This window comes from Chitinophaga terrae (ex Kim and Jung 2007) (assembly GCF_900107795.1).
Classification (GTDB): Bacteria; Bacteroidota; Bacteroidia; order Chitinophagales; family Chitinophagaceae; genus Chitinophaga; species Chitinophaga terrae.
This window is the reverse complement of record NZ_FNRL01000009.1, coordinates 173,014-226,302: the sequence shown is the minus strand read 5'-3', so window position 1 is coordinate 226,302 and position 53,289 is coordinate 173,014. Positions and strand designations below refer to the sequence as shown.

Genomic DNA, 53,289 nt, shown 5'->3' with positions numbered 1-53,289 from the left:
TTATCCACCAGGGGTTAAAAGCCCAGGAACTGGCTTTATTGGCCGTTACAGCCATACACCTGGATAAGGGTCAGGTAGCGGTTAGGGGAACAGCTACCACTAACAGCAGGGAGTTGCCGTTGCAAGGCAGCCAGGTACAGGTGTTGCAGCGCTACCTGGAACAAGACAGGCCGCAGCTACTAGGTGAAAGTGGCAGCGATCAGCTACTGGTAGGGATGAGAGGTAAACCGATGCAAACGGAAGATATCGTCAAACATGTACTGCGTACCTACAAAGGCAGGTATGGCGACAGGCAGATCAGCACGGGAACGATCCGCCAGAGCGTGATCGCCAACCTGTTAAAGGCAGGTCATGATATTAGCGTGGTACAATACTATGCAGGGCATAAATACCCGTCCAGTACGGAGCGTTACAAGCAGGCCGATTTTAGTGTACTCAGGCAGATGGTAGGCAAATATCATCCGCTGCGGTGAGGTAGTGTGAAAGCCACTACGTCTTGAGTAGCTGGGTGTCCGTTAAAAGCGGGTTCCAAGGTCTCACAAAAGCGGCAGGTTGCAAAAAGACGCGCCAGGCCATCCAAGGCCCTTCGCTTCGCTGCGGGCCTTTGTCTGTCCTGTCACGCTTTTTGCGAACCTACCGCTTTTGCTCGCGCAGCTCCCGGTCTGGCAGGGGAGTTCTTAGAAAGCCAGGCATCTATTATTGCCCCTGCCATCCCTTCGCTGCTTATCTTACGTCCGCCCCCCGCCTGGCAGCCCTGGCCTTCATTTTTGATTTTGCCGTCCGCTGTCGCTCCCGGCGAGATAAAGGACGAAGGCGCGGCCTGCTGTGGCTCGCGCTCGGGAGTTCTGTCAGTGGAAGGCGTCTTCAGTCGCCCCTCGCACTTGCGCCCCAGCGGCCAGGGCTGCAATGGCGGTGGGGGCGGTGTGGCCCTGATTAAGCGACTGGTTATAGCTGCCAGACATTATGCCTTGATTAAGCAGCGCGAGAAGAAACGTGGGAGATAGTAGCGGAAGGCTTTAGATCTGGCGCGCGAACATGAGCTGTAGTACCCTGATTAAGCTTTAGAACAGTCTTGCTTCCGCCTCCAGGATAAAAGGATGGGATTAAGCAGTAGCATATAGGCTTAGACGTTATCCATCGATTAAGCGACAGAATAATGATTAAGCGATAGTAACCCATCCTTTTATCCTGTAGTCGGTTGTTTTGTTTTACCCCGCGTGTTATTATTTTTTTTCTTTCAAATGAAAAAAAACAACTGAACAGCAGGTATGATTAATTATATTTTTTTCAAGTGAAAAATCAGATGAAAGAAAAAATAATATATTTATGAAAGTTCTTTGAGTGGTGCGAATGTTCTGGCAGGGGAAGGCGCGAGGGTATAGCTGTATGGGTTTAATGGGAAGGAGAATGATAATGAGGTGAAGGGGGAAGGGAACCAGCAGGATTATGGGATGAGGGTGTATGATCCGAGGGTGGGGAAGTTCTTAAGTGTAGATCCGTTGGTAAGAAATTTTGCATGGAATAGTTCTTATGCTTATGCAGAAAACTCGCCAATAAAATACATTGATCTTGATGGGGCCGAAAAATTCGATCCTTCATCTAAACCTAAGGGTATTACCTATATACAATTAGCTACTGTCCCAATAAGTACAACTGATGCTAATACCGATTTTAGTATAAAAGCTGGTAAATATCAATTACATCCAGTCTCGGACCCTTCTGGTCGGAGTAATGGTTATTGGCTTGCTCGTTATACTTACACAGAAGGCCCATATGCGGGAATGTATAAGAATGATTGGGTGATAGGAACTGATGGAGTAGGTGACTTTGTTAAAAATACAAATAGTTATTATAACAAAGCAGGATGGATAGAAAATCTAGGAGGAGGAAATCAATCATTTAATGCGAACTCAATATTTAGTGGTTGGGAAAAGATAAATTCCAATCCTATAAATTGGTTAGTAGGAGCTTCTATATATGTAGGGGTTATAAGTTCGCCGACTTATGCTGCTACAGTTGGGAATTCAACGACTAATACTTATAGGAGTACTTTTTTTGCAGTTCATCCCGAAACGGAAGGTCAGGTTGTTGTTCATCATGCAATAGAGCAACAAGTATTAAAGAGGTATCCAGGGTTATTTACTGAATCTGAAATTAATTCATTAGAGAACTTGAGGGGTATTCCGAAAAGTATGAATTCTGATTTACATTTGAGTAAAATCAGAAAAGCGTGGAATGAGTTTTATAAGAATAATCCAACTACTACGCGAGCGGATCTATTAAAGAAGGCAACCGAAATAGACAAGATATATGGTAGGTTGTTTTTACCTGAATTAAATACAGCTGATGGAACAAACGTAGTAATGCCTATAGTTCCATCTGCTCAAAATGATAAATAAAGATAATAAATCAATGAGTTGTAAATATTACAAATTAATACCTGAAGTGCCAGGGGAATTGGGTGAAAAAACTCAAATGGATAGTTCTGTCCATCCCCCTAAGATAGAGTATCTTCAGTTTATTTTTGATGGCTGGCTAGGAGATGATCTCATAGAATGTTTTCCATGTTTTTTAATATCAGAAACATTGCAACTAAGTTTAGGTAAAACAGATCTAGGAGGTTTTACTATTAAGGAAGTGGAAATAGCTTATTCGTCTTTATTTGAAGAGCTTTATCCTGATAGGAAGATGCCAGCATTTAAATGGTTGGTAATTATTGGTAAAGATGGTGATGATTTTTTCCTTGATACTAAGAATAATTTAATTGTATCCGAGAGGTGTCTAGGATTTTTAAAGGAATATGGAAATCTTAATAATTGTGAAGTTGAATATTTTATCCTTAAATAAGAATGTTTTTTATGTTAAAAACCGGGACTATTTCACTAAGTGTGTAAACTTAAAAATCGGGGAATTAGAATAATAATTAGATTCTTACCCTTTTATCAAAAATAGTTAAAAATTGATTTAGGACCATGCCCCAGTTTCTAATGGGCATGGTCCATTTTTTTGATACCTCCCAGAAGGCCAGGTATACAGATTTGAGCACAGCTTCATCTGTGGGGAAGGATAGCTTGTTTTTGGTATACTTTCTAATTTTACCGTTCAGGTTTTCGATGAGATTGGTCGTGTAGATTATCTGTCTGATCTCCATGGGGAAGTCAAAAAAGGCAGTGAAGTCTTCCCGGTTTTCGCGCCAGCTTTTGATGTCGTATGCATACTTTGCGCCCCATTTGGCATCCAGTGCGTCAAGAGCCTCCATGGCTGCCTGTCTGGTTGGAGCGGCATAAACATCTTTCATGTCGGTGGTAAACTCCTTTTTATCTTTCCAAACTACGTAGCGGTAGCTGTTACGTATCTGGCGTACGACGCAGACCTGAGTGGCAGACTGTGGTAATACCGATTTGATGGTCTGGGTAAAGCCATTAAGATTGTCGGTGGCCGTTATTAGAATATCTTCCAGGCCACGGGCCTTCAGATCAGTAAATACATGCCTTGATTAAGCAGCGCGAGTAGAAGCGTAGGAGATAGTAGCGGAAGGCTTTAGATCTGGCGCGCGAACATGAGCTGCAGTACCCTGATTAAGCTTTTGAATAGTCTTGCTTCCGCCTCCAGGATAAAAGGATGGGATTAAGCGGTAGAATATAGGCTTAGACGTTACCCATTGATTAAGCGACAGAATAATGATTAAGCGATAGTAACCCATCCTTTTATCCTGTAGTCGGTTGTTTTGTTTTACCCCGCGTGTTATTATTTTTTTTCTTTCAAATGAAAAAAAACAACTGAATACCAGGTATGATTAATTATTTTTTTCAACTGAAAAATCAGATGAAGAAAAAATAATATATTTATGAAAGTTCTTTGATGGTGCTGTAAGTCGGGCAGGGGAAGGTTCGAGGGTATAGCTATATGGGTTTAATGGGAAGGAGAATGATAATGAGGTGAAGGGAGAGGGGAATCAGCAGGACTTTGGAGCAAGAATCTATGATCCACGAATTGGTCGGTTTTTATCTACAGATCCTCTGATGCAGAAATATGCTGCCCTCTCTCCATACATTTATGCCTTAGATAATCCAATTAGTCATTTGGATATAGAAGGGGCTGAGGGTGCAAATTTTAATAGTAATAATCCTAAACCTAATACAATAATAATCATTGATACATATATGAATGTTAATGGCCCTCTTTCTCCAACTAATACAGCTAATGCAAAAGCACATCATGGCCAATGGAATGTTATACTTGCAACTTCAATGATCGATGCAGAAAGCCAGATGAAAAAGTATTATGGTGATAGTAAGGCGAAGAACGTAGTGATTCATTCACATGGAACTACAGATGATAAAGCTAGGTTCGTATTTGGAACGGGTGAACAATCTGGGCGTTTTTCTCCGGAAGTGCTTCAAGCATATATAGATAATCCTAAAAATGAAGATGGGAAAGGTTTAAAGCGATTGCCAGAAGTACATTATAATAATGCAGTTGCGTTTAATGGTATTACAAATATGATAGAAGATAAAGGGAATTTAGTGATAGCAGCTTGTCATGCAGGAAAAGGAGATGAAGGTAATGAAATGGGTAAGGTGCTTCATGAGATTGCCCCTAATATAAATATTTACCCTTAATTCTGATTATTCAACTTATCATATTTATGCTGGATTTGGGTATGGTGTTGGGCAAACTGCTGGTAATCCAACTGGACAACTTACTGATAAATCAGATTTGAGTAGAGGATGGCGGAAAGTGGATCAGAATGGAAAAGTCACCAATTTGAAAGCAGGTTCATATGATGGAAATTTAATAATAAATACAAAAGAACAACCAGCGGTAACACCATCAAAAAAGGAATCCAGTCAACAAACTAAGCCTAAATTATGAGAGTAGCTTTTGTTTTATTTTTTGTGTTAATGTCTAATTTGTCCTTATTCGGTCAGGACTCGCTGAAAAAGGGTTATATAATTTATGAATGTGAAGATAGCGTAGGCGATGCAGTTATAATAAATCCAGATACTCGTTCAATGTTTAAAGGAGGTGGTACAGCTCTCTGGATGTATGTAAAAAAAAATGTGGTAGTTCCTAGTGATGTTATGTTTTCTTCACGTACAATCATTTTGAATGCTGGCGTTAGTATCGACTCAATGGGTCGAGTAGCTAAAGTTGAAGCAACAGATTGGGAAACTGATGAGTGGAGACAATTAGGAGAAAATGTTGTTAAGGCTTTAAAGCGAATGCCCGTTTGGGTTCCCAGGACATCGTTTGATAAATCAAAGCATTATAAAGATTATCGCGTTATTGTTATAATTGTGCATAATGGAAAATTGTCAATGAAATTTGATTCTAAAATATATCATTGATGGTTTTTTTAGATTTGGCAAGCATTAGGATACAGTGCTTGCCAAATTTATTTATCAATGTGTGTAAGTCTGTTTAGTTTTAGCATCCCTGATAAAAGCAGCTATAACCCTTAATAATGCATCTTTATCAGCATGTGGTAACGCTTCAATCTCTTTAAAATATCTGATTACTTCTACATCGTGCAACGCTTCACTAGCTTTATCTGCAGTACTTCCATAAATCAGATAATCCACAGAAGTATCCAGAGCTTCAGCAATTTTTTTAATTACTTCAGCAGGAGGTTGAGCGCCTTTAGTCTCATAACGTCCAATCTGGGCGTATGAAATCCCTACTTTATCGGCGAGGTCGGATTGCGACCAGCTTTTAGACTTGCGTAGTTCCAGGATACGATTGCCGAGATTATTTTTTTGCGACATAATTGTCAGTTTAGGTTAACAAAAATAGCCTATCTGTAGCAATTATGGAAATGCTTACTGTATTGGAGATGACAGAAAGCGATTTTTTTTAATGTGTATAGTTGGAGGAATGGTGTATCGGTGGAGAACCTGGATTATTCGGTAGATTCAACAATTTTACCGTGGGGTAACTTATTAAGTTTGGAAGATGCTTTGGATATAGATGCTGATAATAAGAAGAATGGTGACTGGAGGCCTACTCTTAAACCTTTCTTTGCCAATTTTGAAGGCGAACATTATTTAGTGGAAACAGACAAGTTGTCGGGGAGGTATGGCATGATATTCTTCTACTCACCTAATATGACTTTTGCTACAGATCCAGTGCCTTATTTTGATAATTTGGAAGCAATGCTGATTACCATAATGAAGTCTTTTGAAGCGAAAGCACAATGGTATGATTATGAGAAAAGTTTTAATGCGGGGATCGATTATAATTTAGCTGAAAAAATTACACAGGAATAGATAGTTAATCCAACAATAAAGATAAATTTCTTCGTGGCGAAGCAAAAAGGAATAACATATTGTATAATAACTATTTTTTATATATTTTTCGGAAGTAATTTCGGCGCCTAATATGACTCATATAAACAGTACTAACCCAAATTGTTATAGAAGAGCAAGTATTAGCCATTTTAAAGTATAATAATCTCAAACAGTGTTCTTGTTCAGATAAAGATATTTCTCTATAGAAGATACTTTTTGGCGTGCTATTGCCTGAAACATAGCCGGAAATTTATCAAGCTTCCAGATGATTCGTTTGTTTTTTGGATGCATCAGGGTTATCAGTTTACCTTCTTTATTTGTGGCCAGAGTGATTATCTACGGTAGAATAAGTTATTCACATATCAGCGGAGTATTTGAATTCTCTATCGGCACTCACATAACGAAGGTTGCATCCGAGCAATTTATTGAACACTCTGAGACAGTTGGTAAAATAGAAACGGGGTACAATAACAAAGCAAAAGTTATTACAGGAATATTTGTAGACATATGATTGCAGAATAAGAAGCCAATGACACTGTCTGGTGCCAGTAAATATAAAAACAAAATAATTCTATGAACCAATATGGATTTTTATTCTTTTACGTTGTTATTTTGGCATGTAATGAAATACCCGACAAGCATAAAGCTGATCTGGTGAGTGATAGCGTACCTGTCGTACCTGTACAGTCTGCCGAAAGTCTTGATGTTACAGAAAGGCAATCGGAAGCATCGAGTGTCGTCGATTGCGATGAGGCGCTAAACCAAATGTTCCAGACAAGCAATTATCATCCGGATAGTACTTTGCAGTTATCGGATTATAGAATACACGTTAGCGAACCAGGAGATTCTGCATTAGGCATTCGGATTTATCATACGCATGACCATGATAGCGCATTAATGGGAATATTAAACCTTGATCTGCGAACAGGAAGATTAGTGGATTTATCCCCATACTTGGATAGTGCGATGGAGCTTAAATATGATTCGGTTTGGCTTGGAATAATACGGAAGCAATGTGGTAATTTGCCACAGGCGTTTTACTGACAATGGGTATGTTTGTTATATGGATTCCCGATAAGTAATTTTATCATTAGTAGATATTGGCGTTGCCAATCCGAGTTATGAATTTGACAATACTTTTGCCAAACGAACTACGAAAATACAGGGAATGTGGAGGCCAATTGAAATTACAATGTATGGCCAGTTGGCGCCCCGGGAGTCTGAGAAAGATGTAGATATTGAACCATTGCAGGCTTATTTTCTTAAGAAATGTTCGTTTTTACTAAGTATACAGGATAAGACCTGCAGGTGATAAGATGAGATAGATTTTTTGATCGTTTATAATGATTTAAATATGAATCGGGAGAAAGCAATAAAAGTTTCCAAGAAAGATGTAGCTGCTAAGATTCAGAGCGAATTTATTCATGATCCTGAGCTGTCAGATGCTTTTAATCTTAGTATGTATAAAGATAAACTAGGAAGAATACTTGTGATTAATGATAAAGGATCGGGGTATATATGGGCCTCACTGGCAGCGATAGAAAAGATTGTCTGTGAAAGTGAAAATGCAGTGTCAATGTATAATATTAATAACTGGGTTAAGAATAAATACTTGGTAACTGGTATATCGGCGGAAACATTAATTACATTGTCTGCCTTATTGAAGAAGGAAGTTAAATATGATGGAAATAGTCTCGCCGAAATAGACAAGTATTTAGGCACTAAGCCATTTATTGATAGGAGAACATTTCTGGCATTGGTATATTTCTCTTGCGAAATATTTGCTGCGCAATTTCAAGGGTGGGTAGATTGGGATTTGGGATCTGATAATAGATCTTATATTCCTGTTGTTAAGGATGATCGCGACCGTGTATACGTTCCATATAGTGACTTATTAGAATGTTTAACTGAACAGGAAAGATGCAGTTTGAGTCAAAGTATTGATATAGAGCGTTATCGACATAACTTGTCGTAGGGAATTGACCTTAACTAGTCGCCGAGGTGTTGCGTCTTGTAATATGACTGCATGCGGAGCCCGCAATTGCAACTTTCGGGGAGAAAGACGGAGTATATAAAAGTGAAACACAAGAGTTGACTGATTTTTTTGCTGAAGTAATTTCGGAGGGAACAAAACCTGTATCTTATAGGAGAATAGGTTGTTAAATGACAAGATATTTATAATTATGAATAAAGCCTTATGGAATTATCAGACTTCATAAACCATATCAATAAATATATCCCTACGGAAGAACAGATTAGAAGAAAGAAATTGGATCATAACCAACTGATTAGTGACAATGATTTGCCACGAATTCAAGATGCTTTCCGTCTTCGGATTAATCAAACCGCTAATAACAACAAGGAAAAGTTAGATGCCTTGATTTCAGATACAAATATTCGGGAAGTTGGGATTGGGATGGTACAGTTCTATGATGAAATGGAGACGAAAGGCGCACTGTATAGATGTTTTGCTGATTACGATTATGGATACGAGTTCGCCGAACGATTGTCGGATTCAAAAATTGTAATTGTTGAAAGAGATGCTTATGATATGGGTGATATATTTGTTATTGCCAATTCGGTAGACGAGTTTATGCAATTATTGATATTGATTACCAACATAGACAGGCACCAGGTATATGGAACGCCGATTGAAGGAGATATTAGACATAGGCTGGAGGAAATGGTTAAAAATGGCGTCTCGAAAAAATGGTTAAATTACCTTTTGCCAACCTTATTATAGGTTCTAACAAGCCTTATAAAACATATGATATACATACACCAACTCTCACCTTAAACAATTCAAGCAAATTACCCGCCCCCATGAAGACGGTATCAGCCTCGAAGGCGGTCAATCCGCTGCCTATTACTCCAAAGATACTCTCAAACTTATTGTGGATAAAACGTACGGCGAAACCAGCCAGATAGTGGCACACTATTACTTCAACAACAAACAACTAATTTTTGCCTATATAGTGAAGTATGATTACAACGTTCCGATAAACCTGGAACAATTCGACTTGAAAAAGAGCAGGAAAACCGAGCAACGATACTATCCACCAATCAATAAAGAAATACAAAACAAAGCCTACTCGCTCGCTAAACAATTCTCCGTTGGCAAGACTACCAACGGCGTTGAAATGTGACCTAAATTGTTAATGAAATCTACACCTGAATATTTTTATAATGCCGGTCCTCAACAAGACCGGCTTTTTTTATGCACGCGATTCAAAATAAGTATTCTATCATGGCCTGTCCCACCATAAACGGGTACCGCCCAGGTCTTTCTTGTTTTCCAGCAACTGGATGGCTTTCTCTACTTCCGCTTTGTTGGAAGTATACTCCGTGGATGGGAACGGAATCCTCCTGATCTGTATCTTCGTATCTATGGTTCCATTACTGTAATTGTTCACCACAGGGAACAGTTTTGGATAACCTGTTCTCCGGAACTCCGACCATGCTTCCTGCCCTTCAGGGAATCCGGAAATCCATTTCTGGGTGATGATACGCTCCAGTTTTCTCTCGAAAGCATCGCCTTCATTCCATTTAATGGTAATATCTGTAGTGGCCTCTGCATTGTTAGCTGCATTCTGCGGATCTACATAATCAATAGGTTTGCTCTTATCGTCGTTGAGGTAGTCGGCAACGGCTGAGGTAGTGGCATCCCATTGACTTAAGGAGGTAGATACGCCTTTTTCATAGAGTTCCTGCGGCGTACCGCCTGCATAGCTATAACCTCTTAATGCAGCTTCCGCACGGAGGAAATAGATCTCTGCTGAGGCCATCAACTGGATAGGGGTGTTGTTGCGGAAAGTTTTGTTTTCTGCAACAGCGGGGATGGAATACCCCGTGTACCCGGGTTTCGAACTAACCAGGCTGCCTATACGAATCCCTTTGTAAGTGCCGGGATATTTTGTAGAATGATCAAAGTACTTAGGCAAACGGGGATCTTTAAATCCTACCAGGAACGATTCCATAGCAGCGTTCATGGCAATGTCTGTCCAGGCGGTGATGATGGTATATAACGGGTGTTTCAGCCCGAAGCCCGACACGTTTACATTATCCCTGTTGGTTTCCAGCAAGCCGCCATTAGCAGGGTTCATTGCCGCTTCCGCCTCGGCCTTCGACTTTGCCATATCTGCTTTTACGATACGCATCGCTAAACGCAAACGCAATGAGTTGGCAAACTTGATCCATTGCCTGTAATCGCCGCCATAGATCATATCAAATTTGCTGAACAGCGAAACGCCTGGATGTGCTGCCACATAATCGGTCAGGATCTTCCTGGCCTGCTCCAGCTCTTTGAAAAACTGGGTATATACCGCTTCCTGCGAATCGTAAGCCGAAGAAGTACCACCAGAACCATAGGAGCTGTAGGGGATAGGCCCGTAAATATCCGTTACCCTGTGCATCGCTTCCACTTTCAGGATCAATGCAATAGCCCAGAACTCTGGCGCCAGTTGCTCTGCTCCCCTGCGTTTAATTTCGAAAATAGGCGCCATCACGTTGTTATAGGCCAGGTTAAAGGCAGATGCATTCCAGCCATCTACCAGGCTATAGGTCATGTTGTTGATGTTGCCGCGGAAGTTATTGGGCGGACAAAGATAACCGGAATACACATCGCCCATCAGGTTTTGCTGTAACTGGAAATCGCCCGTGGTGTTGTTGAAGTTAAAATAGATAGATGATTGAATTTGTGGAAAGAATCCACCAATGAAGTTGAAGTCGGGCTTCAGTGCATCGTCGCTCAACCCGGTATTATCTGAGTTGTACTTTTCGAAGTTCTTCGTACATGACTGCATGCCCAGCATACCCAATAAAGCTAAACCTGCAAGTGGTTTATATATTTTAGTTCTGATCTTTTTCATCTGCGTTGATTTTAAGGTAAAAACATCATTAGAAACCGACGTTCAGGCTTACACCAAAGCTGCGGGTAGCCGGCAGGCCAAATACATCCACGCCTGATAAACCGTTGCCGGTCGACATAGCCACTTCCGGATCAAATGGCGCTTTCCTGGAGATATACCAGAGATTCCTGCCGATCAGGGAAAGGCGCAGGCTTCTTACCAGCCCATTGCCCAAAGCGCGGGAAGGTATAGCATAGCCTAACGATAGTTCACGTAATCTTACAGTGGTTGCATCGTAGAGGTATTCGCCACTTACGCCGTCACGGCCTCCCAGCACTCCATACCAGGTAGCGGCATCTACTTTGGTTACAGGCTTGTTATCTTCCGTAATACCATTGATCGCCACTCCACCGTTTTTACGGGCGTCGCCTGTTCTGGCGGATACCCCGTATTTATCCATCACCGCTTCGGTCATTGATAAAACTTTACCGCCAAATTTTCCGTCGACCAGGAAACTTAAAGTGAAGTCTTTATAATTGAATGTGTTGCTCCATCCTCCCTGCCATTTTGGATTCGGGTTGCCGGCAAATACAACGTCTGAAGTTACCAGCGGTTTGCCATCGGCGCCGATCTTAACACGGCCTGCCTCATCGCGTACTAATGATTTTGCATAGATATCGCCATACGAACCTCCTTTTGCAATAATGGAAGAGAAGGTGTTGGAGTTGGTTGGAGTTAAGATGAACTGATCGATATTGTCTGCCAGTTCCAGCACGGTATTCTTGTTCATGGAATAATTCAAGGAAGTATTCCACTTGAAGTTGCCTGTGCGGATCACGTTATACCCTAACATGATTTCCACGCCGCTGTTCTGGATATTACCAGCGTTGATGTAACGGAAGCTGTAACCGGTTCCCGGAGGTACTGCTATCTGGAAGTATTGGTTGATGGTATTTGTTTTATAATAAGTGAAGTCGAACGTCAGTCGATCCTGGAGGAAACGCCACTCTGTACCAATTTCCAGCGATCTTGTTTTTTCCGGTTTCAGCTTGTCGAATGGGGCAATGTTGTTGAAGGCAAATGTTCCTCCAACGGTACCCAACCTGCTTCTGGGGTTGGTAACATAAGGAGGTACCGAGTTACCCACTGAGGCATATGAACCACGGATCTTCGCGTAGTTAATAGCGGCTGGCATGGTGAACATCTGGTGCAGCAACAGCGAAAGGCCAACAGACGGGTAGAAGTAAGAACCATTAGGAGTGAATGAGAGGTTGGATGACCAGTCGTTGCGCCCTGAAAGGTCTAAGAATACCATGTCTTTGAAGGAAATATTTGCATTGGCAAATACCGCCTGCAACTGCGTGTGGTTGTTAGGTACTGTGGCAATCGCACTTCCGGCGGTCATGTTCTGCAGCGTGAAGAAGTTGGCCACATACAGATCGCCATTGTACGAATCTGCTGTCATACCATCTGTACGGGTATCATTAATACTGCTACCTACCAGTGCGTTGATCTTAAAGTTATTGAACTCTTTGTTGAAATTCAGGATAACGTCGCCATAGAACTGGGTAGTGGTGAGGTCGCTCCTGATATAGCGGCCATTAGGGCCTGCCAGTACGCCGTTGGTACCTGCATAGATCTGCGCATCATATTTATCGTTCGTTCTGTCCATATTGCCGCGGGCCTGCAGGTATAGCCAGTCATTGAAATCGTATTTCGCGGTGAGGCTACCCAGCGTCCTGTTGCGTTTGGCAATACTGGTGTTCCTGTTTACGATCCACCAGGGGTTTTGCTGTACGTCTTCGTTGAATGGCCAGTTCTGTAATTCTATCTGTCTTGTTTTATCGAATACGCCGTACTGGTTTTTATACTGCAATAAGTCGCCGCCTCTTGGGAACAGGTAAAGACCGGTGAGCGGGTTGAAGTACAAACCGCTTACAGGGCCGTTGTCTACATCCTGCACAATCACGCTGATGTTTCCGTCCATGGTGAGCTTGTCTTTAAAGAACTTGGCTGTTTCGCGGAAGGTGACGTTGTGCCGGTTTAGCTTGTTGCCCGTCATTACGCTGTTGGCGTGAGTATTGGCATACGAGAGGAACGTTTGTGCTTTGTCGTTACCCCCGGAAAAGTTAATGGAGTTGATCCAGGTATTGCCTGTTTTGAAGAAGTCTTTCGTAAAGTCTTTAGCGCCACTGATCTCCGGCCCCCAACTGGTTGTTTCGCCCGGTTTTGCAGGGCCGTACGAATTCTGGAACTTAGGCGTATAAGCTACTTTATCCATGGTGTAACCACTGGAAAATTCAACTTTCGATATGCCTGATTTACCTTTCTTGGTAGTGATGAGGATTACGCCATTCGCCGCCTGGCTGCCGTATAAAGCCGATGCAGAGGCGCCGCGCAATACCGATACGCTTTCGATATCATCCGGATTCAGGTTGGAGATACCGTCGCCGCCATCGCGGCCCGGCGCAAAGTTGCTGGTTCCATCGCCGCCCCAGGTACTGTTTGGCTGCTGGGTGGAGTAGTTGGTCATCGGGATACCATCTATTACATATAAAGGTTGGTTGGAACCCTGCGCCGATTTATTACCGCGCAACGTTACTTTAACGGAGCCGCCTACACCGGAAGTACTCCTGTTAATGGTGATCCCCGCGGTTTTACCGTTGAGGGAGTTCATAACGTTAGGGTCTTTAACGGTGGTAAGTTCTTCGCTGCCCAGGCGCTGGGTAGAGTAGGTGAGCGACTTTGCCGCTTTCTTCACACCGAGCGCTGTTACTACCAGTTCATTTAATCCCCTTACGCTTTCAGCTAACGAAATATTTAATGTCGAACTGTTTCCTACTGCTATTTCTTTTGAGTCGAACCCTACTGAACTGAATATTAACACATCGCCCGGCTTGGCGCTTAATTGGTATTGACCATTCGCATCTGTTTTTGCGCCCCTGTTAGTTCCTTTTATCTGGACAGAAACGCCTGGCAATCCAGCGCCTTTGCTGTCTTTTACTGTTCCGCTTATTTCCTTCTCCTGTAGAATACTACGGAATGAAGTTGCGGGCACATAGCTATAGCCGGCAGCCTTCACATACGCACTGTCTGCTAATATGGAAGTGAGCGCAAGACCCGTCATGGCACACACTTTCATAAGGCGTAGGTTTTTTTTCATACTTGCCTGTTTTTGGTTAATAAATGGGATTGATATAATTGTATGTTGATGATCATATTGTTTGATAGATGGCAAAACCTTTCCCTTGGCATAGTTGACACTATACCCGGGTGGTTTTGTGATGATGTGATCAGGAAATTCTATGGCAAAGCATCTCCCTGTAACATAATTTTCATTATGCTGTAATTCTTTATTGCAAAGCTTTTAAGGCAATACCATGCCGCATCGCGACAGGCAATGTGTTTAGCTGGGCTTCATTAAATATTTTGGCTATTGTTTAGTTCTTCTACATGAAATATTGTTAACGTAACTGTTGATTACAGGCCGTGCATAACCGACTTCCTTAATCGCGCTTCTGGTAAGGAGTCGTATGATTAATGAAGAAGTACTATCGTGGAATAAAAAATTATTAAATTTTTTTTGAGCGATTATCGGATGTCCCACCATAAAGGTGTCCCGCCGGTGTCGGGGCCTTTCAGCATTGCTTTTGCGCGTTCCAGCGCCTTAGGATTGGTTACTTCCTCTATCTGCGGCATGGGTAAACGGCGAATAAATTTTTCTGAAGAAATAGTACCATTGCTGTTGTTAATTACCACAGGGAATAATTTAGGATAGCCAGTTCTCCTGAATTCACTCCAGGCTTCCTGTCCTTCCGGGAACATCGCTATCCATTTCTGCGTGATAATTCTTTCCTGCTTTTCAGCGAAGGATGCTGCTTCATTCCATCGGATGGTAATGGTGCTTAAATGAGGATCGCCGGCCGGTACATTATTATCTGGGTTCTGGGGATCTTTATAGGGTTTGGGTTTGCTGGTATTATCTGCCAGGTAGGCGGTTATGTTAGGCAAGTTATATTGTTTGAAAGAAGTACTGATGCCCCTGTTGTAATTCTCGCCCGCCTCGCCGGCATTCTTCCATTTCAGCAACGCTGCTTCTGCTTTCAGGAACCAGGCTTCTGCCGCTGTCATGAACAATATGTTGCTTGTCAATTTGGCCAGAGGTGAGAAACCGCTGTATTCTTCCTTTGCAGATATTTTAATACCATTGCGGATACCATGAAACACATTGGCGCCGGCTTCCGAAGGAGTGAAGTAGGCATATAAACGCAGATCGTTGTACCCCGTCAGGAACGATTCCATGGGTGCGCTCATTCTCAGGTCTGCCCAGGTATAACACATGATGTTCAGGGGATGGGTAACGGGAGAAATATTTACCGCGAAATTATCGCCGGGTTCCGTCAATAGCCCTACGGGGTGTTGCAGCGCTGCCTCTCCCTCTAACTTCGCTTTTGCTTGGTCAACTCCCGAGATGCGGATAGCCAGCCGCAGTCGTAACGTATTGGCAAACTTTACCCACTGCCTGTAACTGCCATGATATACCAGGTCGAAGTTGGTGAAGCGGCTGGCGGCGTTGTTATTCACATATTGCGTCAATGTATCAATCGCTTCCCTGAGATCCTGGAAAAAGGCGTAATAGGCGGTTTGCTGGCTGTCATAGTCAATTCCCATCTCGCTGTTCAGTTGCCCGTACTTCGTGTAAATAATAGGTCCGTAAATATCGCTTACCCGGTGCATGGCTTCTACCTTAATGATCTGCGCAAGCGCGTAGAAGTCGGAAAATGTATCTTTCGACTTCATCTGGGTAAAATCACAATTCTTCATCACGTTGCTATAGGCCACTTGCCAGGGCTTGTTATTCCAGTAATAAAGCAACCCGTAGTTGGTATTGTTGATATTCCCTTCAAAAGGAGTTGGGCTCATCATATAGCCCGAGAAAATATCGGCATTGAGGTTCTGCTGCAATTGCGCCGTTGGCGGATCATTATAGATCAGCAGGTTTAACAGCGCCTGCGACAATGGTTCGCCCATTAGCCTGTAATCGGCTTTCAGCTCGTCTTCATCAAAATCGTAAGGGTTCTTGTTGATGTCTGCAAATCTTTTCGTGCATGCACTGGTTAGCACAACAGCCATTACGGCAAGTAATGCGGTAACATTCCATCTCTTCATGTCGCGTGTTTTTAGATACCTAATCGTAAATTGATACCGAAGCTTCTTACAGGGGGCAACCCAAATACATCTACTCCCTGCAACCCGTTGCCGGTGCCCATAGAAACTTCCGGATCAAACGGCGCATGTATCTCAAAGAAGAAAAGATTTCTTCCTATTATACCTGCCCGCAGGTTCCTGATCCATTTCCATTTCAATGGTATTCTATAGCTAAAACTCAATTCTCTTAACCTGATATTCGTTGCATCGTACATATACATTTCACCGATCCCTGCCCGGCCCCCGATGGTTGTATAGTAAGTTTGCGCATTCACTTTCCCGTTGTACGGGGTGCCATTAGCGGCGGCAGTGGGAATAGCAACTCCGCCATTATCGCGGGCTTTGGCGCTTGCTTCGCTTACTCCGTACCAATCCAGTACCGCCTGGGTAACGCTCATCACTTTACCGCCAAACCGCCCATCCACCAGGAAACTAAGGGTGAAGTTCTTATAATCAATGGTATTGTTCCATCCTATACTGTAATCAGGATTCGGATTTCCTACCTTCTTGAATGCGTTTCGCGTTTGCAACCTGCCGGCTCCATCTACCAGGTACTGGCCTTTTTCATTCTGCACCAGTTCCTTGTTGGAATAAATATCGCCCCATGATCCACCTTCCATGATAAACGATCCAAACATATTAACCCCGAAATCCGTCAGTACAAACATGTTGCTGGTATCGGCCGCTACGATGCTGGAGTTGGAAAGCGACACCACTTTATTGCGATTGGCGGCAAAATTGATCGTACTGTTCCAGCTCAGGGCCTTTGTACGTATAGGTGTTAGCGTTAGTGTGGCCTCTACTCCTTCATTCTGGATATTGCCCATGTTCAGGTAGTAAGTTGTATTCTTATTACCCAAAGGAGCAGGTACTTCCATATATTGTTTATAGTTGTTGTTCTTATAGTAGGTGAAGTCCAGCGCTACACGGTTTTTAAAAAGATGCGCTTCCAGGCCACCCTCGAACGACCTGTTATCTTCAGGTTCCAGCTGCATGCCGGGGTACAGTATTTTCTGGTTCAGCACAACTCTTGTAACTCCTGCAATTGTTTGCAAGGTAAAGGGAGATGGATGGGAAGAATAGCTCGCAATATCGTTGCCTACCTTTGCATAGGAAATACGGGTGCGCAGCAGATCCACTCCGGGTATTTTCCATACCTCGTTCCACACGGCAGATAGGCCCGCTGAATAATAGAAGTATCCTTTTTTCAGGGTTGGCGTAAAAGCAAAGGTGCTCGACCAGTCATTGCGTCCTGTGAGGTCCAGGAACAAGAAGTTGTTTACCCCTACCTGTGCGTTGGCAAAGAGGGCTTGCAGCTGTTTCTGATCCACGCTGTGCTGGGCGTCCATGGCTGTACTCAGGATATTGGAAACTGAAAATTTATTGGGATACAGAAGTCCCGGATCGGCGTTGGGGTTAGAGCCGTTGAAAGTTCTTTCATGCGCTTTGGTATCGGTAATGCTGGCGCCTATATTGCCTGCCAGGTGCAGCCATTTGTTCATCTGGTGGCTGGCGTTGAACATCAGGTCGGCGTATAGTTGGGTGTTAAATTCTTTCTCCAGGGTATAACGGCCATTGCTGCCGGCTAACACGATCTGCGTGCCGGCATAGGCTTCCAGTTCATACTGGTCCAGCGATTTGTCGAAGTTGGCCCGTCCTTTTACCGCCAGCCAGTCTTTTATCTGGTAGGTAAGAGAAAGCGTGGCAAGGCCGCGGTACCGCGAGTCGATACGCGAATTCCTTTTCAGCGCCCACATGGGATTCTGCTGGTCGTCCTGGCCTATCCACTTCTTATCGTTGCGGATGTTCCACCAGTTCTGCATATAGAGGTTCCTTTCCGTATCGTAATATTCGAAGTTGGTTTTGTAGTAGTCAAAGTCCTGCCCCCGGGGGAAGGTGTATAAACCGGAAATAGGGCTGTAGTAAAGGCCGGAGGATAAGCGGTTATTGGTATTCTGCGCGGTAAAAGTGGCATTGGCGTCCATAACCAGTTTATCGTTCAGCAATTTCAGCGTTTCCCGTACGTTAACGGTATGCCGGTTGAATTTACTGGTAGGCAGGATACTGGTTCCGGTAGTATTGGCATAGGAGAAGTAGCTTTGGGCCACTTCAGTCCCCCCGCTGAAAGCCACGCTGTTCATAAATGTAGAACCGTTCTTATAGAAGTCTTTTACATGATCAGGTACATTTACAGGTTTGCCCCAACTGCCCAGCGAGCCGGGTTGCGGGATGCCTACTTTATCTAATCCCGGCGCTTCCGTTTGCCCGTAACGGTATTGCAGTTTTGGCAACAGGCTGGGGTGCTCTGTGGTATAATCAGATGAAACATCGATCTTGCTTTTACCCGGCCTTCCTTTTTTGGTGGTGATCAGTATTACGCCGTTGGCTGCCTGGCTGCCATATAAAGCGGCTGCAGATGCGCCTTTCATGATGCTGATGCTTTCAATATCGTCGGGGTTGATGTTGGAGATCCCGTCGCCTCCATCCCGGCCGCCGGCGCCTATGATGTTGTGCGATTGCCCCCAGACGTCGGAAGGCTGTGAGGGAGTGTTGTTCACATACGGAACGCCATCTACAATGTAGAGAGGCTGGTTTTCGCGGGTCGACTTATTCCCTCTCAGGATCACTCTTACCGATCCGCCCAGGCCGGAGGCGCTGCGTGTAATGGTAGCGCCGGCGGTTTTGCCGCTGAGCGAGTTCATAAAGTTTGCGTCTTTCACGAGCTGGGCATCGTCGCCATCCAGTTGCTGGGTGGCGTAAGGCAGCTCCCTGGCCTTCTTCTGTATGCCAAGGGCGGTTACTACCAATTCGCTCAGCGCTTTGATGTTTTCCTGCAGGCGTATATTCAGTTCATTGTCGATGCCTACCTGCACTTCACGGGTCACAAAACCGATAGCACTGAAAACGAGTACGTCTCCGGTGCTGGCTTTGATGCTGAAGGCGGCATCAGCATTCGAATGGGTTCCTTTGTTAGTATGTTTGATTAAAATGGTAACTCCTGGAATCGGCGTGCCTTTGTTGTCGCGTACAAATCCTTTTATTTCTCTTTCCAGTGATACATGGTTTAACAGGTCTACAGTTTGTGAGGTGCCAGTAACACTTGCTGTTCCTATTATGATCTTGTTGTCGTGGCGGGTGAACTGTAATCCGGTTTGTGCTGATATCAATACTAAAACTTCTTCTATGGGTACGTCTTTGCAGTTAAGGGTAATCTTCTTTTTAAGATTGATATCAGATTTGTCGTAATGAAAGCTCAACCCTGTTTTAGCGGAAATTTCCGACATAACATCTTCCAGGAATTTATTCTTTACCTGGATGGTGACCACTACCACTGGCGAATCAGGTGTTTGTGTGATAGCACTAGTCGTCGTATTCCAGCTCCCCGCCAACAGTAGTGTCAGCATCAGCCCCATGGATACAAACCACTTCACGGGGCAAGGCTTTAACGGCATATAGACTAGTTTTTATTTTGCAAATAAACAGTATCGTTTTTAATGGTGTACGAAAGAGATTTGGTCAGGCAAATGACATCCATGACGTCTTTGATTGTTTCATTCTTTTTGAAGGAGCCATTGTAGTTCCATTCATTTTTATCGCTCTGGTTAACTACTGTTACGTTAAAGCGATTTTCAATGCCTGTCACTACTTCAGTATAAGGGGCATCTTTAAAAAGCAGGTAGCCCTGTTTCCAGGCGCCTATATCGTTAAGGTTATCTACTCCCAGTTTTACGAAATGGAGCGACAAGCGGTCGTAACTCACCTGTTCGCTCGGTTTTAAAATAAATGAAGCCTGGTTATCCAGCTGGTCAACTTTTACTTTGCCGCTGACGAGAGAAACAACCACTTTATTTTCACGGGTATAAGCCCTCACATTAAAAGAGGTTCCCAGTGCCGTGGTAGCAATACCGGCTGCCTGCACTATAAAACGGCGGCTTTGGTCGGGGGCCACTTCGAAAAAGGCTTCTCCTTCTTCCAGCACTATCTTCCGTTCTCCCGCTCCGAAATGTTCAGGGTAGGTAAGTTTGCTGCCGGCGTTCAATGTTACTACGCTGCCGTCTTCCAGCGCCAGTTGTTCAGAATATCCTTTGGGCATGGTGAGGGTTACAAAGCCGTTCTTTGTTTCAGAGTGGGGCTTGGCTTTTTCTGGCGCACAGGAGGCCTGCAGGCTCGCTGCCTGGCTTGCGGGGCCCGGCGACTGGTTTATCCAGGTAATGCTTATTGCTGTGATCAGCACAGCAGCAGCGGCAGCATACCACCAGTAAGCTTTTTTAAGTGTTCTGACCTTCGGCTGCACGGGAGGCAGCTGCTGGTTAATCGCCAGTTTAATGCCGGCCAGTTCACTGTCGACCTGTTTTTCCGGCAGCTGTGCAGCCTGGCGCCTGTCGATATTCTCGAACCACTGATCTACAATAGCTGCTTCCTCCGGCGAACAGTTTCCCTGGTTATAGCGCTCCAGCAATATTTTGATCTGTTCTAAATCCACCTTTCTGGCGTTTAATTAATGTGAAGTCGTTTAAAAGCGTAAATGGTACTATTGACGACGCGGAATTTTTTTATCACCTGTTCCTGAACCGGTCCTAATGTTGGGCATAGTTGGATCGGAGGATCTTTAATGCTTTGGTTATCTGGTTCTTAACAGTTTGCTGAGACAAGCCAAGATGATTGGAGATCTGTTCTACCGTTAAATGTTCGAACCTGCTGAGCATGAATATTTCTTTCATCTTTTCAGGCAGGTGGTTAATGGCTTCGAACAGTTCCTGGGTTTTGGCTTTGTTATCAACCGTTTCGGCAATAGAGTGCGGCTGCTCGTCGAAATGCTCGATAAGTTGCAGCAGGTATTTGCGGTACGTAGTGTTTTTCCTGTAAATGTCTATGATCTTATGACGGGCGGCCTGGTAGAGGTACGACTTCAGGGATTCTTTCAGCACCAGCGTTTGGCGCTTTTCCCAAAGGGAAATAAAGATCTCCTGCAGCACATCTTTGCTCATCTCCGTAGTGTCCAGCTTGCTGCAGATAAATAAGAACAGCATCTTGCTGTACCGGTCATAGATGGCATTAAAGGCAGCAATATCATCGCGTTGGAGCAGCGATATTAATTGGTTATCTGGATAACTGCTGTACATCGAATTACAGTAGTAATTAAGGCTTTTGGTTGATAATTACTGAAATGAATGTAAGAATAAAATTTTGATATTTTGATATTCTGCGGCTACTTTTTAAAATAAATGAATAAGCGGTTGAACCTGAAATGGTCAGGCTTCCTTCAATCGTAATTCATTCTTATATTCTTTTGGTGTTTTGCCTACGATTTCCTTAAAGAAACGATTGAAATTTGAGAGATTTTTAAATCCGCAGGAATAGGCGATTTCCGCTATTGACCAGTCTTCTTCTGTGAGTCGTTTGCAGGCGTGTCCGATCCTTACTTCGTTCAGGAACTGGACAAATGATTTCTTGGTCCGGTTTTTAAAGAAGCGGCAGAACGATTGCGGCGATAAATTGGTGATGCTGGCAACATCCTGCAATGAGATCTCCTTGGAAAAATTATTCATCACATATTTAAACACTTCATCGATCTTATGATTGTCTTTTACGTTGAAAGCATGCGAATAACCTGTGCTGGCAAGGTAATAACAGTCGCGGGTCTCTGACAATGTTTTCAGGATAGACAACAGGGAAATGATCCGCTCGAGCCCCTCTTTTTTAGGCAGGGATAAGATCTCATCTTTCAGGTAATGATGCGTAGCGCCAATAATTTTCATTCCCCTTTGGGCGCGATGAAACAGGTCGCTCAATGCTTTGGTTTCAGGAAGGCCGTAAAACTTTTCCCCAAAAATATCTTTTGGAAAATAGATCACTACTGACCTGGCTTTCAGACTCTCATCGTTTTTGTAATACTCTTCTTCGTTGTACCAGACATGCGGGATGTTAGGACCCAGGAACACCATATCGCCTTCTTCAAAGCTTTCGATGCTGTCGCCTACAATCCTCTTTCCATTGCTTTCTGTTACATATACCAGCTCACACTCAGGATGAAAATGGAATGGCGTATTAAAATACGGATCGCATCTCTCAATGATCGTGATCTGGTTGTCGGCAAACGCTCCCACTTTAATCAGGATGGGTTTCATTCATGTATTAATTTAAACTGCTAGTACTGTGACATCTCTATACTTTATTACCATGTCCGTTTATTGGCGTGTATTACCTCTTCGTCGGCAGGTGGTATGTATTGACGGTTGTCCTATGATCATTGCCAATTTATTAAAAATTGGTTAAAAAAATATCATTTACTGTAAAATCCCCTTTAAATGTGATGATAGTTTTTTCTTTAGCCATTTTGGAATAATTAACACAACAACGTAATTTTCAACTTCATTTTGTAAATTGGGCAAGGCTAAATCGTTGTAGCATTTTGTTATGAAAGGGATCTCAATTAAAGATATCGCAAAACAGGCAGGAGTATCTCCCACCACCGTCTCTTTTGTATTAAATGGAAAAGCAAAAGAGAAAAGGATCAGCGAACAGGTAAGTAAGCGGATCATAAAAATAGCAGAACGCTTAAAATACAAGCCTAACCAGCTGGCCCGTGGCCTGAGGACCGGCAAGACCAAAACCATTGGACTGATAGTAGAAGATATCGCCAATAACTTTTTTGCTACACTGGCCAAAGTAGTGGAAGACGAAGCAGATAAACACCACTACAAAGTACTGTACGGCAGTACAGAAGATAACACCGAAAAAGCAAAAGGCCTGCTGGAAGTTCTTAAATACCGCCAGGTAGACGGTTACATCATCACCCCCACAAAAAACCTCGACAAAGAAATTGAACTCCTCAGGGAAGCCGGCAAGCCAATCGTATTAATGGACCGCTACTTCCCGCATATCAACAGCCATTACGTGGTCCTCGACAACTTCAAAGGCGCCTACGATGCCACCGCCCACCTGGTGAACCAAGGGTATAAAAAGATTGCCATCGTTACCATCGCCTCCGATCAAACCCAGATGAAAGACAGGATGAATGGTTTCATGGCCGCTTTGAAAGATCATAAGATCCCGTTTAATAAATCCCTTGTGAAACGCCTGCCTTTCGATCTCGACAGGGCCCATTTCATACAGGAGATCAAATCATTCCTGCTTTCAGTAAAAGACCTGGATGCAGTGTTCTTCGCTACGAACTACCTCGGCATCTCCGGTATCGAAAGCATTCGTTCCCTCCAATGGGAAATAGGAAAGGAGATTGGAGTAGTAGGATTTGATGATCATGATCTTTTCCGCCTGCACAGTCCTTCCATTACCTGCGTATCCCAACCCCTGCAGGCCATCGGCGAAAACATCGTGGAAATACTGATGAAAGAACTGAACCGCCCGGGCGCCGCAGAAACTCCACCCACCCAAATCGTGCTGGCGCCGGAACTTATCGTGCGCGACTCCTCCACCCGCGGTGGGGGCACGCAGAGGGGCTAAGGAAGCAAAGAGTGCAAAGGATTTTTTTAAGGAAAATAAGAAAGCAAAGAGAGCGGAGTTGCACGCAGAGATGCTAAGGAAATAAAGAGCGCAAAGGATTTTTTTTAAGGGAAATAAGAAAGCAAAGGGAGCGGAGATTAACACAATCTTCACTCCCTTTGCTTTCTTAAAATAAAATTCTTTGCTTTCTTATTTTCCTTAAAAAAAATCCTTTGCGCTCTTTATTTCCTTAGCATCTCTGCGTGCAACTAACCGAGCATGGTTTTGATCTCGTTCAGCTTCAGCAAGGCTTCTACGGGAGTTAGCCTGTTGATATCCACGTTTTCCAGCTGGGCCCTGATCTGCTGGAAGGTATCGCTATGCGCATCGAAAATATTCAACTGTAGTTTCTGGGTGGGGGTGTTCAGGCGTTTTACATTTTCCTGCAACGGCGCCTCAATATGCTTCTCTTCCAGTTGAGCCAATACTTCGTTGGCCCTGTTGATCAATTCGGGCGGCATACCGGCCATCCGCGCTACATGGATACCGAAGCTATGCCTGCTGCCACCGGGAGCCAGTTTGCGGAGGAAAATGATCTTATTCCCTGATTCCATATTGGTAATATGGAAATTCTTTACCCGGTTATGTTTATTCTCTAACTCGTTCAGTTCGTGATAGTGAGTGGCGAACAACGTTTTAGGGCGGTGAGGCGTCATGTCGTGCAGGTATTCAACTATGCTCCAGGCAATAGAGATGCCGTCGTAAGTGCTGGTACCCCTTCCGATCTCGTCCAGTATCACCAGGCTGCGCGGAGTAATGCTGTTGATGATGCTGGCCGTTTCATTCATCTCTACCATGAAAGTAGATTCACCTCCGCTGAGGTTATCGGATGCGCCTACACGGGTGAATATTTTGTCGGTAAGCCCGATCACTGCACTGCTGGCAGGAACGAAGCTACCCATATGCGCCATTAGGGTGATCAGCGCGGTTTGCCTTAATAAGGCAGATTTACCGCTCATGTTCGGACCTGTAAGGATAATGATCTGTTGTTGTTCTTTGTCCAGTTGCAGATCGTTGGCCACATAACTTTCGCCTACAGGCAATCCCCGCTCAATAACAGGGTGGCGGCCATCTTTGATCACCAGGTCGTACCCTTCGTTGATAACCGGCCGACGGTATTTATATTGTACGGCGTTATGCGCGAAACAGAGCAGGCAATCTAACCTGGCAAGTACCTGCGCATCCTGTTGTATCGGCTGTATATATGCCTGGAGGGCTTGAACCAGTTCCTCGAACAGCCTGGCTTCTATGACCTGGATCTTATCTTCGGCGCCGGTGATCTTTTCTTCGTATTCTTTCAGTTCGGGCGTGATATATCTTTCGGCATTGGCCAGGGTTTGCTTACGTATCCAGCCTTCAGGAACTTTGTTCTTATGGGTGTTGGTCACTTCCAGGTAATACCCGAACACGTTGTTGAACGCGATCTTCAGGGAAGGAATACCGGTAGCTTCAGACTCTTTCTGCTGGATTTGCAGGAGATAATCTTTCCCTTTGGTAGCTATATTTCTCAGTTCATCCAGTTCAGTATCCACGCCTTCCATGATCACGCCTCCTTTGGCTACCAGCACTGGAGGGTTTTCAACCACTTCTTTCAGGATACGGTCCAGGATCGGGTTGCAAGGGTCCAGTTTTTCGTTTAGGCGGGAAAGATAGTTGCTCTCCGAATTTTCCAGCAATGCTTTAACTGCGGCAACCTGCTGTAAGGAACGGGCCAGTTGCATTACTTCCCTGGGGTTGATCTTGCGAAGCGGGATCTTGGAAACGAGCCGTTCAAGGTCGCCGCATTGTTTAAGCAGGTTCACTAACTGCAGGGAAAGATCGGTATGGGTGATAAAGTATTCGACTGTGTCGAGGCGCTCGTTGATGGCATTGATATTCCGCAATGGAAATGCCATCCAGCGCTTCAGCAAACGGCCTCCCATGGGGGTGACGGTGTTGTCGAGCACTTTCAGCAGGGTATGTCCCTGTTCTACAGAGCTGTTGAGCAGTTCCAGGTTGCGGATGGTAAAACGGTCCATCCAGAGGAAATCGTCCTGGTTTATCCGCTGCATACGTGTAATATGCTGCAGGTTAGGATGTTCTGTATCTTTCAGGTAGTGGAGGGTAGCGCCGGCGGCGATGATGGCGGCTGGCAGTCCTTCTACCCCGTATCCTTTTAGGGAATGGGTCTGGAAATGTTTCAGGAGCGTTTCTTCTGCATAGGTGGTGGTGAATATCCATTCATCCATCGTGTAGGTATAGAAACGGTTGCCGAAAGTAGCCTTGAAATGTTTCTGGTGTGGTTTGGCAAATATTACTTCCGCCGGGCGGAAGCTTTGAAGGAGTTTATCCACATACTCCAGGTTTCCTTCGGCTACAAAGAATTCGCCTGTTGAAATATCCAGGAAGGATATCCCGTTGGTTTCTCCTCCGAAATGAATGGCGCCCAGGAAGTTGTTGCTGGAGTTTTCCAGCAGCTTATCGTTGATGGCGACGCCGGGCGTTACCATTTCCGTAACGCCTCTTTTTACAATGCCTTTTACTGTTTTAGGGTCTTCAAGCTGGTCGCAAACCGCCACGCGATGCCCGGCTTTCACCAGTTTATGCAGGTAAGTATCTAAAGCATGGTGCGGAAATCCGGCCAGGTCTACGTATGAGGCGGAACCATTGGCTCTTTTGGTTAGCACTATTCCCAGTACGCTGGCGGCTATAACTGCATCCTCGTTGAATGTTTCATAAAAATCGCCCACCCGGAACAATAGCACAGCATCAGGATATTTTTCCTTGATGGCTTTATGTTGCTGCATGAGCGGCGTTTCTTCTGATTTACTTTTTGCCATGGCGCAAATATATATCTTTGCATCCGATGAGAAAACTAAGCATGGATGAACTGGGCCGTAAAACGGTGGAAGAGTTCAAGGCAGCAGATAAAACGCCTATAGTATTGGTGTTGGATAATATCCGCAGTATGCACAATGTGGGATCGGTGTTCCGGACGGCCGACGCTTTCCTGGTACAGGGGATCGTCTTGTGCGGGTATACGCCCGTTCCTCCGCACAGGGATATTAACAAAACTGCTTTGGGAGCAACGGAAACGGTAGAATGGCAGTATTTCGATACAACTGTTGCCGCGGTACAGGCCCTGAAGAATGCGGGTTACCAGCTGATGGCGATAGAACAGGCGGAGAACAGCCAGTTCCTCGACAGCTACCAGCCACCGGCCGATAAGCCCCTGGCCCTGGTTTTCGGAAACGAAGTGAGCGGGGTGGATGCCGAAGTGATGAAACTGGTGGATGGATGTATAGAGATCCCTCAACTGGGAATGAAACATTCCCTGAATATTTCCGTGAGCACCGGTATCGTAGTTTGGGATATCTTTGTAAAACTAAAGAGAGGCTAAAAAGACTAATTATATGATTTCAACGGTTAATAAGTATTTGTCGCTGGTTAAATTCAGCCATACCATCTTCGCGATGCCGTTTGCATTAACAGGCTTTTTCATGGCAGTAACGAGGGGAGAGGGCAGTTTTTCCTGGCTGACGTTCGGCCTGGTGGTATTATGTATGGTGTTTGCCCGCAGCGCAGCTATGGCCTTTAACCGTTGGCTGGATGTGGATATTGATAAACTGAACCCCCGTACGGCAAAAAGGGAAATCCCGGCAGGCGTCATTTCCGCCCGTAACGCAGGCTATTTCATCATTGCCAACTGCCTGCTTTTCATTGCTACTACCTGGTTCATCAACCGTATCTGCTTCTTTTTATCGCCCGTTGCCCTGGCTGTAGTATTGGGTTACAGCTATACCAAGCGTTTCACAGCTCTTTGCCACCTGGTATTGGGAGTTGGGCTATCGCTGGCGCCTATTGGCGCTTACCTGGCTGTGACAGGCGTTTTTGCAGTATTACCGGTATTGGTTTCCTGCCTGGTGCTTTGCTGGGTTTCAGGGTTTGATATTATTTATTCGTTGCAGGATGAGGATTTCGACAGGGCCCAGCGCCTGAATTCCATTCCTGCCTGGTTAGGCCTGGCGGGAGCTTTGAGGTTCTCGGAATTGCTGCATGTAATAGCCGCAGCCCTGGTGATCACTATCGGGCTTGCAGGGCATTTCCATTGGGTATACTGGATCGGATCGGCCGTCTTTGTAGCGATGCTGGTTTCCCAGCACCTGCTGGTGAAGCCCGATGATCTCAGCAAGATCAATATTATGTTTATGACCACCAATGGTATTGCCAGCGTGGTATATGCTGTTTTCGCCATTGCCGATATGCTGATCTTCGCGTAGATGGCCTCAGACTTTAAAATATAAATGACATGGGCCGTATTTTGGCGATAGATTATGGGAAAAAGAGAACAGGGCTGGCCGTTACGGACCCTATGCAACTCATCGCAAGTGGGCTGACCACTATACCTACCCACGAACTGATCCCTTTCCTGAAAAAATATATTGCGGCAGAAGGAGTGGAGAAGATATTGATAGGAGAGCCCAAAGGGCTGAACGGACAGGCAACTGACGCAACTCCCCTGGTAGCGGAGTGTATCCGTATCCTGGAAAAGAACTTCCCGGCTGTTCCGGTAGTGAAGATGGATGAGAGGTTTACCAGCAAACTGGCTGTCCAGGCGATGATTGATAGCGGGTTAAAGAAGAAAGACCGCCAGAACAAAGGACTGGTGGATGAGATCAGCGCCACTATTTTACTCCAGGAATACCTGCAACGGAGTATATAATTTGATTATTTGTGAAAGATTGGTTTTAAAAGATATACAGATTAACTGTTTCGTCAATCTGCCTGCCTCCCTTAACTGCAAAATGTCTATCTTTGCAGTCCAAATAAGATTCAGAACATGATTTTGCCAATAGTAGCTTACGGGCACCCGGTATTAAGAAACGTAGCGGAAGACATCACGCCCGAATATCCAGGATTGAAAGAACTGATCGCCAATATGTGGGAAACAATGTATGCCTCTAACGGGGTAGGCATTGCTGCTCCGCAGGTCAACAAATCTATTCGCCTGTTTGTAGTAGATAGCAAACAGATAATTGATAACCTGGAAGAAGAAGAAAAGAATGAATACCCCGGTGATGAAGGCATAAAAGAAGTATTTATCAATGCTCATATAGTTGAAACAGGCGGTAAAGACTGGGCTTACAATGAAGGCTGTTTAAGCATTCCGAAGATCCGTGAAGATGTGAACAGGGCCGAAACCGTTACGCTGAAGTATGTAGACGAGAATTTCCAGCCGCATGAAAAGACCTTTACAGGTGTAACTGCACGGGTGATCCTCCACGAGTACGATCATATAGATGGCAAACTGTTCATCGATTACCTCAAGCCTTTGAAGCGCCGTATGCTGAAAAGTAAGCTGGATGATATCACGAAAGGTAAAATCCGTGTAGACTACAAAATGACCTTTCCTAAATAGGAAATAATTTTGTTATGTAAAGAAATCCTGTTATTTTGGTATTGCAAAGCTAAAGCTAACATCCATATCCTCAAACTTGGGCACAACCTTAACATACACTGAAGTTGAACTGGTTCAGGGTCTTTCGACCAGGGACGAAAAGGTATTCACCTACTTGTATGACCATTATTCACCGGCGTTATATGGTGTTGCCCTGAAGGTATTGGGTGAAGAAGCAGCAGCAGGTGATGTCTTGCAGGAAGTTTTTGTGAAGATATGGCGGAATATAGATAGATACGATCCCTCAAAAGGCAGGTTATTTACCTGGATGCTCAATATCACTCGTAACACCGCAATTGATAGTTTAAGATCTAAGAACCACAAACTGGATCAGAAGGTAACAGATGTAAACAGTGCATCTTTAATGTATGAACCGCAACTGGCAGTTCACCTATCCGTGGATCACCTGGGCCTGTCTAAAGTTATAGAACGCTTGCAGAAAGATCAAAGAATCATTATTGACCTGGCATACTTCAAGGGGCATACCCAGGAAGAAATTGCCAAGTCCCTTGAAATACCATTGGGCACCGTGAAAACCCGAATGCGCAATGCTATTATACAATTGAGAACGCTGTTAAAACAATTGTAATTCCCCATAGTAAGTGGATGTACAACAATACATATCATCCGGCATTCTTGAAAGCTATGTATTTGGTATGCTTCCCGAAGAGGAGCAGATCGAAGTGGAATTAGCTGCCTTGCAATATCCTGATATCCGCGCTGCTGTAAGAGCTTTGCAGCAGGATAAGGAACGTTTTGTGCAGCTGTATTCCATCGCCCCTCCGGCAGGTATCAAAGAAAAAATACTGGCAATGATCCATGAGGACGAAGTCCCCCTGGGAAACAACGCATTGCCCAAAGAACTGCAGTTCAAACCATCTTTAACTGAACCGCAGAAACAACAATCCGTTAAGCTCCCATTGAGCTTACCCGTCAATGCCAAGCCTAAACTTCCCAATAAAACGGCAACGGCTAAACGAACATCAGACCGCAACTGGAAATACGCTACCGCCGCTATAATTGTAATACTTATCGGCAGCGTTGTCCTGAATTTCTTCTTTTTTAACGCCTCTAACGACTACGAAGGAAGATATAAAGAACTCATAGCAACCCGCGAAAGACTCGATGCTGAAAAAGCGAAAAAGAACGAGGCTTCTCTTAAATCCACAGACCAGGAGCGGCTCCTCAACGATCCCGCCGTATCGTGGACGCATATAGACGGCACTGGCGCTTACGAAGGCAATTCCGTTCGCGTCGGATGGAATACCAAAACAAAATCACTCCTCCTCCAGGCCGAACTGATGCCGCTGCCGCCCAAAGGAAAACAATTTCATTTGTGGGCGCTCGTCAACAATGTGTATAAAGACGCCGGCGTATTTGCCACAGGAATGACCGTGACCAGGAACCTCCAGCAAATGCAGGAAATGGACAGCATCAGCGCTTATACCATATCCCTCCAACCTGTTGGCGTTACCAGGCCCCCGGTAGAAGAGGAAGTGTGCATGACCGCAAGAGTGGTACAATAATTTATTTCCTGCTAAGAACAACTCATATCCGATATCCCAGGTTGACCAGGTATTAAAGACACACATCTGCCTGCACATGATTGTAATTTCATGCGCATACCAGGCGTCTGTTTTAATGTTTAATCAATTATCCAGATTAACTTGGAATCTACAGCTACATACTCAGAAGCTGAACTTGTACGGGGCCTGACCGCTCGCGACGAGAAAGTTTTTAGCCATATATACGACCTCTATTCACCGGCCCTCTTCGGCGTTATTGTCAAAACCCTGAATGATACCGGGGCCGCCAATGATGTATTGCAGGAAGTTTTCCTGAAGATCTGGAGGAACGCCGATTCTTATGATCCCTCGAAAGGAAGACTGTTCACCTGGATGCTCAACATTGCGCGCAACGCCGCTATAGACGTACTGAGATCCAAATCGTTCAAACAGGAACAGAAAACATCCTATAATACAGACGAGCTTTATGCGATCAAGGGAATTATCACCGAACAGCCAGGCAACGAACACCTGGGCTTTTCAAAGGTGCTGGAAAAGCTTACAAAAGAGCAACGAACGCTCATAGATCTGGCTTATTACAAAGGATGCACCCAGGAAGAAATTGCCAGGATAATGGATATCCCGCTGGGAACAGTTAAAACCAGGATGAGGAACGCCATCAACCAGTTAAGAACAATTATCAACACAAGCAATATTTAATAGTGGATCCACAACACGTCATATCATCCGGCATCATCGAGCTTTATACGGCAGGTATTGCTTCCGAAAAAGAAATTAAGGAGCTGGAAGCCGCCATGGCGCAATTCCCCGAAGTAGCGGCAGAAGTAGCGGCATACCAACGCGCTATGGAAGCCTATGTGCAAATGCAATCCCTCACTCCCGATCCCCAGGCCAAATCTTTTGTCTTCTCTAACCTAAATAACCAAACAATTATGCAGGAGAATACTCTTACCCCTGACCCCTCCGCTCCCATAGTTTCCATAGAGCGGCCGAAAGGCGCCCGTTGGAAATGGATCGCTTCCGTAGCAGCCGTATTGCTGCTATTCAGCCTGGTGTTGAATTACGTGTTCTTCAACCGGTATAAAATATTCAAAGAGTATAAAGACAAATACGAGTCTTTACTCCTTTCTCAAAACTCCATCCTGTCTAAAAGCAACCTTTATAAAGCGCGCTTAGAACAGATGCAGGAATCAATGAACGTGATACAGGATCCAAAAGTGCTGAAGGTAACAATGCCGGGAACAAAAGCATTCCCAACTGCATTGGCAACCGTGTTCTGGAACAGGGAAAGCCAACAGGTTTACCTGAAAGTAAATAACCTGCCGGAACCAGCAGCCGACAAACAATACCAGTTATGGGCCATTGTCGACGGTAAGCCTGTAGATATGGGTGTGTTTGAAATGGGCGATACGGTTAACCTGCTGCAAAAAATGAAGATCACCGGCAAAGCGCAAATGTTTGCCGTGACCCTCGAGAAAAAAGGCGGCGCCGCTTCTCCAACAATGGAACAGATGTACGTTGCAGGAAAGATCCCCGGATAATCTGCCCGCAGCCGTATAAATAACTAAGAGTGGATAGGATGTAATGTCTTATCCACTCTTAATTTTTACAGGTTTGGCCCTTCCTTTGCTCCTTAGCCAGAAAGATATAAATTGCGGGCATGTTCAGATACATATTCACACTGTTAATAGTATTTTCCTTTTTTTCTTCCCTCGCCCAGGATACAGCCCGGTACAGGGGAATGACGGTTAACCTGGATGAAGTGATCGTGGAAGCGAAGCGTGTAGGCTTCGACGTTAATAGCTTTATTAAAAGGGTAGAAGAAGATACCACTTTCTACCGCGCCTTTAAAAACCTTCACATCGTAGGCTTCAATGCCATCAACGATATCAGGATACTGGCCAGGGACGGAGGCACCCAGGCCTCTCTCTATAACCGTACCCGCCAGACGGTAAAAGGAAGATGCAGAACAATGCAGGTGACGGACGAAAAAGTAACGGGCGACTTTTACACGAAAAAAGGCAACTATAATTACTATACGGCGGAACTATATGCCAACCTTTTCTTTACAAAAGGTACCATATGTGTAGACGCTAACGGCGAAACACCCGAATCAGATAAAGGCTCACTGGCCCGCCACAAATCCCAGTTAAAACAACTGATCTTTAACCCCGGAAAACCTATCAAAGGCGTACCGGTAGTAGGCCACAAAGTAGCGATCTTCGACCCGGAAGTACAACGCTTCTATAACTTTTCCATAACGTCAGAAAACTATGTGGACGGCACTCCATGCTATGTTTTTACCGCTAAGACAAAACCCGAACTGGGGCGTATAGACAAAGCCGACGTAGTGATAGATGAACTCATCACCTGGTTTAACAAAGACAACTTCGAAATCGTAGGGCGTAAATATGCACTGTCTTACAAAACGATGTTATTTGATTTTAATGTGAAGATGAATGTGCAGATGACCAAATTCAATGGATTGCTTATTCCTGCACTGGTTACCTACAACGGTACCTGGGATGTGCCTTTCAAGAAGCGTGAAACAGCGGTATTCTCGGCAAAATTCAGCCAGTTCACAGCTGCCGAATAATTTAGTATAACAAGGTGATCGTACCTGTGCGGTGTACAGGAAACCCGGTATTGGGTTCTTTATAATCCACTATCCACACATAGGTAGCCGCGTCGGCCGGTTTCCCGTTCACCGTACCTCTCCAGCCCACTTTCGGATCAGTGGTATAAAATACCCGCTCTCCCCATCGGTTATAGATGCTCATGACATAATCGGAGATCGGACATCGGTATACCGGCCGGAAATAATCATTCTTCCCGTCGCCGTTCGGAGTAAACGCAGTGGGGAACCACAGTGTACAACCGCAGTCTTTATAGCTGATCACAACCGAATCGGCTGTTTTTCCACAACTGTTGTAGGCGACGATCGAATACAAACCCGGCTTGGTGACCGTATACATGCTGGTGCTGCTGCTGTCCTGCCATTTATAAACGCCGCCTATTGCGCCCTGTGGTTTCAGCCTGTATACTTCGTTAAAGCATAAGGTAGTGTCTGGCCCCAGGTTTACACGCAGCGTATCTTCAAACGACACTGCTATACTGTCTGTGGATTCGCACCTGCCAATCTGTGCATGCACATAGTAATACCCGGGTTTGGTAACGTAATAAGTTGCCTGGTCCGACCCGTCCTGCCAACGATAAACCCCGTTCCCGAAATCGGCTGTCAGCACCAGGAAATTCCCCTTGCAGATGGTAGTGTCGTTTCCCAGGTCCAGCTTCTTCAGGCGGTTATAGTTGATAAAGATAGTATCCACTACACTGCAGATGTGATTGATCTCTACCAGCGCCCATAAATTCGTTGTACTGCTGATGGTAACCGCCGGCGTGGTAGCGCCGGTGCTCCATTCCCACCTGGTGGCAGCAGGCACGGTTGGGGCTATACGAATCCTTTCTCCCGGGCACAACAAAGTATCAGGCCCCAGCGAAAAAGGATACGGGGGGCCCGTAAAAGTGATGGTTACCTCGTCCGACATCTGCGGGCAACCTTTAGGAAAAATATCTACATGATAGGTGCCGCTTGTCGTTACATTCTGCGTCGGCTCTGTATTTCCCGTGTTCCACATATAAGTACAGTTCTGTGCAGTGGCGTCCAGCATGATATTCTCCCCGGTGCATAATACCAGGTCCCTTCCGAGGTCTACTTCCGGGATGGGAGTGTAGAATATATTTACAGAATCTGGGTTCGGACAACCGTTGACCTTCACCTTGTAAGTGGCGGAAGTATCAACAAGTATGCTGCTGTTCGTAGAACTATCCTGCCACAGGTAAGTAGCGCCGGGGATCACGGGGGCCGACAAAGTCATAGTACTTCCTTCACAAAGGGTAATATCCTGCGGTCCCAGGTCAAAGAACGGGATGGAAACGATCGTAACATCCTGGGTAACGGTAGTGGCTACCCCATTATTCCAGGTATCAACACTTACTGTATACGTACCTGTGTTGTCGTAAATATGGTAGGGCGATAATGCTTTTGAAGAATCTTTAGGGCCGGAAGCCGGATCGCCGAAATGCCAGATCACGGAGTCGATCCCCGTAGTGGAAGTGAGGGTAAAAAATGCGCTGTCTTTTACACAGGTAGAAGAAACGGTGAATGAAGTCTGTGCTTTAGCGCTGTAACTGGCAAACAGGGAGCAAACCAACAATGCTGGCAGAAGAAAGCAGGAATAAAAGGAACGGACTATCTGGCTTCTCATGTATATGACATGGTATTCTGCGCTAAGATAGCTAAATATGCATATTATTTATAATAAATTGGGACAGGGAAGAATAAAAATTTTATCCTTTCCTATCCCGGTAGCTTTACTCGTCGTCTTTTAATGGACGGGCAGAAATATATCTTCTCCATTTTTCCAGCACCGCAACGAAATCGGGTGGCATGGGGCTTTCAAAATACATCTGTTTCCTGGTGCGGGGATGTATAAATCCCAGTTGTTGCGCATGGAGGGCATGCCTCGGCATGATCTCGAAACAGTTATCCACGAACTGTTTATACTTGGTATAGACAGTTCCTTTGACAATTCGGTTGCCTCCATAGGTATCATCGTTGAAGAGAGAATGGCCTATGTGCTGCATATGTACGCGGATCTGGTGAGTGCGGCCTGTTTCCAGCCTGCATTCTACCAGGGTCACATAGTTGAAACGCTCCAGTACCCGGTAATGGGTAACGGCTTCCTTACCATGTTCTCCATCGGGGTAGGCGTCCATAATCTTGCGGAAGCGCTGATGGCGGCCCACATGGGCGATAACGGTCCCTTCATCTTCTTCAAAATCTCCCCATACCAGGGCAATATAGCGACGGTGAACAGTGTGATCAAAGAATTGTTTGGCCAGGTCGTTCATCGCCTTGTCAGTTTTCGCGATCACCAAAAGTCCGCTTGTATTTTTATCGATCCGGTGTACCAGGCCAAACCTCGGAATTTCAGGTTCTGTTACCTGGGTTTTATCGCCCAGGTACCACGACAGCCCGTTTACCAGGGTGCCGTCCCTGTTTCCGCAACCGGGATGCACTACCAGCCCGGCAGGTTTGTCTATGACCATCACGTCTTCATCTTCATAAACAATATTCAAAGGGATCTCCTGCGGGATGATCTCCGTATTTTCCGGGTTCTTGTTAGAAAACACGACTATCTTATCCAGTGGCCGGATCTTGTAATTGGATTTGACGGGTTTGTCGTTCACCAATACCATCTCGCCATCCAGGGCTTGTTGTATTTTATTGCGAGTAGCGCCTTCAATGCGGGCAGTTAGGAATTTATCTATACGGATCGGTTCCTGGCCTTTATCCACAACCATATTGATCTTTTCGTACAGTTCCTCGCTGCCGTCGCCATTCTCCAGCTCATCTTCCAGTTCCAGCAATTCTTCAGACATTCATGTATATTTCCGGCAAAAATAAGCCTTTCCGTGGGTTTCACGCAAAGACGCTGAGGGGGCAAAGAGCGCGGAGATTTTTTTAAGGGAGCGAAGTTTCACGCAAAGAAGCAAAGAAGCAAAGAAGCAAAGGATTTTAATAAGAAAAATAAGGGAGCAGAGATAGTAGATTCTGTTGGTCTTCGCTCTCTTTGCTTCTTTGCTTCTTTGCGTGAAACTTCGCTCCCTTAAAAAAATCTCCGCGCTCTTTGCCTCCTCAGCGCCTTTGCGTGCACCCCCTTTACCGGAAATCACCTACATTTGTAGGTGATATGGAAAAGATTTGGTTCAAAGATCTGGGGGTTATTGATTACCAGGAGGCCTGGAATTACCAGGAGCAGTTACTAAAGGAGAATGTTAGTCTGAAGTCGGCCTCTGTATCAGCAGGGCAGGCAGTTGTTCCTACTACTCACCACTTACTCTTCTGCGAACATCCGCCGGTATATACATTAGGTAAAAGCGGGCATATGGAAAACCTGCTGGTATCAGAAGAAGCGCTGAAAGAACAGGGAATTGGCTTTGTGCCTACCAACAGGGGCGGGGATATCACCTTCCATGGACCCGGCCAGATCGTTGGTTACCCGATCCTCGACCTGGAAAAATACTTTACGGATATAGGTAAATACCTGCGTAACCTGGAGGAAGTGATCATCCGCACGATAGGGGAGTATGGACTGAAAGGCGACAGGTCGCCCGGCGAAACAGGCGTATGGCTGGAGCCCGGCGATAAAGCGAAAGCGAGGAAGATCTGCGCCATGGGGGTTAGGTGCAGCCGATGGGTGACCATGCACGGGTTTGCCCTGAATGTGAATACCAGCCTGGATTACTTCAATAAAATTGTGCCTTGTGGGATTGCCGATAAAAAAGTGGCTTCTCTCCACGAAGAATTGGGAAGAGAGGTAGATATAGAAGAAGTGAAAACAAAGCTGAAACGCCATTTTGCAGAGATCTTCGAATCTGCAATTGAATAAAAGAAAACGGACCAGCCTTAGGTTGGTCCGTTTTCTTTTATTCAGGAAGAAATTGTCTACATTTTATAGTTCAACGGGATGAACAGGCTCCATTTTTCCTTCAGCGTAGTTCCGTTCTCGTATATTTCGAAATTGAACCAGCCGGCGTGCAGGAATATAGCTTTTTCCAGCACCAGGCTTGGCCCCTTAACATGTTCAATTTCAAACAGGAACTGGCCGTTAGATTCAAAAAACTTTACAGAATAATGTTTCTGCGCTGCATCCGGTAATTTGATGTTCACGTTACCATCCGCAGTGGTATAAATATAGTTGGAAGGATGCCATGAAACCCTGTCTGGTTCCTTGTTTTCCTGTTCTTTACCTCTCAGGCCCCTGGCAGCGTCTTTAATATCGGCATACTGCAATTTCATATCAGCCCTGATAGTGCTGTCAGACAATGCCAGCACGGTTTTACTATACATATACCTGCCATTGGTGAACAGGATGAACAACCGGTAATAGTTATTGCCTGGTAAAGGCCGGTTATCCAGGTAAGCATTCCTTGTTTGAGTAGGATAGCTGGCATAGCCGATGGTGTTGAAGTTTAACACGCTGTCCAGCGACCGCTGGATACCTATTTCTTTCACCTGGGTAAAGCCGGATATCCAATCCAGCTGGATCTTACCCGTTTTTATACTAGCCGAAAAATCTGGTAAAACAGGAGGAGTATATTCCTGTACTTGTGCTTTCCCTGCAAACGCGCTCAATAATAATATCCCGATAACAAAAGTTATACGCACTAAATGCTTCATACTGATAATCCGAAAAGGCTCTTTAAGTTGGCAAAAATACACTACGCTTTAAATATAATGAACTGTTTTTAGAACATCAGAACGTCGGAAGGCAGGGAAAGATTGCCCTGCAAGCCGCCTGTATGGATGAGGAGTATGCGGCTGTTCGCCGGAAAGGCCGGCTGAGTACACAATTCATGGAACGCCATCAATAATTTCCCTGTATAAATAATGTCTGTTGGCAGCCCTGTTTCGCGATTTAAAGAATTCATAAAATTTATAAGGGCGGGAGAAGTGCGGCCATAACCGCCATAATGGAAGTCATATAACAGCTTCCATTTGGTGTTGATACCCGGATGCAGCAACATCGCAACCTCCTGTTCCAGGAACCGGGCGCCTTTCAGTACAGGAATGCCGATGACTTCCTGGGTTGGCAATGCGCTGTTGATAAGTCCTGCGAGCGTTGTGCCCGTGCCTGCAGCGCAAAGGATGTGGGTATAATGGGCGGTTGGCAGGAGGTGCAGTATTTCTTCGCATCCCCTGGCTCCTTCGGCATTATGGCCTCCTTCGGGTATAATATGGTAGCCGGGATAATGAAAGAGATGTTTCTTTTCCCGGTATTCGGTTCTGCTTATAAACTCCAGTCGCATGCCGTTGTTGGCGGCGGTTTGCAGGGTGTGGTTCAGTTCCAGTGCATGTTCTTCTCCCCTGATTATCCCGGTACATGGAATATTGGCCAGGCGGCAGGCTGCAGCCGTGGCGGCGATATGGTTGGAGTACGGTCCGCCGAACGTAAGTATGCCTTCCTGTTTGGACTGGGCAACGGAAATATTATGCTTTAGTTTAAACCATTTATTGCCGGAGATCTCGGGGTGCAGTTGATCCAGCCTGAGTATATCCGCCTCCAGGCTGGCCGGCAGCCATGAGGGCCGGAAACTGGTGATGCGGATATTGGAAAGGTTGACCATGCTTGGACTGAAAGATTTTTGGCGAAGGTAAGGTTTGTAAGGAAAAGGCAGTGTGAGAGGGGCTTAGAGTATGGCGAAACGTAGCAAAATTGCAGTGAAAACAAGGAAGTAACACAAAAGAAACTGATAAAACAGTATTTAATGATTAAATTAGGCGCCGATATTTTTAGGGAAATAGTTGATAATTATAAAACTAATATCAGAAAAATGCAACCGACTTTATTGATTTTAGCGGCCGGAATGGCCAGTCGTTACGGCAGTTTGAAACAAATCCAGGAATTTGGCCCCAGTGGTGAGACAATTATTGATTACTCAATTTATGATGCGATCAATGCCGGCTTTGGAAAAATTGTATTTATTATCCGTGAAAACTTTGCCAGCGAGTTCAAAGAGATCTTTGAACCCAAGCTGAAAGGACGTATTAAAACGGATTATGTATATCAGGAAATGGGTGCTTTTGTTGGCGGTCATCAGATCCCCGCAGAAAGGACCAAACCTTGGGGTACCGCCCATGCTATTTTGTGCGCTAAAGACGCTATCAATGAACCATTTGCAGTGATCAATGCGGATGATTTCTATGGTACCGATTCTTTCGTGAAAATGGCCGCTTTCCTGAAAAATGAATGCAAACCTGAGCTGTACAGCGTAGTAGGTTACCAGTTAGGTAAAACTATCAGTGAACATGGTTCTGTTTCCCGTGGCGTTTGTTCTGTAAACGAAGCAGGCAACCTCGCAGCTATCAACGAAAGAACTAAAATATACAAAGAGAACGACCAGATCGTATACGAAGAAGCAGACGGCTCAAAACATCCGCTGCCTGCCGATACCCCGGTATCTATGAACTTCTGGGGCTTTGATCCGAGCGTTTTTCAACTTAGCCAGACCCTTTTCAACGAATTTCTCGAAAAGAATATCAGTAATCCAAAATCCGAATTCTTTATTCCAATTGTGGCAGACGAGTTTATTCGCAGGAACATAGGCCAGGTGAAGGTATTGCCTACCAGCGCACAATGGTTTGGCGTTACCTACAAAGAAGATGCACCAGGAGTGCAGGCCAGTTTGAATGAACTGGTTAAGAAGGGAGAATATCCAGACAATTTATGGAAATAAAACCCAATGAAAAGATCCTTCAGGCTTTTGGTTTGGAGCCTGAAGGATTAAATGTCCGAAAATTTGGATCAGGACACATCAACAACACCTTTTTGCTCGAGAAGAAGCAGGACAGCAGCAAGTACGTTTTACAAAAGATCAATGTGAACGTATTCAAGGAGCCGGGTATCATCGCTGCTAACCAAAGAATGGCAGCAGATTACCTGGCAGTAAATCATCCCGGCTATCTGTTTATTACGCCGATCCCCACGGTTAACGGGGAAGAGCTCTTTGTAATCAACAACGAATACTGGCGATTGATCCCCTTCATTGCGGGTTCCGTAACGGTAGATCAGGCCGATAACCCAAAGCAGGCTTACGAAGCGGCCAAACAATTTGGACGCCTGGCCAGTTACCTTTCGGGCATCGATCTGAAACCGTTTAAAGCTTCTATTCCAAACTTTCACAATCTTACCCTCCGGTACAGCGCCTTCCAGGATGCTATCAAAAACGCAGAGGAAGACAGGAAAGCAGCAGCAGAAGGAATGATTGAAGATTTCCTGCGCTACTCCGACATCGCAGTAACGTATGAACAACTGAAAACAGATCCCGAGTTCAAGGACAGGTTAATGCACCACGATACCAAGATCAATAATGTCTTGCTCAACAAAACAACTTTTGAAGGTATTTGTGTTTGCGACCTGGATACCCTGATGCCGGGCAAAATCATCTCCGACCTGGGCGATATGGTTAGAACCTATGTTTGCCCCGTCTCAGAAGAAGAAAGCGATTTCAGTAAGATCGTCGTCCGCGAAGCTTATTTCGAAGCCCTCATGCAGGGATACCTGGAAGAAGTCGGAGGAACGCTCACAAATGTTGAAAAGCAACAATTGTTCTTCGCAGGAAAGTTTATGATCTACATGCAGGGAATCAGATTCCTTACAGACTACCTGAACGGGGACGTTTACTACCCGACCAGGTATCCAAACCACAACTTCGACCGCGCTAAAAACCAACTGGTATTATTGCAGCGACTGATCGAAAAAGAACCAATACTGCAGCGCATTATCGATAAATGCCTGCTGATCAGTGAAAAAAGTGAACAATAAAATGAAATCATTTTTAGAACGTGAACAGTAAATGAAATGAAATCATTTTTCTCGCCAGGCGCATAAGACGGCGGCGAAAATTTAAAGAGAGCGGGGATTTTCTTCGCTCTCTTTTATTTTCATGATTTGTTTGATAAAATTTAATAATTAAAGATTAATTTGAAAATTATCTAACTATTATATAGAAATTAATTTTTGACGAAATCTTGTCGCATTGTTTGTTTTTAACTTCATAGTCAGATACATTTGTGAAAACACAAATCATTTCATACCTCCCAATGAAAGGTAATAACAACAATACAAACACTAACCGGATCATAGCAGGGCTCAGCAGCGTCCTCTCTATCGTCGTGGTTATTATTGTTGTCATTATTCGCCATCAGGTCGGAGGATAGCTAACGTAGATATAATCATAACGATATACAGCCTTCCTCCGCAACGAGGAAGGCTTTTTTTTGCGCCTAATTCGTTTATTATGAATAGTTATTATGATCACCAGACCACTATTTACCTGAATGGTGAATTCACCAGGGCCGCCACGGCCTCTACTGACCTGTATGGCCAGTCGCTCCACTACGGCTATGCCGCCTTCGAAGGTATCCGCGCTTACAAAACCGTCGGCAGCGATGTGCGCATCTTCAAGGCAGAAGCACATTATGAAAGACTGAAACGTTCCTGCGAACTTATTCACATCCCTTACCCTTTTGATAACAATGAACTGATTGAAGCCAGCTATAAAGTGCTGGAACTGAATAACCTGCAGGAAGCGTACATCAGGCCTCTTGTATATTGCCCGCCCGGTATGACGCTGAAAGCCGCCGCTGCTTCTCATATCTTCATCTGCGCCTGGAACTGGGGCGCTTATCTTGGTGATAAGATGCTGAGGCTCATGACCTCCTCGTACGAACGCCCAAACCCCAAAGCCTTCGAAATTGAATCTAAATCCTCGGGTTTATACATCAATTCTATCCTGGCGTCGGAAGAGGCCCGCCGCAAAGGGTTCGACGAAGCTTTACTCCTTGATGCCCATGGCTTTGTGGCAGAAGCTGCCAGCGCCAACCTCTTTTTTGAGAAGAACGGGAAGATGTACACTCCCGCTTTGGGCAACATCCTGCCCGGCATTACCAGGGCTACGGTAATAGAGCTCTGCCGGGAAATGAATATCCCGGTTGAGGAAAAATTATTCACAATCAACGAGTTAAAAACTGCTGATGCCGCTTTCGTATGTGGAACAGGGGCTGAGATCGCTGGTCTGAAGGCCCTGGATGAGTACGAATTCCCGCTGCCCTGGGAAGGTTCTCTCTGTCAAAAGCTGCAACAGGCCTACAAAAACCGGGTAACCGGCAGGCCGGTAAGCGCCGGCGCTACCTTAGTATAGCCGGCAACGTGGTAAACAGCATGCTGTACAACGGCTGTTTTGCCGGGTAATTTAGGGGAATAAAAAATTAATTAAGCCCCTTTTTTGACCCTTGAATGTTGTAAATCGGACTAGTAAGTATTCCCTATGGTAGCGGGATTCAGCGACAAAACGAACGATTTGAATACCGGCTAACCACGAAATATTTGGTTTGAATTTGAAAGCGCTACCGGGTATTTTGTGCAGAAGTTTAAAATAGGGTTATTGTAAAACAGGATTATCTGGATAATTATAAAACAATGGAATTAAACAAATACAGTAAAACGATCACTCAGGATCCTACTCAGCCAGCCGCACAGGCCCAATTATATGCAATTGGCCTTACCGAAGAAGACCTTAAAAAGGCACAGGTTGGTATTGTAAGTATGGGCTACGATGGTAACCCTTGTAATATGCACCTGAACAGCCTTGCTCAGGATGTGAAAAAAGGGGTATGGGATAATGGCCTGGTAGGTCTCATCTTCAATACTATCGGCGTTAGTGATGGTATCAGCAATGGTACTGAAGGTATGCGTTACTCTCTTGTTAGCCGTGATCTCATCGCAGATTCTATCGAAACAGTGGCAGGCGCCCAGTATTATGATGCGCTGATCACTGTACCGGGCTGTGATAAGAACATGCCGGGATCATTAATGGCAATGGGCCGTCTGAACCGCCCTTCTATCATGGTATATGGTGGTTCTATTGCCCCTGGAAAATATAAAGGTCAGGATTTGAATATTATCTCCGCATTTGAAGCTTTAGGCCAGAAGATCGCCGGCAAGCTGGATGAAGGAGATTTCCAGGGCATCGTGAAAAATGCCTGCCCTGGCGCCGGCGCATGCGGCGGTATGTATACCGCTAACACCATGTCTTCCGCTATTGAAGCAATGGGTATGAGCCTGCCTTACAGTTCTTCCAACCCGGCGCTGAGCCAGGAAAAGAGGGACGAATGTATCGCTGCCGGTCAATATATTAAGCTGCTGCTGGAAAAAGATATCAAGCCAAGGGATATCATGACCAAAGAAGCATTCGAAAACGCATTGACAGTGATAATGGCTACCGGCGGTAGTACCAACGCTGTACTGCATATGATCGCTGTAGCGAAATCAGTGAATATTCCGCTGACTATTGACGATTTCCAGCGCATCAGCGATAAAACGCCGCTGATCGCAGATCTGAAACCAAGTGGTAAATACCTCATGGAAGACCTGCATAAGATCGGTGGTATACCATTGGTAATGAAATATTTATTGAAGAAAGGTTATCTCCATGGTCATTGTTTGACCGTAACCGGTAAAACTGTGGCAGAAAACCTGGAATCTGTACCGGATATTGAATTCGAATCACAGGATATCATTGTGCCGTTGGAAAAACCATTGAAACAAACAGCGCATATCCAGATCCTCTACGGTAACCTGGCTACCCAGGGTGCTGTGGCCAAGATCACCGGTAAGGAAGGCGAACGTTTCAAAGGCCCTGCGAGGGTATTCGACGGGGAATTTGAACTGATCGCAGGTATCTCTTCAGGCAAAGTGAAGGCAGGAGATGTTGTCGTCATTCGCCAGGTGGGCCCTAAAGGAGCGCCCGGCATGCCAGAGATGTTGAAACCGACTAGTGCGATCATGGGCGCCGGACTGGGTAAAAGTGTTGCTTTGATCACTGATGGCCGCTTCTCTGGTGGAACACATGGCTTTGTAGTAGGCCATATTACCCCTGAAGCTTTCGAAGGCGGTAATATCGCCCTGGTAAAAGATGATGATATTATTGAAATAGATGCAACTAAAAACTTCATTAATGTAGAACTGAGCGATGAGGAACTTGCAGCTCGCAGGGCCGCATGGAAACAGCCTGCATTAAAAGCATCTAACGGAATCTTATTTAAGTACGCAAAACTTGTAAAAAATGCAACAGAAGGATGTGTTACTGATGAAGCCTGAGGTTACAGAAAAGCCAACAGCTAAGAAACCTGTAATTACCGGTTCAGAAGCAGTGATCCGCTCATTGATAGCAGAAGGGGTGGAAACCATCTTCGGTTATCCCGGTGGCGCAATCATGCCAATTTATGATGCGCTGTATGATTTTAGAGATAAAGTACATCATATACTTGTAAGACATGAACAGGGCGCTACTCACGCCGCCCAGGGCTACGCACGCAGCTCCGGCAAAGTAGGCGTGGCTTTCGCAACATCCGGCCCCGGCGCTACCAACCTGGTTACCGGCCTGGCCGACGCGTTCATGGACAGTACGCCTATCGTTTGTATCACCGGCCAGGTAGCCGCTTCTTTGCTGGGTACCGACGCTTTCCAGGAAACAGACGTGATTGGCATCACCATGCCGATCACCAAATGGAATATCCAGGTAACCCGCGCAGAAGATATTCCTGCCGCTATATCCAAAGCCTTCTATATCGCACGTACAGGCCGCCCTGGTCCCGTACTGGTAGATATCACCAAGAATGCGCAGACAGCGGAATTCGAATACGAAGAAAAGAAATGTGAATATATCCGCAGCTACCAGCCTCGCCCTGTTTTAAACAAAGCAGCGATAGCTGATGCAGCAGCGCTGATCAATGAAGCAAAGAAACCATTTATCCTTTGCGGTCATGGTGTATTACTCTCCAATGCTGAAAAAGACCTCATCGCACTGGCAGAAAAAGCCCAGATCCCGATGGGATCTACATTGCTGGGATTATCTGCAGTACCTGTAGATCACCCGCTGTATGTAGGTTTGCTGGGTATGCACGGCAACTATGCGCCTAATATGCTCACCGGCGACAGTGACGTGATCATTGCAGTAGGCATGCGCTTCGACGACCGTGTAACCGGCGACGTTAGCAGCTATGTACCAAACTCCAAGGTTATCCACATCGAGATAGATGCGGCAGAGATCAACAAGATCATCCACGCCGACGTTCCGGTTCATGCCGATGCCAAAGAAGCTTTGCAGGAATTACTTCCGCTCATTAAACCTGCCAGCCACGAATCATGGCTGCAGGAGTTCCGTGAGGCAGAAAAGAAAGAATACGAAAAGATCCAGCGACACGAATTGCATCCCACTACCGGCCAGGTAAAAATGGCGGAAGTGGTGAGGCTGATCTCCGAAAAGACCAACAGGGAAGCGATCTTGGTAACAGACGTAGGACAGCACCAGATGGTGGCCTCCCGTTACTATCGCTTTAAAAATCCGAATACCAATATCACTTCCGGTGGTATGGGAACAATGGGATTCTCTCTGCCAGCTGCCATGGGCGCAAAAATGGGAGCGCCCGACAAACAGGTGGTAGCGGTGATAGGAGATGGTTGTTTCCAGATGACCTTGCAGGAACTCGGCACTATCTATCAATCCCAGATCGGGGTGAAAATAGTGATCCTGAACAACAACTTCCTGGGAATGGTACGTCAGTGGCAGCAACTGTTCTTCGACAAACGTTACTCATCAACTGAAATGATCAACCCGGACTTTATACAGATCGCTAAAGGATTCTTTATCCCGGGCCAGAAAGTTACAGAACGTGAAAAACTCTCTGCGGCAATCGATGAGATGCTGGCTCACGACGGGGCTTATTTACTTGAAGTGGTGGTAGAACAGGAAGATAACGTGTTTCCGATGGTGGTAGCAGGTACCCCAATCAAAACCGTTCGTTTAGAGTAGTAAGTTTATTGATCATTTTTGAAACTCACAACAGAGGCAACATGCAAAAAGAATATACAGTTACGGTATATACAGAAGATCGTATAGGTATCACCAACCGTATCACCATCATTTTTACCCGTAGAGGAATTAATATCACCAGTCTGACCACTGCTGAAACAGAGATCCCTGGCGTATATAAATTCGTTATCACGGTAATGTCTACACGTGAAAAGCTGGAAAAGGTAGTCGGCCAGATCGAACGGCTGATAGAAATACACCGCGCTTTTGTTCACGACGAAGACGAAGTGGTATACCAGGAGTTGGCGCTGTATAAGATCTCTACCCAATCATTGGCCCAGGGCGATATTGAGAGGGTGATCCGTGATAACCAGGCCAGGATACTGACTATCACAGCCGATTATTTTGTGATAGAGAAGACAGGCCATCAGCAGGAGCTGATCGACTTCACCAAAGTACTCGAACCTTATGGACTGATCGAGTATACAAAAAGCGGAAGAGTAGCGATCGTGAAATGGAGCCGTCGCTTCCATGAGCACCTGAAAGACCTGCAGAAAAAAGAAAACGCTGTACTCAGCTAAGAAAAATTATAAATCATTATTCATTCAAATCACGCCAGTTAATAACATACATCGTTATTGGCTATAGCAAAAAAATCAACACATGGCAACCATCAATTTTGGAGGTGTACTCGAAGAAGTAGTAACCAGAGAAGAATTCCCAATGGAGAAAGCTAGGGAAGTGCTGAAAAACGAAGTGATTGCAGTTATCGGATACGGGGTACAAGGCCCTGGTCAGGCATTGAACTTAAAAGACAATGGCTTTAACGTAATCGTAGGCCAGCGTAAAAATTCTAAAACCTGGGATAAAGCAGTAGCTGATGGCTGGGTTCCTGGAGAAACTTTATTCGAAATCGAAGAAGCTGCACAAAAAGGTACTATCATCCAGTTCCTGTTGTCTGATGCTGGTCAGATCTCTTTATGGCCAACACTGAAACAATACCTGACTCCTGGTAAGGCATTGTATTTCTCTCACGGTTTCGGTATCACTTACAAAGATCAAACCGGTATCATTCCACCGGCGGATGTAGACGTTATCCTCGTTGCTCCTAAAGGTTCAGGTACTTCTCTGCGCCGCCTGTTCCTGGCTGGTCAGGGTCTGAACTCCAGCTACGCTATCTTCCAGGACGCTACCGGCCGCGCTAAAGAACGCGTTGTAGCACTGGGTATCGGCGTAGGTTCCGGTTACCTGTTCGAAACAGATTTCAAGAAAGAAGTATTCTCCGACCTGACAGGTGAACGCGGTTCTCTCATGGGTTGTATCCAGGGTATCTTCGCTGCTCAATATGAAACACTGCGTAAAAACGGTCACAGTCCTTCCGAAGCATTCAACGAAACAGTAGAAGAGCTGACTCAGTCGCTCATGCCGCTGGTAGCTGAAAATGGTATGGACTGGATGTATGCTAACTGCTCTACTACCGCTCAACGTGGTGCATTGGATTGGTGGAAGAAATTTAAAGATGCTACCCAACCAGTGTTCGACGAGCTGTATGCGAGCGTAGCTGCAGGTAAAGAAGCTGCCCGTTCTATCTCTTCCAACAGTACTCCTGACTACCGCGAGAAACTGAACGAAGAACTGAAAGAACTCCGCGAAAGCGAATTGTGGCAAGCTGGTGCTGCAGTACGTAAACTGCGCCCTAACGCTTAATAATTAAACAACAGTATAGTTGCAATGGCTATTCAATTCCGAATTATTGAAATTATTGGTTAAGGTATTTGGTAACAAGTTTACTGAATGCCCTCACCAATCTTTTTCGATAATTCGGAGTTGAGTGGCCATTGGTTTTTTAAAAAGAAGTTATGTCTGAAGTGAAGAGTAGTGTCAATTCCCTGAATATACTGGATGCCGCAGTCAAACTGAAGCCCATAGTGGCCAGAACCCCGCTTTCCTACAGCGCCAACCTGTCCAGGAGATATAACTGCGACGTATATCTGAAAAGAGAAGATATGCAGATCGTCCGCTCCTATAAGCTCCGTGGCGCCTACAACCTGATCAGCAGCCTGCCCGCCGGTCTGCTGGCCAAAGGCGTTACCTGCGCCAGCGCAGGCAATCATGCCCAGGGATTCGCATACGCCTGTAAGGCGCTGAACATCCAGGGCGTCGTTTTCATGCCTGTTATTACCCCAAAACAGAAAGTGAACCAGGTAAATATGTTCGGCGGCAGCAACATCGAGATCCGCCTGGTTGGCGATACCTTCGACGATTGCGCCGCAGAAGCACAGGCATTTACCCAGTCCAGCGGGATGACCTTCATTCCTCCTTTCGATAATGAAAAGATCATAGAAGGACAAGGCACTGTTGCCGTTGAAATACTGGAAGACCAGCAAGGGATAGATTATGTTTTCATTCCTGTTGGCGGTGGCGGCCTGGCAGCCGGCGTAGGTACCTATTTCAAAACATACAGCCCCAAAACCAGGATCATAGGCGTGGAACCGGAAGGCGCTCCCTCTATGACCAAAGCACTGGAAGCCGGTGCGCCGGTTACGCTCACAGAAATTGAACGGTTTGTAGACGGAGCAGCCGTAAAAACAGTAGGGCAGCTCAACTTCGAGATCTGCAGGGAAGTATTGGCAGAAATGCACCTGGTACCGGAAGGGAAGGTTTGCTCAACCATCCTGAGATTGTATAATGAAGATGCGATCGTGGTAGAACCCGCCGGGGCTCTCTCCATCGCCGTACTCGACGACTATGCCGAAGAGATCAAAGGCAAAAAAGTAGTATGCATCGTTAGCGGCAGCAACAACGACATAGACAGGATGCAGGAGATCAAGGAACGTTCCCTGCTTTACGAAGGATTGAAACATTACTTTATTGTACGTTTTGCACAACGCCCCGGAGCCCTGAAACAATTTGTGAACCATGTATTAGGACCGAACGACGATATCACCCGCTTTGAGTATATCCAGAAACATAATAAGGAAATTGGTCCGGCCCTGGTAGGGATAGAATTAAAATGTAAAGAAGATTACGACAAACTAATTGCTAATTTCAAACTGTACAACTTCCAGTTTACAGAGTTGAATAAAGATGATAATTTATTTAGTTACCTGGTATAGGAGGTTTATGCCGGTAATTGAGATGAAGCCTGTCGGTAGATCCGGCAGGCTTTGTTGTTCGGTGTAATTAACGTTTTATAGCGTTGTAAACGAGTGGGCTTAAAACCGGATACAAACATTTTATTAATGTATCGTTAAATATAGCATGGGTATACCTGTCCCTGAGTTATTAGAGGAAAACGAGTTGCAATTTTCCAAAGGGGAAGAAAATGCGGCATCTATGGGATTCAGGCTGACTGTGGTTTTATTCAATGCCTGGAAACGGAGTGCCCGAACTGGTTGTCGGCGTATTCCAACGCTTAAGCCGTTTTTGTATTTCATCTATCAATAGCTGGTTATTCCGAAATGTGAAGTTGCAGGCAACGAGCTGATTTAGCTTGAGCATAGCATTATTTGGCGACAGAATATTCATATCAACTAATTTATCAAAGACCCAAAGCATTCCGTGATACTCAATTTGTTGGCTTTTAGCATAGTTGCGTACCACTTTGTCGCTGCTTAGTATGCCTGCTTTGAGTTTACGAGCCAGGTGTAAAACAGATTTATCAGTTTCTGATAAAGATTTTGGATAGGAGGCACCGTAGATTTCCAGAAGGTCATTTTCTGTTAAATTATGAATAGAGAGCTTCTTATTTTTCCGGTACATTTCCAAAGCATCCCGTTGTTCAGAATATAGTTCAAAATAAACAGCAGATGTGGTATGGGTATCGATTTCAAGATAGAAAAAGAATTTTACCAGATCCAGGTCAAACAGATCAATAAAGATACAGGCATCTGTAACTACGAGTGTAGATTTCATTCTCGAGCAACGATAGGGGTTAACGGTATGACTAAAATAATGGTTGGTGCATTCTTTTAAATTCGGCTAACGACTGGTTAGAAAGTGAAGCTGCTTTAGACATTGATATCTGTCCTTCTATCAATGCTCTGAATAGCAATTGTTCAAACCTGTTACTTTCTTCACGGCCTTCATATTCTATAGGTTCATCTATCTTCCAGTTCATTTGTTTCATCATGAAGAAGAACTGTTTGGTATAATGTTCATTAACAATCCCACACGCATTGGCGTGCATAACTATAGCCTGCATAGAAATGCCATACTGCTTTTTAATAATACCCAGCTCCAGTATTGAGAGTTTATTTCTGTAAGTGCCTAGTTCAGTTTTAATTACATCTTCGGGTAGCAGCATGGCGGCCGAGAACTGGTGGCACAATATTTCTTTTTGTTTATGGGGAATATTGTCAAACTTTAATAGTAGATGGGCTAGCTCGTGAAGTAAAGTAAATCGTATCCTGTCTGGTTTATCAGCCTTTCTTAAATTGTAGGCAATTACCGGAATATGTCCGTTAACGAAGGTTTGCAGGCCATCAAAGGTATCGCTGACCTCTATTTTTACTACCTTAATATTTTTCTCCTCTAATAGCTCAATTATATTGTTTAGCGGAACTTTGCCCAGGTTCCACTTTTGCCGGACTATTTCCGCAGCCTTATTTACATGCTCGTAAGAAGAAACAGGAGGAAAATCGGCTAGTGGGTGCTGAAATTCAGTTTGTAAACCGATAATTTCCTCCAGTTCAAGGTAGCGGGAAAGGTATTCTTTGGTCCTTTCATTGATAATAGCCGCTTCTTTAGGGGCTAGCCTACTGAGTTTTCTATATTCGATATCACTAAGTTCAACCTGGGTGGTTCTGAAGAAATAGTCTGGACTGACATTTAATGCACTGCTTAACAAATTTATTTTTTCAGTGTCCGGCAACACTTCGGCTTTTTCATAGCGATGCAGCGCCTGGCGTGACAACTTATTATCCAATGCCTTGGCCAGGTCTTGTAACGAAAAACCATTCATTAACCGCGCTGATTTAAAGCGTGCCGCAAATATTTCCTTTAACTCCATAGTTGAAGATCTGTTTTTCTAAAGCAAAGGTACTTCATTGGTTTACAAAATGTACAATTCTTAATAAATTTGTAACGAAATAAATGTAAACTGAAATCTCTCCCACCCCTCCAAAAAACTTGGCGCCTTTGCAATAAACGGCTAACTTAAATCCTAATTCTTAGAAACCATGGAACTGAACCTTAACAACAAAGTAGCCATCGTTACCGGTGGCAGTAAAGGAATCGGGAAAGGTATCGCAGCCGCCCTCGCCGGCGAAGGCGCTAAAGTGGTGATCACCGCCCGCAATACAGACGAACTGGAAGATACCGCCGCAACCCTGCGGCTCAGCAACTATGAAGTAACTGCCATCGCAGCCGACATGACAAAAGAAAGCGATCTGCAGGCCCTCGTTGCTGAAACCATTCAACGTTACGGGCATATCGATATACTGGTGAACAACGCAGGCGGCATCGACTCGTTCGGCCCCCTCGAAACTATTTCCCTGCAGCAATGGAGAGACATTTTTGAACTGAACTTTTTCGGCGTAATTGCTCTCACCAACCTGGTACTCCCTCACCTGAAAAAACAGGGCGGCGGAAGGATCATCAATATTTCTTCAGAAAATGCAGAACAGCCCGATCCTAACATGGGCCACTACAATGCAACTAAAGCCGCATTGAATAACTACTCTAAAACCCTGGCCGAAAACTACGGCAAGGATAATATCCTGGTGAACACCGTTTCTCCCGCCTTCATCAAAACGCCACTGGTAGACGATATGCTGGAAGGAATCGCCAGGGAAAAGAACATTTCGTTATCTGAGGCTGCCAAAGCCTTCCTGAAAGAAAACAGGCCTTACCAGGTATTGGGCCGCCCCGGTACGCCGGAAGAAGTGGGCAGCCTGGTCGCATTCCTGGCTTCTGACCAGGCCTCTTTTATAACTGGCTCCGTTTTCAGGGTAGACGGCGGATCAGTAGGAACAGTTTAACCGGATCATATGCTCAGCTACTGGGAAAAATCGGCCTTCCTGCAATACGATTATATTATTGTGGGCAGCGGGATAGTTGGTCTATCTGCTGCCCTCAGTATAAAAGACCGTGCGCCTCAGAGTACCGTATTGGTACTGGAACGGGGATTACTGCCTACCGGCGCCAGTACCAAAAACGCCGGATTCGCCTGCATCGGCAGCCTGACGGAGGTGCTGGCAGATCTGCAAACCATGCCCGAAGCCGCGGTGATAAACCTGGTAAATATGCGCCGCTCCGGATTGCAGCTGCTAAGGCAGCGGCTGGGAGATGCAACAATCCGATACGCCGAAAATGGCAGCTACGAACTGATAGGCACAAGAGAAGAATGGGCTTTAAGCCAGCTTGCCAGGGTGAACGGCCTGCTGGCGGGTTTGCTGGGCGGCCCCGCTTTTACCCCGGCTAATGAGAAACTGTCTTCCTTCGGCTTTAACCGCAACGCAATAAAACACCTTGTCAGGAATAATTTTGAAGGTGAGTTGCACACCGGCAAAATGATGAGGGCATTGACCGATGCCGCACTGAAAGCAGGCATTGAAATAAAAACCGGTTGCGAAGTGAAAGAATTGCAGGATTATAAAACAGGCGTGGGAGTAACGGTACCAGATCCGGTGTTGGGAGAGGATCTTCATTTCTGCGCTAAAAAAGTGATCGTTTGCACCAATGCTTTTACAAGAAAATTGCTCCCTGATGCGCCATTGTCGCCAGGTCGTGGACAAGTTCTGATAACTGATCCCATACCAGACCTTCCCTTCAAAGGTATATTTCATATGGAAGAAGGGTATTACTATTTCAGGGAAATAGACGGAAGGGTATTGCTGGGAGGAGGCAGGCAACTCGATTTTAAAGGAGAAACATCCACTGAGTTCAGGTTCAACGACCGCATACAACGGGAGCTCGTGGAAATACTTCAACATATCATTCTTCCTGGAAAAAAATTTACAGTGGCCGACAGGTGGACGGGCATCATGGCCTTTGGAGAAACAAAACAACCACTTGTGCAAAATTTCACAGATAAT

45 protein-coding genes and 2 pseudogenes (1 of these 47 only partly in view) are annotated in these 53,289 nt (G+C 45.1%); 31 read left to right on the top strand and 16 right to left on the bottom strand.

Annotated elements, in window-relative coordinates:
- The 3 genes from BLV62_RS12335 to BLV62_RS12320 all read left to right on the top strand — a co-directional run.
- A partial coding sequence (locus BLV62_RS12335) for a tyrosine-type recombinase/integrase (protein ID WP_168928042.1) occupies window positions 1-473 on the top strand: 473 nt, incomplete at its 5' end.
- A gap of 909 nt (window positions 474-1,382) precedes the next feature.
- Window positions 1,383-2,399, top strand: a complete 1,017-nt coding sequence (locus BLV62_RS12325; protein WP_089762029.1) for an RHS repeat-associated core domain-containing protein — start codon at window positions 1,383-1,385, stop codon at window positions 2,397-2,399.
- Entirely contained in the window at window positions 2,389-2,847 is a 459-nt protein-coding gene (locus BLV62_RS12320) for a hypothetical protein (RefSeq protein WP_089762028.1), read from the top strand. Before BLV62_RS12325 ends, BLV62_RS12320 begins: the two co-directional genes overlap by 11 nt.
- A 76-nt stretch (window positions 2,848-2,923) precedes the next feature.
- Here the strand turns inward: BLV62_RS12320 and BLV62_RS12315 are convergent.
- Window positions 2,924-3,481 (bottom strand): annotated as a pseudogene (locus BLV62_RS12315) (IS256 family transposase); the annotation flags it as partial.
- A gap of 436 nt (window positions 3,482-3,917) precedes the next feature.
- Between BLV62_RS12315 and BLV62_RS12310 the strand changes: the two are divergent.
- A pseudogene (locus BLV62_RS12310) lies at window positions 3,918-4,622 on the top strand (RHS repeat domain-containing protein); the annotation flags it as partial.
- A gap of 249 nt (window positions 4,623-4,871) precedes the next feature.
- Window positions 4,872-5,351 (top strand): hypothetical protein, encoded by a 480-nt coding sequence (locus tag BLV62_RS12305; RefSeq protein ID WP_139170129.1) that lies wholly within the window; start codon window positions 4,872-4,874, stop codon window positions 5,349-5,351.
- 54 nt (window positions 5,352-5,405) lie between these two features.
- Here BLV62_RS12305 and BLV62_RS12300 read toward each other — a convergent pair whose 3' ends face one another.
- Entirely contained in the window at window positions 5,406-5,768 is a 363-nt protein-coding gene (locus tag BLV62_RS12300; RefSeq protein WP_089762022.1) for a helix-turn-helix domain-containing protein, read from the bottom strand.
- A gap of 180 nt (window positions 5,769-5,948) precedes the next feature.
- On the opposite strand from BLV62_RS12300, the gene BLV62_RS12295 reads away from it, so the two are divergent.
- The 5 genes from BLV62_RS12295 to BLV62_RS12270 all read left to right on the top strand — a co-directional run bounded on the left by BLV62_RS12295 (window position 5,949) and on the right by BLV62_RS12270 (window position 9,436).
- Complete coding sequence (locus tag BLV62_RS12295) at window positions 5,949-6,269, top strand: hypothetical protein (RefSeq protein ID WP_139170128.1); 321 nt, start codon at window positions 5,949-5,951, stop codon at window positions 6,267-6,269.
- Window positions 6,270-6,863: 594 nt separating this feature from the next.
- A complete protein-coding gene (locus tag BLV62_RS12285) occupies window positions 6,864-7,334 on the top strand; it encodes a hypothetical protein (protein ID WP_089762017.1) in 471 nt (156 codons plus the stop codon).
- Between the two features lie 310 nt (window positions 7,335-7,644).
- Window positions 7,645-8,265, top strand: a complete 621-nt coding sequence (locus tag BLV62_RS12280; RefSeq protein WP_089762016.1) for a hypothetical protein — start codon at window positions 7,645-7,647, stop codon at window positions 8,263-8,265.
- Window positions 8,266-8,487: 222 nt separating this feature from the next.
- Entirely contained in the window at window positions 8,488-9,033 is a 546-nt protein-coding gene (locus BLV62_RS12275; RefSeq protein WP_089762014.1) for a hypothetical protein, read from the top strand.
- Window positions 9,034-9,184: 151 nt separating this feature from the next.
- Window positions 9,185-9,436 (top strand): hypothetical protein, encoded by a 252-nt coding sequence (locus BLV62_RS12270; protein ID WP_089762012.1) that lies wholly within the window; start codon window positions 9,185-9,187, stop codon window positions 9,434-9,436.
- A gap of 99 nt (window positions 9,437-9,535) precedes the next feature.
- Here BLV62_RS12270 and BLV62_RS12265 read toward each other — a convergent pair whose 3' ends face one another.
- The 7 genes from BLV62_RS12265 to BLV62_RS12235 all read right to left on the bottom strand — a co-directional run bounded on the left by BLV62_RS12265 (window position 9,536) and on the right by BLV62_RS12235 (window position 22,473).
- The gene (locus BLV62_RS12265) at window positions 9,536-11,158 is read right to left on the bottom strand and encodes a RagB/SusD family nutrient uptake outer membrane protein (RefSeq protein ID WP_225889654.1); all 1,623 of its coding nucleotides are present in this window, start codon (window positions 11,156-11,158) and stop codon (window positions 9,536-9,538) included.
- A gap of 28 nt (window positions 11,159-11,186) precedes the next feature.
- Window positions 11,187-14,300: a SusC/RagA family TonB-linked outer membrane protein gene (locus BLV62_RS12260; protein WP_089762011.1), complete on the bottom strand. Its 3,114-nt coding sequence runs from the start codon at window positions 14,298-14,300 to the stop codon at window positions 11,187-11,189.
- A 428-nt stretch (window positions 14,301-14,728) separates the two neighbouring features.
- Window positions 14,729-16,306, bottom strand: a complete 1,578-nt coding sequence (locus tag BLV62_RS12255; protein WP_089762010.1) for a SusD/RagB family nutrient-binding outer membrane lipoprotein — start codon at window positions 16,304-16,306, stop codon at window positions 14,729-14,731.
- 11 nt (window positions 16,307-16,317) lie between these two features.
- Window positions 16,318-19,797: a SusC/RagA family TonB-linked outer membrane protein gene (locus BLV62_RS12250; protein WP_089762009.1), complete on the bottom strand. Its 3,480-nt coding sequence runs from the start codon at window positions 19,795-19,797 to the stop codon at window positions 16,318-16,320.
- Between the two features lie 5 nt (window positions 19,798-19,802).
- Window positions 19,803-20,828, bottom strand: a complete 1,026-nt coding sequence (locus BLV62_RS12245) for a FecR family protein (protein ID WP_089762007.1) — start codon at window positions 20,826-20,828, stop codon at window positions 19,803-19,805.
- A gap of 94 nt (window positions 20,829-20,922) precedes the next feature.
- A complete protein-coding gene (locus tag BLV62_RS12240) occupies window positions 20,923-21,468 on the bottom strand; it encodes an RNA polymerase sigma factor (RefSeq protein WP_089762005.1) in 546 nt (181 codons plus the stop codon).
- A gap of 129 nt (window positions 21,469-21,597) precedes the next feature.
- Complete coding sequence (locus tag BLV62_RS12235) at window positions 21,598-22,473, bottom strand: AraC family transcriptional regulator (RefSeq protein ID WP_089762004.1); 876 nt, start codon at window positions 22,471-22,473, stop codon at window positions 21,598-21,600.
- Between the two features lie 289 nt (window positions 22,474-22,762).
- Between BLV62_RS12235 and BLV62_RS12230 the strand changes: the two genes are divergently transcribed.
- A complete protein-coding gene (locus tag BLV62_RS12230; RefSeq protein ID WP_089762002.1) occupies window positions 22,763-23,809 on the top strand; it encodes a LacI family DNA-binding transcriptional regulator in 1,047 nt (348 codons plus the stop codon).
- Window positions 23,810-24,057: 248 nt separating this feature from the next.
- On the opposite strand, the gene mutS is transcribed toward BLV62_RS12230, so the two are convergent.
- Complete coding sequence (mutS, locus tag BLV62_RS12225) at window positions 24,058-26,667, bottom strand: DNA mismatch repair protein MutS (RefSeq protein WP_089762000.1); 2,610 nt, start codon at window positions 26,665-26,667, stop codon at window positions 24,058-24,060.
- A gap of 26 nt (window positions 26,668-26,693) precedes the next feature.
- Between mutS and BLV62_RS12220 the strand changes: the two genes are divergently transcribed.
- The 9 genes from BLV62_RS12220 (at window position 26,694) to BLV62_RS12180 (ending at window position 33,407) form a co-directional block, all read left to right on the top strand.
- Complete coding sequence (locus BLV62_RS12220; RefSeq protein ID WP_168927933.1) at window positions 26,694-27,227, top strand: RNA methyltransferase; 534 nt, start codon at window positions 26,694-26,696, stop codon at window positions 27,225-27,227.
- Window positions 27,228-27,240: 13 nt separating this feature from the next.
- Window positions 27,241-28,107, top strand: a complete 867-nt coding sequence (locus BLV62_RS12215; protein ID WP_089761997.1) for a UbiA-like polyprenyltransferase — start codon at window positions 27,241-27,243, stop codon at window positions 28,105-28,107.
- A gap of 29 nt (window positions 28,108-28,136) precedes the next feature.
- Window positions 28,137-28,550, top strand: a complete 414-nt coding sequence (gene ruvX / locus BLV62_RS12210; RefSeq protein ID WP_089761995.1) for a Holliday junction resolvase RuvX — start codon at window positions 28,137-28,139, stop codon at window positions 28,548-28,550.
- Window positions 28,551-28,667: 117 nt separating this feature from the next.
- A complete protein-coding gene (gene def / locus BLV62_RS12205; protein ID WP_089761993.1) occupies window positions 28,668-29,246 on the top strand; it encodes a peptide deformylase in 579 nt (192 codons plus the stop codon).
- A gap of 76 nt (window positions 29,247-29,322) precedes the next feature.
- Window positions 29,323-29,874: an RNA polymerase sigma factor gene (locus BLV62_RS12200; protein WP_089761992.1), complete on the top strand. Its 552-nt coding sequence runs from the start codon at window positions 29,323-29,325 to the stop codon at window positions 29,872-29,874.
- A gap of 13 nt (window positions 29,875-29,887) precedes the next feature.
- A complete protein-coding gene (locus tag BLV62_RS12195; RefSeq protein WP_089761990.1) occupies window positions 29,888-30,811 on the top strand; it encodes an anti-sigma factor domain-containing protein in 924 nt (307 codons plus the stop codon).
- A gap of 141 nt (window positions 30,812-30,952) precedes the next feature.
- Window positions 30,953-31,510, top strand: coding sequence for an RNA polymerase sigma factor (locus BLV62_RS12190; protein ID WP_089761988.1), 558 nt, complete (start codon window positions 30,953-30,955; stop codon window positions 31,508-31,510).
- Window positions 31,511-31,512: 2 nt separating this feature from the next.
- The gene (locus BLV62_RS12185) at window positions 31,513-32,352 is read left to right on the top strand and encodes an anti-sigma factor (RefSeq protein ID WP_089761987.1); all 840 of its coding nucleotides are present in this window, start codon (window positions 31,513-31,515) and stop codon (window positions 32,350-32,352) included.
- Window positions 32,353-32,471: 119 nt separating this feature from the next.
- Window positions 32,472-33,407, top strand: coding sequence for a LolA-like protein (locus BLV62_RS12180; RefSeq protein ID WP_089761985.1), 936 nt, complete (start codon window positions 32,472-32,474; stop codon window positions 33,405-33,407).
- 1 nt (window position 33,408) lies between these two features.
- Here the strand turns inward: BLV62_RS12180 and BLV62_RS12175 are convergent, their stop codons facing one another.
- Together BLV62_RS12175 and BLV62_RS12170 are read right to left on the bottom strand one after the other, a co-directional pair.
- Window positions 33,409-35,079, bottom strand: a complete 1,671-nt coding sequence (locus tag BLV62_RS12175) for a T9SS type B sorting domain-containing protein (RefSeq protein WP_089761983.1) — start codon at window positions 35,077-35,079, stop codon at window positions 33,409-33,411.
- Between the two features lie 106 nt (window positions 35,080-35,185).
- Window positions 35,186-36,256 carry an RluA family pseudouridine synthase gene (locus BLV62_RS12170; protein WP_089761982.1) on the bottom strand — a complete coding sequence of 357 codons (1,071 nt, stop codon included), beginning with the start codon at window positions 36,254-36,256 and terminating at the stop codon, window positions 35,186-35,188.
- Between the two features lie 311 nt (window positions 36,257-36,567).
- Between BLV62_RS12170 and lipB the strand changes: the two genes are divergently transcribed.
- Complete coding sequence (lipB, locus tag BLV62_RS12160; protein ID WP_089761979.1) at window positions 36,568-37,266, top strand: lipoyl(octanoyl) transferase LipB; 699 nt, start codon at window positions 36,568-36,570, stop codon at window positions 37,264-37,266.
- 56 nt (window positions 37,267-37,322) lie between these two features.
- Here the strand turns inward: lipB and BLV62_RS12155 are convergent, their stop codons facing one another.
- Window positions 37,323-38,057, bottom strand: coding sequence for a hypothetical protein (locus BLV62_RS12155; protein WP_089761977.1), 735 nt, complete (start codon window positions 38,055-38,057; stop codon window positions 37,323-37,325).
- 68 nt (window positions 38,058-38,125) lie between these two features.
- The gene (locus BLV62_RS12150; protein ID WP_089761976.1) at window positions 38,126-39,004 is read right to left on the bottom strand and encodes a 1-aminocyclopropane-1-carboxylate deaminase/D-cysteine desulfhydrase; all 879 of its coding nucleotides are present in this window, start codon (window positions 39,002-39,004) and stop codon (window positions 38,126-38,128) included.
- 207 nt (window positions 39,005-39,211) lie between these two features.
- Between BLV62_RS12150 and BLV62_RS12145 the strand changes: the two genes are divergently transcribed.
- The 8 genes from BLV62_RS12145 to ilvA all read left to right on the top strand — a co-directional run bounded on the left by BLV62_RS12145 (window position 39,212) and on the right by ilvA (window position 49,368).
- Window positions 39,212-40,114: a nucleotidyltransferase family protein gene (locus BLV62_RS12145; RefSeq protein WP_089762044.1), complete on the top strand. Its 903-nt coding sequence runs from the start codon at window positions 39,212-39,214 to the stop codon at window positions 40,112-40,114.
- Window positions 40,105-41,202 (top strand): phosphotransferase enzyme family protein, encoded by a 1,098-nt coding sequence (locus tag BLV62_RS12140; protein WP_089761974.1) that lies wholly within the window; start codon window positions 40,105-40,107, stop codon window positions 41,200-41,202. Before BLV62_RS12145 ends, BLV62_RS12140 begins: the two co-directional genes overlap by 10 nt.
- 475 nt (window positions 41,203-41,677) lie before the next feature.
- Window positions 41,678-42,580: a branched-chain amino acid transaminase gene (locus BLV62_RS12135; RefSeq protein ID WP_089761972.1), complete on the top strand. Its 903-nt coding sequence runs from the start codon at window positions 41,678-41,680 to the stop codon at window positions 42,578-42,580.
- A 278-nt stretch (window positions 42,581-42,858) separates the two neighbouring features.
- The gene (gene ilvD, locus BLV62_RS12130) at window positions 42,859-44,538 is read left to right on the top strand and encodes a dihydroxy-acid dehydratase (RefSeq protein ID WP_089761971.1); all 1,680 of its coding nucleotides are present in this window, start codon (window positions 42,859-42,861) and stop codon (window positions 44,536-44,538) included.
- A complete protein-coding gene (gene ilvB, locus BLV62_RS12125) occupies window positions 44,504-46,252 on the top strand; it encodes a biosynthetic-type acetolactate synthase large subunit (RefSeq protein ID WP_307725931.1) in 1,749 nt (582 codons plus the stop codon). The genes ilvD and ilvB overlap by 35 nt, the downstream gene beginning before the upstream one ends.
- A 41-nt stretch (window positions 46,253-46,293) precedes the next feature.
- Entirely contained in the window at window positions 46,294-46,833 is a 540-nt protein-coding gene (ilvN, locus tag BLV62_RS12120; RefSeq protein ID WP_089761969.1) for an acetolactate synthase small subunit, read from the top strand.
- A gap of 82 nt (window positions 46,834-46,915) precedes the next feature.
- Complete coding sequence (gene ilvC / locus BLV62_RS12115) at window positions 46,916-47,959, top strand: ketol-acid reductoisomerase (protein WP_089761967.1); 1,044 nt, start codon at window positions 46,916-46,918, stop codon at window positions 47,957-47,959.
- A 152-nt stretch (window positions 47,960-48,111) separates the two neighbouring features.
- Complete coding sequence (gene ilvA / locus BLV62_RS12110) at window positions 48,112-49,368, top strand: threonine ammonia-lyase IlvA (protein ID WP_089761966.1); 1,257 nt, start codon at window positions 48,112-48,114, stop codon at window positions 49,366-49,368.
- A gap of 244 nt (window positions 49,369-49,612) precedes the next feature.
- On the opposite strand, the gene BLV62_RS12105 is transcribed toward ilvA, so the two are convergent.
- Window positions 49,613-50,167, bottom strand: coding sequence for a PIN domain-containing protein (locus tag BLV62_RS12105; protein ID WP_089761964.1), 555 nt, complete (start codon window positions 50,165-50,167; stop codon window positions 49,613-49,615).
- A gap of 31 nt (window positions 50,168-50,198) precedes the next feature.
- A complete protein-coding gene (locus BLV62_RS12100) occupies window positions 50,199-51,263 on the bottom strand; it encodes a helix-turn-helix domain-containing protein (RefSeq protein ID WP_089761962.1) in 1,065 nt (354 codons plus the stop codon).
- A 169-nt stretch (window positions 51,264-51,432) separates the two neighbouring features.
- Between BLV62_RS12100 and BLV62_RS12095 the strand changes: the two genes are divergently transcribed.
- Window positions 51,433-52,233, top strand: a complete 801-nt coding sequence (locus BLV62_RS12095) for an SDR family NAD(P)-dependent oxidoreductase (RefSeq protein WP_089761961.1) — start codon at window positions 51,433-51,435, stop codon at window positions 52,231-52,233.
- A gap of 9 nt (window positions 52,234-52,242) precedes the next feature.
- Window positions 52,243-53,289, top strand: the 5' portion of a protein-coding gene (locus tag BLV62_RS12090; RefSeq protein WP_089761959.1) for an NAD(P)/FAD-dependent oxidoreductase. Its footprint extends 90 nt past the window's final position; 1,047 of the gene's 1,137 nt are visible here — the first part of the coding sequence; it begins with the start codon at window positions 52,243-52,245; the stop codon falls past the right edge of the window.

Coding starts and splice junctions, on each gene's coding strand:
- BLV62_RS12320 (WP_089762028.1), top strand. CDS start 2,389: ATGATAAATAAAGATAATAAATCAATGAGTTGTAAATATTACAAATTA.
- BLV62_RS12305 (WP_139170129.1), top strand. CDS start 4,872: ATGAGAGTAGCTTTTGTTTTATTTTTTGTGTTAATGTCTAATTTGTCC.
- BLV62_RS12300 (WP_089762022.1), bottom strand. CDS start 5,768: ATGTCGCAAAAAAATAATCTCGGCAATCGTATCCTGGAACTACGCAAG.
- BLV62_RS12285 (WP_089762017.1), top strand. CDS start 6,864: ATGAACCAATATGGATTTTTATTCTTTTACGTTGTTATTTTGGCATGT.
- BLV62_RS12280 (WP_089762016.1), top strand. CDS start 7,645: ATGAATCGGGAGAAAGCAATAAAAGTTTCCAAGAAAGATGTAGCTGCT.
- BLV62_RS12275 (WP_089762014.1), top strand. CDS start 8,488: ATGGAATTATCAGACTTCATAAACCATATCAATAAATATATCCCTACG.
- BLV62_RS12265 (WP_225889654.1), bottom strand. CDS start 11,158: ATGAAAAAGATCAGAACTAAAATATATAAACCACTTGCAGGTTTAGCT.
- BLV62_RS12260 (WP_089762011.1), bottom strand. CDS start 14,300: ATGAAAAAAAACCTACGCCTTATGAAAGTGTGTGCCATGACGGGTCTT.
- BLV62_RS12255 (WP_089762010.1), bottom strand. CDS start 16,306: ATGAAGAGATGGAATGTTACCGCATTACTTGCCGTAATGGCTGTTGTG.
- BLV62_RS12250 (WP_089762009.1), bottom strand. CDS start 19,797: ATGCCGTTAAAGCCTTGCCCCGTGAAGTGGTTTGTATCCATGGGGCTG.
- BLV62_RS12240 (WP_089762005.1), bottom strand. CDS start 21,468: ATGTACAGCAGTTATCCAGATAACCAATTAATATCGCTGCTCCAACGC.
- BLV62_RS12235 (WP_089762004.1), bottom strand. CDS start 22,473: ATGAAACCCATCCTGATTAAAGTGGGAGCGTTTGCCGACAACCAGATC.
- BLV62_RS12230 (WP_089762002.1), top strand. CDS start 22,763: ATGAAAGGGATCTCAATTAAAGATATCGCAAAACAGGCAGGAGTATCT.
- mutS (WP_089762000.1), bottom strand. CDS start 26,667: ATGGCAAAAAGTAAATCAGAAGAAACGCCGCTCATGCAGCAACATAAA.
- BLV62_RS12220 (WP_168927933.1), top strand. CDS start 26,694: ATGAGAAAACTAAGCATGGATGAACTGGGCCGTAAAACGGTGGAAGAG.
- BLV62_RS12215 (WP_089761997.1), top strand. CDS start 27,241: ATGATTTCAACGGTTAATAAGTATTTGTCGCTGGTTAAATTCAGCCAT.
- ruvX (WP_089761995.1), top strand. CDS start 28,137: ATGGGCCGTATTTTGGCGATAGATTATGGGAAAAAGAGAACAGGGCTG.
- def (WP_089761993.1), top strand. CDS start 28,668: ATGATTTTGCCAATAGTAGCTTACGGGCACCCGGTATTAAGAAACGTA.
- BLV62_RS12180 (WP_089761985.1), top strand. CDS start 32,472: ATGTTCAGATACATATTCACACTGTTAATAGTATTTTCCTTTTTTTCT.
- BLV62_RS12175 (WP_089761983.1), bottom strand. CDS start 35,079: ATGAGAAGCCAGATAGTCCGTTCCTTTTATTCCTGCTTTCTTCTGCCA.
- BLV62_RS12170 (WP_089761982.1), bottom strand. CDS start 36,256: ATGTCTGAAGAATTGCTGGAACTGGAAGATGAGCTGGAGAATGGCGAC.
- lipB (WP_089761979.1), top strand. CDS start 36,568: ATGGAAAAGATTTGGTTCAAAGATCTGGGGGTTATTGATTACCAGGAG.
- BLV62_RS12155 (WP_089761977.1), bottom strand. CDS start 38,057: ATGAAGCATTTAGTGCGTATAACTTTTGTTATCGGGATATTATTATTG.
- BLV62_RS12150 (WP_089761976.1), bottom strand. CDS start 39,004: ATGGTCAACCTTTCCAATATCCGCATCACCAGTTTCCGGCCCTCATGG.
- BLV62_RS12145 (WP_089762044.1), top strand. CDS start 39,212: ATGCAACCGACTTTATTGATTTTAGCGGCCGGAATGGCCAGTCGTTAC.
- BLV62_RS12140 (WP_089761974.1), top strand. CDS start 40,105: ATGGAAATAAAACCCAATGAAAAGATCCTTCAGGCTTTTGGTTTGGAG.
- BLV62_RS12135 (WP_089761972.1), top strand. CDS start 41,678: ATGAATAGTTATTATGATCACCAGACCACTATTTACCTGAATGGTGAA.
- ilvD (WP_089761971.1), top strand. CDS start 42,859: ATGGAATTAAACAAATACAGTAAAACGATCACTCAGGATCCTACTCAG.
- ilvB (WP_307725931.1), top strand. CDS start 44,504: ATGCAACAGAAGGATGTGTTACTGATGAAGCCTGAGGTTACAGAAAAG.
- ilvN (WP_089761969.1), top strand. CDS start 46,294: ATGCAAAAAGAATATACAGTTACGGTATATACAGAAGATCGTATAGGT.
- ilvC (WP_089761967.1), top strand. CDS start 46,916: ATGGCAACCATCAATTTTGGAGGTGTACTCGAAGAAGTAGTAACCAGA.
- ilvA (WP_089761966.1), top strand. CDS start 48,112: ATGTCTGAAGTGAAGAGTAGTGTCAATTCCCTGAATATACTGGATGCC.
- BLV62_RS12105 (WP_089761964.1), bottom strand. CDS start 50,167: ATGAAATCTACACTCGTAGTTACAGATGCCTGTATCTTTATTGATCTG.
- BLV62_RS12100 (WP_089761962.1), bottom strand. CDS start 51,263: ATGGAGTTAAAGGAAATATTTGCGGCACGCTTTAAATCAGCGCGGTTA.
- BLV62_RS12095 (WP_089761961.1), top strand. CDS start 51,433: ATGGAACTGAACCTTAACAACAAAGTAGCCATCGTTACCGGTGGCAGT.